55 protein-coding genes and 1 pseudogene (1 of these 56 cut by a window edge) are annotated in these 56,695 nt (G+C 60.6%); 23 read left to right on the plus strand and 33 right to left on the minus strand.

What is annotated here, in order from left to right:
• The 7 genes from ASD76_RS16885 to ASD76_RS16915 form a co-directional block, all read right to left on the minus strand.
• Positions 1–331 (minus strand): DDE-type integrase/transposase/recombinase (locus ASD76_RS16885; protein ID WP_156457785.1); only part of this gene is annotated, 331 nt, incomplete at its 3' end.
• A gap of 531 nt (positions 332–862) precedes the next feature.
• The gene (locus ASD76_RS16890; RefSeq protein ID WP_055926000.1) at positions 863–1,762 is read right to left on the minus strand and encodes an HNH endonuclease; all 900 of its coding nucleotides are present in this window, start codon (positions 1,760–1,762) and stop codon (positions 863–865) included.
• Positions 1,759–3,930: an AAA family ATPase gene (locus ASD76_RS16895; protein WP_055926008.1), complete on the minus strand. Its 2,172-nt coding sequence runs from the start codon at positions 3,928–3,930 to the stop codon at positions 1,759–1,761. Before ASD76_RS16895 ends, ASD76_RS16890 begins: the two co-directional genes overlap by 4 nt.
• Complete coding sequence (locus tag ASD76_RS16900; protein WP_156457786.1) at positions 3,927–5,279, minus strand: hypothetical protein; 1,353 nt, start codon at positions 5,277–5,279, stop codon at positions 3,927–3,929. Before ASD76_RS16900 ends, ASD76_RS16895 begins: the two co-directional genes overlap by 4 nt.
• Before the next feature lie 190 nt (positions 5,280–5,469).
• Positions 5,470–7,110, minus strand: coding sequence for a phospholipase D-like domain-containing protein (locus tag ASD76_RS16905; RefSeq protein WP_200943138.1), 1,641 nt, complete (start codon positions 7,108–7,110; stop codon positions 5,470–5,472).
• 76 nt (positions 7,111–7,186) lie between these two features.
• Entirely contained in the window at positions 7,187–7,366 is a 180-nt protein-coding gene (locus ASD76_RS16910; protein WP_156457787.1) for a hypothetical protein, read from the minus strand.
• 47 nt (positions 7,367–7,413) lie between these two features.
• A complete protein-coding gene (locus ASD76_RS16915) occupies positions 7,414–9,111 on the minus strand; it encodes a PKD domain-containing protein (protein ID WP_055926020.1) in 1,698 nt (565 codons plus the stop codon).
• A 783-nt stretch (positions 9,112–9,894) separates the two neighbouring features.
• On the opposite strand from ASD76_RS16915, the gene ASD76_RS18395 reads away from it, so the two are divergent.
• The 4 genes from ASD76_RS18395 to ASD76_RS16930 all read left to right on the plus strand — a co-directional run bounded on the left by ASD76_RS18395 (position 9,895) and on the right by ASD76_RS16930 (position 12,760).
• Positions 9,895–10,281 (plus strand): hypothetical protein, encoded by a 387-nt coding sequence (locus ASD76_RS18395; RefSeq protein ID WP_156457788.1) that lies wholly within the window; start codon positions 9,895–9,897, stop codon positions 10,279–10,281.
• A 66-nt stretch (positions 10,282–10,347) separates the two neighbouring features.
• Positions 10,348–11,058 (plus strand): trypsin-like serine peptidase, encoded by a 711-nt coding sequence (locus ASD76_RS16920; protein ID WP_162249694.1) that lies wholly within the window; start codon positions 10,348–10,350, stop codon positions 11,056–11,058.
• 1 nt (position 11,059) lies between these two features.
• On the plus strand, positions 11,060–12,016 hold the full coding sequence (locus tag ASD76_RS16925; protein ID WP_055926027.1) for a hypothetical protein: 957 nt from the start codon (positions 11,060–11,062) through the stop codon (positions 12,014–12,016).
• Positions 12,017–12,364: 348 nt separating this feature from the next.
• Positions 12,365–12,760, plus strand: a complete 396-nt coding sequence (locus tag ASD76_RS16930) for a hypothetical protein (protein ID WP_055926030.1) — start codon at positions 12,365–12,367, stop codon at positions 12,758–12,760.
• Between the two features lie 49 nt (positions 12,761–12,809).
• Here ASD76_RS16930 and ASD76_RS16935 read toward each other — a convergent pair whose 3' ends face one another.
• The 6 genes from ASD76_RS16935 to ASD76_RS16960 form a co-directional block, all read right to left on the minus strand.
• Positions 12,810–13,526, minus strand: a complete 717-nt coding sequence (locus tag ASD76_RS16935) for an IS6 family transposase (protein ID WP_055926260.1) — start codon at positions 13,524–13,526, stop codon at positions 12,810–12,812.
• Positions 13,527–13,898: 372 nt separating this feature from the next.
• The gene (gene nhaA, locus ASD76_RS16940) at positions 13,899–15,065 is read right to left on the minus strand and encodes a Na+/H+ antiporter NhaA (RefSeq protein WP_200943139.1); all 1,167 of its coding nucleotides are present in this window, start codon (positions 15,063–15,065) and stop codon (positions 13,899–13,901) included.
• Positions 15,066–15,257: 192 nt separating this feature from the next.
• Positions 15,258–16,568 carry an SLC13 family permease gene (locus ASD76_RS16945; RefSeq protein ID WP_055926038.1) on the minus strand — a complete coding sequence of 437 codons (1,311 nt, stop codon included), beginning with the start codon at positions 16,566–16,568 and terminating at the stop codon, positions 15,258–15,260.
• A gap of 39 nt (positions 16,569–16,607) precedes the next feature.
• Complete coding sequence (locus tag ASD76_RS16950; RefSeq protein WP_055926040.1) at positions 16,608–16,880, minus strand: DUF5985 family protein; 273 nt, start codon at positions 16,878–16,880, stop codon at positions 16,608–16,610.
• Positions 16,881–16,882: 2 nt separating this feature from the next.
• The gene (locus ASD76_RS16955) at positions 16,883–17,155 is read right to left on the minus strand and encodes a DUF5985 family protein (RefSeq protein WP_055926043.1); all 273 of its coding nucleotides are present in this window, start codon (positions 17,153–17,155) and stop codon (positions 16,883–16,885) included.
• Positions 17,152–17,526: a hypothetical protein gene (locus ASD76_RS16960; RefSeq protein ID WP_055926046.1), complete on the minus strand. Its 375-nt coding sequence runs from the start codon at positions 17,524–17,526 to the stop codon at positions 17,152–17,154. The genes ASD76_RS16955 and ASD76_RS16960 overlap by 4 nt, the downstream gene beginning before the upstream one ends.
• A gap of 384 nt (positions 17,527–17,910) precedes the next feature.
• Between ASD76_RS16960 and ASD76_RS16965 the strand changes: the two genes are divergently transcribed.
• The gene (locus ASD76_RS16965; protein ID WP_082553930.1) at positions 17,911–19,449 is read left to right on the plus strand and encodes a serine hydrolase domain-containing protein; all 1,539 of its coding nucleotides are present in this window, start codon (positions 17,911–17,913) and stop codon (positions 19,447–19,449) included.
• Between the two features lie 245 nt (positions 19,450–19,694).
• Here the strand turns inward: ASD76_RS16965 and ASD76_RS16970 are convergent, their stop codons facing one another.
• Entirely contained in the window at positions 19,695–20,612 is a 918-nt protein-coding gene (locus tag ASD76_RS16970; RefSeq protein WP_055926052.1) for an alpha/beta hydrolase, read from the minus strand.
• Between the two features lie 128 nt (positions 20,613–20,740).
• Positions 20,741–21,613, minus strand: a complete 873-nt coding sequence (locus tag ASD76_RS16975) for a hypothetical protein (protein WP_156457789.1) — start codon at positions 21,611–21,613, stop codon at positions 20,741–20,743.
• Positions 21,614–22,183: 570 nt separating this feature from the next.
• Between ASD76_RS16975 and ASD76_RS16985 the strand changes: the two genes are divergently transcribed.
• Entirely contained in the window at positions 22,184–22,633 is a 450-nt protein-coding gene (locus tag ASD76_RS16985) for a hypothetical protein (RefSeq protein WP_055926061.1), read from the plus strand.
• A 116-nt stretch (positions 22,634–22,749) separates the two neighbouring features.
• Here ASD76_RS16985 and ASD76_RS16990 read toward each other — a convergent pair whose 3' ends face one another.
• The gene (locus ASD76_RS16990) at positions 22,750–23,655 is read right to left on the minus strand and encodes a serine hydrolase domain-containing protein (RefSeq protein ID WP_162249695.1); all 906 of its coding nucleotides are present in this window, start codon (positions 23,653–23,655) and stop codon (positions 22,750–22,752) included.
• Between ASD76_RS16990 and ASD76_RS18495 the strand changes: the two genes are divergently transcribed.
• The 5 genes from ASD76_RS18495 (at position 23,545) to ASD76_RS17015 (ending at position 29,166) form a co-directional block, all read left to right on the plus strand.
• Positions 23,545–24,273: a hypothetical protein gene (locus ASD76_RS18495; protein WP_055926067.1), complete on the plus strand. Its 729-nt coding sequence runs from the start codon at positions 23,545–23,547 to the stop codon at positions 24,271–24,273. The two genes, ASD76_RS16990 and ASD76_RS18495, sit on opposite strands and share 111 nt — an antisense overlap.
• Before the next feature lie 64 nt (positions 24,274–24,337).
• On the plus strand, positions 24,338–24,553 hold the full coding sequence (locus ASD76_RS17000) for a hypothetical protein (RefSeq protein WP_055926069.1): 216 nt from the start codon (positions 24,338–24,340) through the stop codon (positions 24,551–24,553).
• Positions 24,554–24,822: 269 nt separating this feature from the next.
• Positions 24,823–26,529 carry a restriction endonuclease gene (locus ASD76_RS17005; protein WP_055926072.1) on the plus strand — a complete coding sequence of 569 codons (1,707 nt, stop codon included), beginning with the start codon at positions 24,823–24,825 and terminating at the stop codon, positions 26,527–26,529.
• A 260-nt stretch (positions 26,530–26,789) separates the two neighbouring features.
• The gene (locus tag ASD76_RS17010) at positions 26,790–27,755 is read left to right on the plus strand and encodes a hypothetical protein (RefSeq protein WP_055926263.1); all 966 of its coding nucleotides are present in this window, start codon (positions 26,790–26,792) and stop codon (positions 27,753–27,755) included.
• A gap of 91 nt (positions 27,756–27,846) precedes the next feature.
• Positions 27,847–29,166 carry a M1 family aminopeptidase gene (locus tag ASD76_RS17015; RefSeq protein ID WP_055926074.1) on the plus strand — a complete coding sequence of 440 codons (1,320 nt, stop codon included), beginning with the start codon at positions 27,847–27,849 and terminating at the stop codon, positions 29,164–29,166.
• 182 nt (positions 29,167–29,348) lie between these two features.
• On the opposite strand, the gene ASD76_RS17020 is transcribed toward ASD76_RS17015, so the two are convergent.
• The 3 genes from ASD76_RS17020 to ASD76_RS17030 form a co-directional block, all read right to left on the minus strand.
• Positions 29,349–30,323, minus strand: coding sequence for a glycosyltransferase family 2 protein (locus ASD76_RS17020; protein WP_055926077.1), 975 nt, complete (start codon positions 30,321–30,323; stop codon positions 29,349–29,351).
• A gap of 127 nt (positions 30,324–30,450) precedes the next feature.
• The gene (locus tag ASD76_RS17025; protein WP_082553933.1) at positions 30,451–31,746 is read right to left on the minus strand and encodes a class I SAM-dependent methyltransferase; all 1,296 of its coding nucleotides are present in this window, start codon (positions 31,744–31,746) and stop codon (positions 30,451–30,453) included.
• A 119-nt stretch (positions 31,747–31,865) separates the two neighbouring features.
• Positions 31,866–32,297 (minus strand): MarR family winged helix-turn-helix transcriptional regulator, encoded by a 432-nt coding sequence (locus ASD76_RS17030; protein ID WP_235506885.1) that lies wholly within the window; start codon positions 32,295–32,297, stop codon positions 31,866–31,868.
• A gap of 59 nt (positions 32,298–32,356) precedes the next feature.
• Between ASD76_RS17030 and ASD76_RS17035 the strand changes: the two genes are divergently transcribed.
• Positions 32,357–34,150 carry a chloride channel protein gene (locus ASD76_RS17035; RefSeq protein WP_055926080.1) on the plus strand — a complete coding sequence of 598 codons (1,794 nt, stop codon included), beginning with the start codon at positions 32,357–32,359 and terminating at the stop codon, positions 34,148–34,150.
• Positions 34,151–34,160: 10 nt separating this feature from the next.
• Complete coding sequence (locus ASD76_RS17040) at positions 34,161–34,481, plus strand: MarR family transcriptional regulator (protein WP_055926083.1); 321 nt, start codon at positions 34,161–34,163, stop codon at positions 34,479–34,481.
• Positions 34,482–34,604: 123 nt separating this feature from the next.
• On the opposite strand, the gene ASD76_RS17045 is transcribed toward ASD76_RS17040, so the two are convergent.
• The 5 genes from ASD76_RS17045 to ASD76_RS17060 all read right to left on the minus strand — a co-directional run bounded on the left by ASD76_RS17045 (position 34,605) and on the right by ASD76_RS17060 (position 38,338).
• A complete protein-coding gene (locus ASD76_RS17045) occupies positions 34,605–35,888 on the minus strand; it encodes a hypothetical protein (RefSeq protein ID WP_055926087.1) in 1,284 nt (427 codons plus the stop codon).
• 129 nt (positions 35,889–36,017) lie between these two features.
• Positions 36,018–36,704, minus strand: coding sequence for an IS6 family transposase (locus ASD76_RS17050; RefSeq protein WP_055926089.1), 687 nt, complete (start codon positions 36,702–36,704; stop codon positions 36,018–36,020).
• Complete coding sequence (locus ASD76_RS17055) at positions 36,644–37,801, minus strand: fused MFS/spermidine synthase (protein ID WP_235506893.1); 1,158 nt, start codon at positions 37,799–37,801, stop codon at positions 36,644–36,646. Before ASD76_RS17055 ends, ASD76_RS17050 begins: the two co-directional genes overlap by 61 nt.
• A gap of 158 nt (positions 37,802–37,959) precedes the next feature.
• Positions 37,960–38,154 (minus strand): hypothetical protein, encoded by a 195-nt coding sequence (locus ASD76_RS18400; RefSeq protein ID WP_156457790.1) that lies wholly within the window; start codon positions 38,152–38,154, stop codon positions 37,960–37,962.
• Position 38,155: 1 nt separating this feature from the next.
• The gene (locus ASD76_RS17060; protein ID WP_055926094.1) at positions 38,156–38,338 is read right to left on the minus strand and encodes a hypothetical protein; all 183 of its coding nucleotides are present in this window, start codon (positions 38,336–38,338) and stop codon (positions 38,156–38,158) included.
• A gap of 226 nt (positions 38,339–38,564) precedes the next feature.
• Between ASD76_RS17060 and ASD76_RS18680 the strand changes: the two genes are divergently transcribed.
• On the plus strand, positions 38,565–38,759 hold the full coding sequence (locus ASD76_RS18680) for a hypothetical protein (RefSeq protein ID WP_055926097.1): 195 nt from the start codon (positions 38,565–38,567) through the stop codon (positions 38,757–38,759).
• Between the two features lie 421 nt (positions 38,760–39,180).
• On the opposite strand, the gene ASD76_RS18405 is transcribed toward ASD76_RS18680, so the two are convergent.
• Positions 39,181–39,711: a hypothetical protein gene (locus ASD76_RS18405; protein ID WP_156457791.1), complete on the minus strand. Its 531-nt coding sequence runs from the start codon at positions 39,709–39,711 to the stop codon at positions 39,181–39,183.
• A 64-nt stretch (positions 39,712–39,775) separates the two neighbouring features.
• Between ASD76_RS18405 and ASD76_RS17075 the strand changes: the two genes are divergently transcribed.
• The gene (locus ASD76_RS17075) at positions 39,776–40,183 is read left to right on the plus strand and encodes a hypothetical protein (protein WP_055926272.1); all 408 of its coding nucleotides are present in this window, start codon (positions 39,776–39,778) and stop codon (positions 40,181–40,183) included.
• Between the two features lie 179 nt (positions 40,184–40,362).
• Here ASD76_RS17075 and ASD76_RS17080 read toward each other — a convergent pair whose 3' ends face one another.
• The 7 genes from ASD76_RS17080 to ASD76_RS17105 form a co-directional block, all read right to left on the minus strand.
• Positions 40,363–41,607 carry a tetratricopeptide repeat protein gene (locus ASD76_RS17080; protein WP_055926103.1) on the minus strand — a complete coding sequence of 415 codons (1,245 nt, stop codon included), beginning with the start codon at positions 41,605–41,607 and terminating at the stop codon, positions 40,363–40,365.
• Positions 41,608–41,849: 242 nt separating this feature from the next.
• Complete coding sequence (locus ASD76_RS17085; RefSeq protein ID WP_055926106.1) at positions 41,850–43,223, minus strand: lipopolysaccharide biosynthesis protein; 1,374 nt, start codon at positions 43,221–43,223, stop codon at positions 41,850–41,852.
• Positions 43,224–43,578: 355 nt separating this feature from the next.
• Positions 43,579–43,722, minus strand: coding sequence for a hypothetical protein (locus ASD76_RS18410; protein ID WP_156457792.1), 144 nt, complete (start codon positions 43,720–43,722; stop codon positions 43,579–43,581).
• Positions 43,723–44,304: 582 nt separating this feature from the next.
• Positions 44,305–44,610, minus strand: coding sequence for an alkylphosphonate utilization protein (locus ASD76_RS17090; RefSeq protein WP_055926109.1), 306 nt, complete (start codon positions 44,608–44,610; stop codon positions 44,305–44,307).
• Between the two features lie 28 nt (positions 44,611–44,638).
• Complete coding sequence (locus ASD76_RS17095; protein ID WP_055926112.1) at positions 44,639–45,331, minus strand: DUF1275 family protein; 693 nt, start codon at positions 45,329–45,331, stop codon at positions 44,639–44,641.
• Positions 45,332–45,542: 211 nt separating this feature from the next.
• Entirely contained in the window at positions 45,543–47,219 is a 1,677-nt protein-coding gene (locus ASD76_RS17100; protein WP_055926115.1) for a SulP family inorganic anion transporter, read from the minus strand.
• A complete protein-coding gene (locus ASD76_RS17105) occupies positions 47,216–47,536 on the minus strand; it encodes a helix-turn-helix domain-containing protein (protein WP_055926118.1) in 321 nt (106 codons plus the stop codon). The genes ASD76_RS17100 and ASD76_RS17105 overlap by 4 nt, the downstream gene beginning before the upstream one ends.
• 71 nt (positions 47,537–47,607) lie before the next feature.
• Here ASD76_RS17105 and ASD76_RS17110 point away from each other — a divergent pair, with 71 nt between their 5' ends.
• From ASD76_RS17110 to ASD76_RS18880, 4 genes and pseudogenes are all read left to right on the plus strand, one after another.
• Positions 47,608–47,883, plus strand: a complete 276-nt coding sequence (locus ASD76_RS17110; protein WP_156457793.1) for a hypothetical protein — start codon at positions 47,608–47,610, stop codon at positions 47,881–47,883.
• Between the two features lie 162 nt (positions 47,884–48,045).
• Positions 48,046–49,644, plus strand: coding sequence for a phosphoenolpyruvate carboxykinase (locus ASD76_RS17115; RefSeq protein WP_055926124.1), 1,599 nt, complete (start codon positions 48,046–48,048; stop codon positions 49,642–49,644).
• A 4-nt stretch (positions 49,645–49,648) separates the two neighbouring features.
• Positions 49,649–50,203, plus strand: coding sequence for a DUF983 domain-containing protein (locus ASD76_RS17120; protein WP_082553945.1), 555 nt, complete (start codon positions 49,649–49,651; stop codon positions 50,201–50,203).
• A 565-nt stretch (positions 50,204–50,768) separates the two neighbouring features.
• A pseudogene (locus ASD76_RS18880) lies at positions 50,769–51,047 on the plus strand (ATP-binding protein); the annotation flags it as partial.
• A gap of 97 nt (positions 51,048–51,144) precedes the next feature.
• Here the strand turns inward: ASD76_RS18880 and ASD76_RS17125 are convergent.
• Positions 51,145–52,395: a hypothetical protein gene (locus ASD76_RS17125; protein WP_156457794.1), complete on the minus strand. Its 1,251-nt coding sequence runs from the start codon at positions 52,393–52,395 to the stop codon at positions 51,145–51,147.
• A 271-nt stretch (positions 52,396–52,666) separates the two neighbouring features.
• Between ASD76_RS17125 and ASD76_RS17130 the strand changes: the two genes are divergently transcribed.
• The 4 genes from ASD76_RS17130 to ASD76_RS17145 form a co-directional block, all read left to right on the plus strand.
• Complete coding sequence (locus ASD76_RS17130) at positions 52,667–53,002, plus strand: DUF3489 domain-containing protein (protein WP_055926130.1); 336 nt, start codon at positions 52,667–52,669, stop codon at positions 53,000–53,002.
• Entirely contained in the window at positions 53,002–53,424 is a 423-nt protein-coding gene (locus tag ASD76_RS17135; RefSeq protein ID WP_055926133.1) for a DUF2924 domain-containing protein, read from the plus strand. Before ASD76_RS17130 ends, ASD76_RS17135 begins: the two co-directional genes overlap by 1 nt.
• Positions 53,421–55,091, plus strand: coding sequence for a recombinase family protein (locus tag ASD76_RS17140; RefSeq protein WP_055926136.1), 1,671 nt, complete (start codon positions 53,421–53,423; stop codon positions 55,089–55,091). Before ASD76_RS17135 ends, ASD76_RS17140 begins: the two co-directional genes overlap by 4 nt.
• Positions 55,092–55,599: 508 nt before the next feature.
• A protein-coding gene (locus tag ASD76_RS17145; protein WP_055926139.1) for an AIPR family protein crosses the window boundary here: on the plus strand, positions 55,600–56,695 show its 5' portion. Its footprint extends 599 nt past the window's final position; the window shows 1,096 of its 1,695 coding nt (coding positions 1–1,096); the start codon lies at positions 55,600–55,602; its stop codon lies off the right edge, out of view.

Consider the following 56,695-nt stretch of genomic DNA (forward strand, 5'->3'; position numbering starts at 1 on the left):
CCTCCCCTTCCTGGTCGACCGCCCGCCACAGGTAGTGCATCTCGCCGTTGATCTTCACGTAGACCTCGTCGAGATGCCACTTCCACTGCCGGAATCCGCGCATCCGGCTCACCCGCTGGCAGCGAACATCAGCGGCAAACAGCGGGCCGAACCGGTTCCACCAATGCCGCACCGTTTCGTGGCAGATGTCGATCCCGCGTTCGAACAGCAGATCCTCGACATTCCGCAGGCTGAGCGGAAAACGGACGTACATCATCACCACCAGGCGGATCACCTCAGGTGAGGAGTTGAAGTAGCGGAACGGGCTGGCCGGCTTGCGAGGACGAGGCATGCGGCAGCCCTATCCCTGGGACCTTACCAGCGGGTGCATTTTCTCTGACAAGGCCCAGTCAATTGATGCGCGGCTTGTTCGTGAAAAGCTCTTTGACGCTGAGTGAGGCCGGCCAGGAGCTCTGGCCACACCTTCCAGCAAGGCATGTCAGTTGGTTGGGATCTTATGTTAAGCGGGGTTCGAATCCCGGGGGGCGGGAGAGGAAGACGCAGACGTTCAGGTCCCTCGTCCTCGAGACTTCTTCAGCAGTCTACAACGCCTTTTACACCCAGCGACACCTGACCAGCCGTGCAGTACTCCGCAAGTATCGCGGAGAGGCCTTTTGCGTCTGGAAGGAAGCCCCGCGAGCCGGAGTAAAGCGTCAGCGGCTGCAGCTGTCGCTCAACAATTTAACCTGACAGTTCTGATTTCCAATATCGAGGGATACCGGCGTCATTTTACTCCAGATCTTGGCATTAATGCCGAATGTGCTTTTGGAAAATTCGGCTATTCTAGGGCTAGCGATAGGCTTCACGAGAAGGAGCAGCGTATTTACCAGTTTAGGTCCACCTTCAGCTGCGCAAGAAATATAGACACCATGCTCGAATAGGCCTGGTCCGGTTGAGCCCAGCTTTCGATTTCCAGCCAGCGGCGTCTCGCCCGATCAAGCGCTTTCGCTTTGGCCTGGGATGTCGTCGCCTCTGCATAGTCGTCGAGGTCCTCCTTGATGAACTCACTTTGGACGCGCAGCTTCTTCCAGAGCATCGAGCGGGCATCGACGAGCGCCGACCGGTTGAGGCCAAACACGTTGATTGAGGTCTGGCCAAGAATATCGGGAGCCGCGGCGGTGCCCGTCGCGACAGCAAGGCAACGGCCATACGCGTCGGGGGCAAAGGTCACGTGATTCACTGGGTCGACCTCGGTGGGGTTGATCAGAGTTGCGTCCTCTGTTGCAAAAGTGATCTGCTCCGGCTGGAGCCGCGCGCCCCGGACTGGAAAGGCGTCCTTCTTGCCGGCGTTGGTGCGCCTTACCTTCTGCCGCTCCTTCTCGGCTTCCTCGTGGGTCATGCCTGGTGTCACGATCACTTGGCCGCGCATCCGATTGCAGTCGATACAGCTGTAGAGAAGATTGTTCCAATCCATCGCAAGCCACCAATAGCCTTGGTGAGCTTTATCATCGAGCACCGCCGCCTTCGGACGAAAATGCTCGATATCGACTGGGCCACTGGCGCCATGATGCGTCTCGCAATAGGCGCACTTGTTCTTGAAGAGCGTCTCGATCGCGATTTTTACGTCGTGGCCCTTATACGCGGTGAACTTGTAGGGCTTCTTCGGCTTGTCCGGGGGGGGTGGATAGTGGGCCCGCGCGAGGGCCAGCTCGCCGTTGGCACTTGTCATCGCAGCGATCAGCGACGGTGGGACCGCCACGGTTGCGCGATCGACAAAGATCATGCGGGATCGCTCGCCGGGCGAGCCTCCAGGATTGCTTTCAGCGCCGAGACCGCCTCGCGCCGCGCCTCCTTGCGCTGGTCGTTGTTGCCGCCTTCTCGCGACTTGAGGTAACTGTCCATTGCTTCAGCCGCGAGCTGTTCTTGCGGTGTGTCGCCAAGCGACGCTGCGCCCGTCAGCTTGTCGAGCGGGGAGACCGCCGACGGCGGCGGGCCTTCAGCGCTGGTGCGGTCAGCTTGCTGAGCAAGCGCCAATTCGACTTCGGGATCAGCCGTGCTGGCCAGGCCGAAGAAATCCGATGTCAGCAGTTGTTCGGCTCGCAGCCCGCGCACGTCGGGGAGTTCCTCAAGACGTTCGATTTGCTGTTCGTCGTCGCGGATCATGACTTGTACTTCGCCATTTTCCATGCCGCGCAGGCACAGCGGATCGTGCGTGGTCACCAGAAACTGGACCTGAGGAAGCGCCTTTCGCAGCGCGCTCATCACCCGCATTTTCCAGCGCGGATGGAGGTGGGTTTCGATCTCGTCGATCATCACCACCCCGCGCGCTTCTGAGAGATCGGCCGCCGCTCCCATCATTCCGTGCATGATGTCGACGGCAGTGGCGAAGAGTGAGCGATAACCGTCGCTATGCTGCTCGATCGACACCTCCAAATCGCCGGTCTTGATGGTAACTCCAGTCTCCTCGTCGAGAAGCAGCTCTGCCTCATCGGGCAAGGCGAGAACCTCGCGCAGTGCGCGCGCCACTTCGCCAAATTGATACACCGGCTCGAGAGTGCGCAACCACAGGTCCGGATGCGGCAGAACCCACATTGGGTCGAAGAGCCCGCGGATACCACCGCTGTGGGCCCGCCGCCTTCGGCCCTTGAGGAAGAAACGGCGCGAGCCGTAGGCGAGGACGTTGGCGCTGGGGGCTGGCGTTCCCTCGAAGGCCTCGCCGTTGATCGGCACTATCAGTTCGGCGTCTGGTCCCTCGTAGAATTCGATGTGCACCCTCGCCGGTTTAAGATCGCGCCCGGAATGGCGGGGATCGAGGCGGCGAATATAATCTTTCGGCTTCAGGCCCAGGGTGTTTGCGATCTCGGCGCCGACGAGCGCCAGGGTGACGGCTTCGAGGATCGTGCTCTTGCCGGTGGCGTTCTCGCCAAGAAGCATGAGGCATGCTGCCGCGCTGCTGTCGGGCCGTCGCGGCGGCATCTCGAACGTCAGCTCCTCTATGGCCCTGAAGTTGTTGATCGTGACGCTGCGGATCGGGGGGCTGAATCCTTGCCAGCCCGGGCTCTGCGCCACTGCTTTGCTGGGCGGGGTGACGCCGAACTCCCGTGGCGAGGCGAGTTCGTCAAACGCGGCCTGCAAGGTCTTGAGGTCAGCCTTTTGATGAAGGCGCGCCAGCACGCCGCGCGTGTCGTCAAACGGGAAGGTGAAATGGTCGATCCGTTCGGCAACCGCCGTGGCATAGTGGTTGCGAAGGATCAGCATGGCTCCTGCGAAAGGGTCGTGGGACCCGCCCGCATCCAGCATCAACGAGAGGATAGTGTCCGGCGAGTTCGCGGCGCGGACCCGTACGGCGAAGTGGCCAAATACCGCTCCACGCGATGAGAGGAGGTCAGGTCGGTTGAGCTCCAGTATCGCAATCGTAGCGGCCCCCCGCTTGGTACGGGGATGGCATCTTCCATCCAGCGTGAAATCGAGATGGCGCTCGGGTCGATCGTAACCGGGATCGAGTAGTTCGGGGGATTCCTGCGCGCGCACCTGATCAAGTGCCGCGAGGAGCGGCGCGCGACCACCGCGCAAGGGGAAGAGCGAGCGCTTGCGCTCTTGGCATTTGCGGCAGACGAGCAGGAGATTCTCCCATTCGTAGGCTAGCCAGCTGTAGTGATGCGGGAAACTCTTGCGCGCGCTTGCCGCATTGGCTGGCGGTCGATGCTGCTCGACATCGACCTCTTGCGGCTTCATGTCTTCGCAATAGGCGCATTTGCCGTAAAAGAGCACTTGCAGCGCCTGGCTCACCTCGTCGTTCCGAAACAGTTTCTCATTGATGGGCGCGCGGCGGGAGGCGAGCTCTTCGGTCGGGCGGCTCAGGAACTCGGCGATCTCGGTCCTAGCCTGGACCGCGGAATCGCTCTGGAGAATTTCAGGGGTCCGCACGGTGCCATGGACAACTCGTCTCATGCGGTATCTCCTGCTTTGGGCGCCGGCACGGGCACAATCCTCTCGGACAGCGCCTCGGCGCGGACGGGCTGCACGTCGGCCTGTGCGCCCCACAAGGTAGCTTCCGTGTGGCCGCGCAGATTGAGGGCCCGGCGCAGCGCGCGGATATTGGGACCGCGTTTGGCTGGGTTGGACCAGTAAGACAGGTGGCGGAAGGACGGGAAGCCGATGGGGACTCTAACGTCACGAACCCCCCTGCCGAGCTGGCTTGCGACGGGGCCAGAGATGAAGTCACCGATCGCTCCCAGAACGGTGGGGTAAAATATATTGGTCCACACGGTTGGACCGAAGACCGCAGCATGGTGTGGGGTTCGTGCAGCGCCATCCGCCGGATAGGAAAAGCGCGGCGGTTTCTGTTGCTCGAACCGAGGTGGGTCGGTTGGCGCTTCGCGCAACGCCTTGCGCGCGTTGAGATCGGTCTCGTCCTTGCCAAGCAGTACGTCGGCCTTGGAAAGCGGGCACCCTAACGTCACAAAATCGCTCACCAACCAGAGCGGCTCGCCCTTTGCGGAGTTGAGCTTAGACAGCGCTGCAAAATAGGCTCGCTGCGCCTCGCGATAGGCGGTGAGCGCATTGGGGGACGATGCCGTGCCGACCAATTTGTCCGCGGCCGCCTCCAGCGCCGTAAGCGTCGTCATGACAACTGATTGGGCGACATGACCGGCGACAAGGTCAGTGTGTGCGATCCGACCCCAAGCGTAGTTGAGCACGTCGTAACCGATGACCGCCCCGAGCGAATGGCCCGCGACGATGATCCGGTCATAGTCGCCAGTTGCCTTTATCTTGGTGAGTAATTCGATTCCGGCCTCGCGGATTGCTTGACGACTGGCGACATTGCCGGGCGCAGGACTGAGATATCTCGCGGCATCGCCGGCGGCCGGGCGCAACCATAACGTCGAGAACAGGCCGCCCCCAGCAGCAATCAGTGCCCAGGTCAGCGGTGGCCAATCGAAGGGCCTCATTTCGGGTTTCATCTGGGCGAACACGACGAGCGTGGCGCCGCCTATCAGGACGACGAGGCCAAAAAGCCAGCCAAGCAGGAGCCGGCGTGGTACGCGAGCCGGCGAACGTATCAACAGCCGGATCAGCCAGCCGACTACCGCGCTCAGGCTGTTGCCCTGCATGAGATGGGCCCAGTAGAACTCGAAAAAGTCTGCCCGCCGCCCGTTTGCTCCGCTCCACAGTCGCGTGGTGATGCGGCGCAACTCGAAGCTGCCGGTGATCTGATCGGGCTTGGAATAGATCTGAATCGGACCCGGCGGAATTATTTCGGGATCGCTGGACCAGGCGGCTTCGACGAAACCGCGCAAGGTATCCATCGGCCATTGCTCGCCTATGCCGTGAATGACGACCACCGCTGTCTTCATGGCGCGCGGTCCCTTGGTTTCAGCTGGCAACACAGCGTCGATCTCTTCCGTTGGCTTTGCCACCTTGCCGTCTCCTCACCCGTCCCACCGCCGAGAGCGTTGGCGGCGACAGCGCGTCTCTCCCGAACTACGATCACGCGAACAGTTCCCGGTCGCGGATCTTCCGCGGCACCGAGTAATAGTCAGCGAACCAGCTTACCTCGCCGGCAGCGCGGGGTGGGCGACGCAGGGCCAGTGGCCGTCCGGCATCCTTGGCTTCCTCGCGCGCAACGCGGAACTGATAGTGATCGAAGATGCGGAGCGCCTCGACCATGTATGACGTGGCGATGCGCCGGTCGCGGAAGAGAAAGAGATTCTCTCCGTTTTTGGTGTCGGCAGGAATCGAGAAATTATACGAACCGAGATAGACGCGCGCGGTTGGCTTGTCGAAATCGAGCACCAGGAACTTGTGGTGCATCCGGGTTCCGCCGCCGCCGGTCGGCTCTTCCTTGAATGGCGGCGGCGCCTTGTTGGTGAGGGCCGAGGGGCGCATTGGCGCGATATTCCCGCTGGGCTGCAAGAGTTCGAGCCCTCCCACCTTCCGGTCGGATATGCCGTAAATGAAGATATCATCGCGCGGCATGACCGTACGGATCGCATTCTGAATGATCCCCGGCGTCTGGAAGAGAAAAGCGAGCGAATAGAGGATCGATGACTTGGCGCCTTGCTCAATGTCCTTGGCGATCGTCGCAAGCAGAGCATTGTCCCCAGCATGCGGGGAGAACGTGACCTTGCCGTCGATGCCCGGCAAGCCGAGATCGTGCCAGACCGCCGAACCGCTCGAGCCGAAATCCTTGGCGCTGTCGCTCGCCCAATAGTTGTCGAATGCCGTCAGGAATGGGGCGATGGCCGCTGCGCCCTCGACGATAACGGCGTTGTTCGCCTGCACATAGAAGCCGCGCCAGCTGTAGTTGGTCGAACCACCGATTGCCTTCTTCACCGTGGGCCCATCGACGATGATCATCTTGTTGTGCTGGAGCTTGCCCATGTGTTGCCGTCGCACGTTCGCCGCTCCGGCCGTCACCGCGAGCCGACCGGCCGCGATGGATTCGCCGGACGTAGGTTCTTCGTGCGCGCCGTCGTCATCGATGAGTATCTTGAGGCGTTGGTCGAGTTGCTCGAGCCTCGAAACAATCTCGGGCTCGCTAAGGTCATAGGCGATAACACGGACCTCAGCCCCGTCGGCGATGGCTTCATCGAGCGCCTTCAGAATCTCGCGCCGAGCCTCGAAACCCATCCATGCGAGCGCTTCGGCCGCCTTGGGATGGGTCGGCGTAAAGTTCAGGCCCTGATCGGACTTGGGTGGCAGTAGCGTCGCCATTGCCCCGGGGGTCGACGCATAGCGATCGACGAATGCCTGCGATGAGACGAAGCCGCGCGTGAAGGTCACGTTGAGTTGGCCGGGATAAGTGTCGCGCATGAGCGTGATCTGCGCTTCCTGCGCGAGCCCATAGCTTAGCTCGTTCGCCACGTTCATGAAGACCGGTGTCACCCGGTAGGTGAACAGGCCGTCAAGTTCGGCATTGCGCGGGAAGTGCACCCACCGGAACTTCTGGATTGGAGAGAGCATCGATGACAGCCTGGTCGGATCGATCTTGCCGGCGCCATCGAGGAAGCCCAATCGGTTCTTCAGATCGAAAAAGCGATCACCGCCCGGCTCTCGATACTGGATGGCGAAGCCCGCAAAATCATTGGGCGGCGTGCCGTTTTTCCAGTTCATCGCGAGGAGCGCCATGCCCTCTCCCCGGTGGAGCTTTAAAGAAAAGAGCGCATCCGCATTGTGGCCCACCGCCTGGAAGTCCAGTGCCATACTACCCACCCCTCAGTGATAATTTGGAAACGGCAGCGATCCGGTAAATCCTGCCAAGTCCGGCTTTGAACCCGTCCTTGTCTATCGTGCCCCGTGGAAGCTTCAGGTCGAGCGCTTCGACATTGATGGTCTCGTCGGCCGAGCCATTGGTAGTGATCAGTCCGGGCGCCACATCGTCCATGGACGTCTCCCTCATGTCTGGACTCAATTGCCCCAGGAGTTCCGTGCCTAGGACTTGAGCAAGATCTGAAGGGCCTTCTGGATACTGTCCGCGACCTCCTGCGGCTTGGGTGCAAGCTCATAAATGTCCTTCCGTGCCGCTGCCCTCACGGGATTGATCAGGAGGTCACGGGGAATGCGCCGTGTCGGAATCTCGCTGACGACGTGGGAGAGCTCGCAGAGCTTCTGGAAGCGGTCGGCAGTGCCGCGCGAAACACCGCTAACAGTAGTTTGGGACCGACAGGCCGTTCCGTCGGCGAGCGTCACTTCCACCGCCACGGTTAATGTCTGCGGATGCAAGGGGATCGAGGAAATCGTGACGATGTCGCCAGTTGCCGTCTTGCCGTCTGATAGCGTCCAGACAATTCCGGTAATTCCTCGTGCGATGACAGGCGCGAGGTTGACCTGGAGCCGAACCGATTCCCCAGCCACCTTCATGCGTGCACAACCGAATCCCGCGCTTGCGTCAGGGTCAAGGAGTTCAAGGCGCGGGTTTACGCGATAGGGCAGTCTCGTTGAGGGCACCCCGGAGGGTTCGGGGACGGAGCGAGCGACACGGTGACCGGCAATCGTTGAATTCAGCATGGCCACTGCCTCAAGCATGTGCCAGCCTTCCGGCATGCTTGCTGTCGAAACGCCAAATGCGGAACTGGTCGCCCCGGCAAGCGGCACCGGAACGGCCGGGCTAGCAAAGGCCATACTGGGCGCGATCACTCCTGCGGCCGAATGCACTCCCGGACCGATGTCTGCCAGGGCCCAGGGCGTTTCATTGCGGAAAGCCAAGCCTATCGACGCCTGCTCACCTCGCACGCCGTAGTTGGGCGGAACCGCAACCATGGGCTGGCTTAGCACGACTGCGGGAAGAGGATGCTGGAAGCGCCACTTGCCGAGCAGGATGCCGTCGCATTTCGAGATCTGAGTACCACGAGGAACGATCGAGATCGGCGTGTCCGACAGGTCTATGTCGTAGATGACTTCCCGGTCTGGTTGCTCGTTGTCATAAGTATAGATCGTGCAGGTGTCGGGCCCGTGACGTTCGACAGCATAGCAGACCACAATGTGGCCGATGGAATCGGACTTCCACACCAGACTGAGCGGTACTGCCGTTCCGTTGCCGAGGGCGGCGTCCACCTTGTCAATCTCTTCACGCGTCCGGTCACGCAACCAATCGCGCCCCCAGTCCCCAAACACCGACGCGACAGCTTTCCAGAGGACGATGCTCGGAGTGTTGTCGAGATGGCTTTCAATCTGGCCATCCCAGATACGTTTGCGCAACCGGCTTTCCAGGGAACTGGGGCTGTTGGGATCGAACACAGGATTGACCGAGGTTCCTCTGGGGAGCACCCACTTGAGGCAGTGATAATCGAGGGCCGCGGCAGTCATTCCGCCGCAAAGATTGTCCTGGCCGTTTCCCTTGACCATTGCATCTGCGACCGCGGTGACGATGTCCTCGGCGATCTTGGGAGCCGCCGCGACGAGAAAGGGACCCGCCAAAGCAATGAGCGGCAGCACAGGGCCCAGTGCCAACCCTGCGATCGGTGCGATGGCCGGCGAAGCCGCCATAACGATTGGAGTCAGTGCCGCCGCGGCCACCGGCAATGCGCGGTTAATGATGCCCTCAATTTCGTTCCGCTCGCGCTGGTCGAATGACCAGTTGTTCCTGAACGCGAAGCCATCAACGTCGGGCTTAAAATCCACTCGGGCCATCGGCGTTCTCCACTTGTCGAATACAACGTGCACTGTCCGGCAGCGTCGACCTGTTTAAGTGATGAGCCAGCGTAAATTTGGAGAAATACGCTCACACGAATGACATTGCTTGATAACTAATTAGGGACCTGTCGCTTAGTTGATTTAAAAGCTGATCAGAACTTAATTCTTTATTGAGTAACTATCTTTTCTCAATAAAGATGAAGTCAATAAGCGATCACAGAACGCCTCTCGTTGCGATGATCTACGGACAAGCTGACTGACGCTCATCTCGTCAACTGAAGCACTTCGAGACGCAGTCCGGTCGTGCTTCTGGTTCGCAGCGGCGACGTTCGATAGAAGTGTGACCTCTTCCTCGGGAAATACACAATCCCCGGGAGGCAAGCTCATGTCAAAGTTCTTTGAAACGCTATACAAGAACCGGCGATCGAACGCCGCCTTCCACACCCGCATCGAGTCCTCCTGTGTATTCGCCACCTAGAGACGCGACTCGAAGGATCGCCTGAAGCAAACGCCTAAATCAGTTTTAAGTCAATCTTGGTATTGCGTCCAAGGTAGTGGGCTCAATCGATTATATGGAGAGGCCCGCAGGCAACCTGCTCCGCTATGTTAATAGGAACAGGCGGATTCGCGCAACGATCCGGCGCCCTAACGGCGCCAGCTTTGCCTGAACTTGTCGCAAAACCTCATCTCGACATCATGGGAGATGGGCGTGGTGGTTCAAAAATTGAGACATGACGAATAGTTCTGACGGATCCGTGAGAAAAGACTCGCAAAGGTCAATTGATCGACCAACAGTTCGGTCAGACCGCTCACATTGCGCCATTTATGGCACAAGTGCCGGATCCCCGGTTCGCATTTGCCTTTTCTTCATCGATCATCTCCTCGATGAAATCTGCCGTTGGCGGACGCCGTGCGATACTGCGCAAGTATTGCGGTGAGACTTTTTGCGTCTGGAAGGTAGCAGAGAGCCTGAGAAATTCGGCAGGTTCTGCAGGTGTGGCTCAACAAGTTAACCTGACAGTCCCGGGCACAGGACACAAACCCGCAGAGAAGAGTAGTCCTCGGCATCTTATGCAAGAATATTTTGCGCTTATAAATGGATCTGCTATGCTAATAACAGGTGAGCACAAGAAAATCGGATGGAGAATTATTTCAATTCTAAATTAATCATATGGATAATGGGCGGTCGCTGAATTGAACTGACGATTCTTTTCGCAGTAGGGAGGCCGCATGATGCCCCGTGACGACGATCTGCGCTTTGATCCAGACGCGCCGCTTGGCCCCAAGTTCTGGAGCACCGGACCGGTTGATGACCGGCGGCGTGTCCGGGACGCCTCGATCAGGCCGCTCAATTCCATTTGCCGGCTGATCGCCCCTGGCCCCCTGCTTGGAAGCGGTACTGTCATCGCGAGGCGAGCCATTCTTACCGCGGGGCACAATCTTCAGGGTGTGGCGCACACACGATGGCATATCGATCAGGGGTTCAATCAGACACCGCAGTATTACCCGCTCAAGGGCGCGCGGGAATTCCCCCACCCGCGATGGTCGGGCGCCCGCGATCCGAACTTCGACATCGGCCTTGTGGCGCTGGCGGAAGATGCCCCGACGAGCTTTCCGTCTTCAGTGGTGTCGGAAGATGATGCAGACGCCAGCATCTATGTCTGCGGCTACAGTCTTGACGATCCGAACTTTCAGCGGTTCGATGTCGGTTCCTTGACAAACGCCGAGGGCAACGTTGCCGGCCACACCTGTGATACTGCGCCGGGACAAAGTGGATCGCCGGTACTCGCTTACGACAACAACAGTACTCGCCTGATCGGTGTCCATGTTTACGGCTACGCCGAGCTGGACGATCTCTTTCCAGGGCCAGTCAACAAGGCTGTCCTTCTGGTGCCTGAAATAGTCGAATGGATAGATGGCATCCTTCAGGGGTCGGAGAACTGATATGTCACAAGCCGGATATCTCGCCCTCGGAACTGCCGTTCTTGCCGGCGTGCTTTCGGGCTGCCAGCCTGTTGTCAGGCCGAACATCGAGGCGGGAAGTACCACACCCAGTGGTCTTGCCACGCTGCAGCAGGTGGAATGCGATGCTGTTGACAGGGGCGCGCCGCTCCCCGTTGCCTACCAGGGCATGCACTATGTACCCCAGGCGGAAGAGGCCAAGGAAATCGCCGGCCTGGCCGCCGTCCTGCTGACCAGTCTTATCGGCAAGGGGGTCGATCTGCTTGGAAGTCGCCTGACGTCGCGCGGTGAAGAGCGTACGCTCACGCTCGCGGCCCAGATGAATATCAGCGATTATCAGATGCAGGTTTCGTGTTTCGAATTGTGGAGGCAGGACGGGCTTCTGGTCAGATTCGCGTTGCTTCCCAACGTCCGCCAGATCCAGGTCGGAGATAAAGGGAAGAATACCGACTACACCATACTCGAGGCCAAGGTCGTTTCTCTGAATTACCCGCGTTCGATCGACCAGAGCAGCACGGGCGTGCGCGGCCTGGAGCTGAAGATCGAGGGTCTGCACGCGAATGAATCCGACCCGGTATCGCAAAGCATTTCGTTCGGAAACGTGGAGGTCGGAGCAAACCTGGTGAGTATCCCCTTCGACAACAATCCTTTTACGTCCGCCTACTTCCAGAGTCCTTTTGTCAGGGAGGGCGAGGATCCGGGCGAGGCGAAGGCCCAGCCTCGCGTGGATCCAAATTTGCCCTTCACGCTGAGGGTGGAACTGACAGAGGTTCGCAACGCGAATGAGCTGTATAAACTCGGCGGTGAGGTGCTCGGTGACAACAGTGACGCGATAGCCGAAGCCCTCGTCAAGGCGTTGTCGAGCAAGGAGGAAGCAGCCGCCTCCGGCGGCCCCGATCCGGTTCCGACAGAGCAGCCACCGGGTGGCGGGAACAACTAGCGAGGGAGTTCTGACGATGCCTTGGTCGAACGGAGGCTTCCTTGACATAATTCCCGATTATCATTCCGGATCAGCGGTTCTGGTTGGATTCGTGCGATATCAATCGCCAATAAGGTGATTTGTCTGATCAGGATGCAGCGAGCCTGTCATCCGGCATATTCCGGCCTGGCCAATTCCAGTACCAGTTTACCGCACAAACCCAATTATCGGGGATTCACCCGATTGTTGAGTGAAACGTCTGGAACCTATTCGATGAAGTCGAGGTAATCAGGGCCGACCATTCTTCCGCTGGCCGTCGGCAGTAAATGATTCCACGCTGAAGGAATTGCACTAACCCGGGAGAAGCCCATGAGCGGACCATTCGATGCGATCGTGGGCCCCATCAGGGACTTTGTCCTCGAACATCCCTTTCTGTCGAAGCAGGTCTACATCGATGGGATCGAAGTCACTCAGTCGATCCAGTACTACGAAGCCGACAAGCACCTGACCGATCCGGCAGATCGCGGCCCTAACAATTCCATACGGCTGATGATGCACAAGCCCGCGCTGGTGCGAGTGTACATCCGCAACATGCAGGCGCCCGCGGGTACCCGGATTACCGGTCAGCTTGAGGTCGCAGGCACGTTCTGGACCTATGAAACACAGGTAACGACGATCCCCTTCAACCCGATTGCGCCTGGTTTCGCACCCGCGGCAAGGCCGACAAGCTATGCTGGAGAACGCGGCTCGGTGCTGTCAGTCTAACCGCAACTCGTCTCCACCTGACGCACTTCGAGCCTGGCTGGCACAGTTGTCATGCCACGAGGATTTGCCACTCGGCCAGGGCAGCCGAGCGGCGGGCTTTGTAAGTCTGTCGGTCTACGAGATGACGTTCCTGGCTGAAGTGGTTGTACACGTTGGCGTGAACTGAAGCGAATTTTTGGAGCGACTTCATCCTTCGAAATCGCAGCATCGCCCTCTCTCGTCGTCGGAATGATAAATGGGCGTTCTCGGCCCGGTTGTTCGCCCAGCGACCGACTTCCTGCTTCTGCTCGCACCCCAACTCGGTCATCGCCGCGTTGTACGATCGAAGTCCGTCGGTGGTGATCGCGTCGACGGGGCCATGCCGCTTCAGCGCCTTCTTCATGAAACGCAGAGCCGCGTCCTTGTCGCGGGTTCTAGTGACGTAACTTTCGAGAATCTCGCCTTCGTGGTCGACGGCTCGCCACAAGTAGACCATCTCACCATTGAGCTTCACGTACATCTCATCGAGGTGCCATCGCCAGTGGCGGAAGCCTCGCATCCGGCTCGCTCTCTGACGGCGAATGTGTCCAGCGAACATCGGACCGAAGCGGTTCCACCAGTGCCGCACCGTTTCATGGCAAATGTCGATCCCGCGTTCGAACAGAAGGTCCTCTACATTCCTCAGTGACAACGGGAACCGTACGTACATCATCACCACGAGGCGGATCACCTCGGGCGACGAGTTGAAATAGCGGAACGGGCTGGCGGGTTTCCTGGGGCGTGGCATGCGATGCCGTACCTCAAATCTGCCTGGCCGCCAGGTGCATTTGGTCTGACAGGGCCGGCTCACACGCTGGCGGCGTACATCAGCGGCAAACAGCGGGCCGAACCGGTTCCACCAATGCCGCATTGTCTCGTGGCAGACATCGATTCCGCGCTCGAACAGCAGGTCCTCGACGTTCCTCAGGCTGAGCGGGAAGCGGACATACATCATTACCACAAGGCGGATGACCTCAGGCGAAGAGTTGAAGTAGCGGAACGGGCTGGCTGGCTTGCGAGGTCGAGGCATTCGTTCGCCCTAAGCCCGTGTCCTTACCAGCCGGTGCATTTGCTCTGACAGGACCCGGTGAGGTGCTGCACCGCGGCATTCGGTACGACACTACACCCTCCGATGTGCCCACAGCAGCACAGCGACACCGCAGACTGCGGAGACCAATGATCCGGTAAGCACTCCGAGCTTTACCGAGGCATGATCCAAGGGATTGTCGAAGGCGAGGAGGCCGATGAATAGGCTCATCGTGAAACCGATGCCGCAAAGGAGGGCCACTCCGTAAACCTGCACCATGGTCGCATCTTCGGGGACGTCTGCAAGACGAAACCGGATTGCCAGCCAAGTCGCAGTGAACACCCCGAGCTGCTTGCCGAAAAACAAGCCGGCGGCGGTGCCGAGCGCCACGGGCGCGGACAGCTCCGACCAGCCAACCCCCGCCAGCGAGACGCCGGCATTCGCCAGACCGAATGTCGGAACGATCAGGTAGGCGACCCAGAACTGGAGACGATGCTCAAGCCGGTGCAGCGGCGAGTTCGGATCGTCGGGTGTCCCCTTCGACGTCCGAAGAGGTATCAACAAGGCCAGAAGAACCCCGGCGATGGTCGCGTGTATGCCCGAAAGCAACGTGAACGCCCACAGTGGCACCCCGAGAAGGAGATAGGGGGCCAGCCTGGTGACCCCAAGCCAATTGAGAGCGTAAATCATCGCAACCACTGCGAGAGCAGCTGCTACCCAACCCAGGGCCAGCTCCCCGGAATAGAAAAGCGCGATGATCACGACTGCCCCGAGGTCATCGATGATCGCAAGCGCAGTCAGGAAGATCCGCAGACTGACCGGAACCCGCGGCCCGAGCAACGCCAGCACGCCGAGCGCGAAAGCGATGTCGGTCGCCGTTGGCACCGCCCAGCCGTGCGGCGCTCCGCGCTCGCCCGTGTTGAGCAGCAAGTAGATGATGGCCGGCGCCGCCATCCCGCCCGCCGCGGCAAGACCAGGCAGGATGCGTCGGCGCGGATTGCTGAGCTGGCCGTCGAGGAACTCGCGCTTGATTTCAAGGCCTACCAGCAGGAAGAACACGGCCATCAGCCCGTCGTTGATCCAGTGGAGCAGACTCAGCGGTCCGAGGTAACTGCTCAAGGTCTCGCTATAGGCCCGCCCAAAGGGCCCGTTTGCGAGGACAAGGGCCAGCAGCGCGGCTCCAATGAGCAGCAAGCCGGCCGACGCTTGCCCGCTGAGAAACTCACGCAAAGCACTAGCGTATATGCGGGTTTTAGGCACAGAGCTCTCCAGGCAAAAGGCTGGCGCGCTGGCGGCCCGACCAGCGCTGGAACCCTGCCCGCCAAGCTCGTAAGGCGAACACCCATTCCACTATTGCATCGCATTGCCGTCACCTCAACGCTGACGACGGCCACATTGAACGATCACGAGCGCTGGAGGGCCGAACGGTCACCCGACCGCGTCGCCACCCGATCAGAACGGAAAGAAAACGTGGATCGCGATTATCGCGGCAGCCCATGTCAGCAGGTTCAGAGGGATACCGATCCTCACGAAATCGAGATAGTTGTAACTCCCCATCTGGTAGACAAGCACGTTCGTCTGATAACCGAATGGGGTGGCGAACGCAGCGCTGCCCGCGATCATCACGGCGACCAGAAAAGGCCGCGGACTCACCGCGAGCGCCTCGGCCAGCGAGACCGCGATCGGCGTGAACAGCACCGCCACGGTCGCATTTGACAAAAGCTCCGTAGCGAACAGCGTCGCACCGTAGATGATTACCAACGCCATGAGCGGGCTGAGTCCGTCCAGCGAGGTGATCAGGCCACCGGTGAACGCGCCGGCAAGACCGGTCACGTCGAGGGCGATGCCGAGCACGACCATGCCCGCGATCAGCATCAGCACGTCTGGGCGGAGGCCCGAATAGGCCTCGTCCGCCGTGATCACGCGCAAGAGAATGAGCAACACCGCGCCGCCGAACGCGCAGGCCGCGATGGGCGCGACCTCGAGTGCTGCCAGCGCCACCACTGCGATGAAAACCGTGACCGAAACCAACGCGGCGACGGGCCTCAGCGGCGCATGTTCGGCGAACGACAGCGCCGAACCGATCTGCCCGCCGGCCAGCCCCGGCTCCCCGATCTTGCGGTCTACTGTGACCGTCTCAAGTTCGTCCTCGCCGGAGGGGACCAGCTTGTGCGTGAATAGCAGCAGATACAGCCCACCCGTCACAGCGACCGTCAATCCCACCGGGGTGATCTCGAAGATGCCGAACCTTGGTTGACCCGCCATCATGGCCATATCGTTGACAAGCAGGTTGGTCGAAGTCCCGATCAGCGTGCAACAGCCACCGAGCACCGCGGCATACGAGAGCGGGATCAGGAACCGCTTGGGCGATAGCCCGAGCGAGCGCGACACGTCGCGGACCACGGGCGCCCCAAGGACGACTATCGGGGTGTTGTTGAGAAATGCGGAGGCGGCGCCGCTGAAGGCGATCATCAGCCACAAGCCACTCTTGCCGATCCTTCGGCAAAGTTCCGTGACCTGCCTGATCGCGGCGTCGAGCAGGCCAGAGAGCTCCATCGCATAAGTGATCACGAACAGTGAAGCGAGCGCCATGATCGCCGGGCTGGCGAAAGCGCCCTGGACCTCGATCGGACGCACGACGCGCGTGACAAGCAGAACTGCTGCCCCGGCGAGCGCCACGATGTCGGAGCGCAGCTTATCCCAGATCAGCGCCACTATGACAGCGAACAGCACGGCGAGTGTGATCAACTGGTCGGAGGTCATCACGTCGGCATGAACGGTTGCGCGAAATCTGCCAAGCGGTCAGTCCCGTGGCGTTCCGCGCACGTTCTTGCGTAAGATCGCAAGGATGATGAGCAGAAAGGCCGCGAGCCGGAACAGGTAGATCCAGCTGCGCTCCTCGACCGGAATGCCCGTCAGGGCCAACAGCGCCTGGCCGATGCTGAGGAGGGCGAAGGCGACGGCAAAGGAGACGAACAACACTTCCTTCGTTCTGCTCCAGAAACGCAGGAAGAACAGCCCGCAAACGAGAAAGCCCATGCTCACGGCCCCGGACAGGAAATCGAGTTCCGCCATCGTCAGTCCTCTCCGTCCCAGATAAAACCGATCAGCAACAGAAGCACGGCGCCGAGCGACAGGGTGTGACGCAACAGTCGCAGATCGACCTCGGGCAGGATTGCGAGATCGATAACGACGACTAGATTGTTGGCGGCCAGCAGCAAAAAGCACAGCGAACTCCACAGCAGCAGCCGCATACGCGTGCGCAGGTAGCTTCGCCCGAGCAGGATCGCGCAAGCCGCGCTGGTGAACACGCAAAGGAGATAGACCGAAATCGCGAACGACGACGTCATGGTTTCCTCTTCAGCCGGAACGCGTCGGCGAACGCCGTGAGACCGGAATTTGCTGCCTTGACGATGATCCTGCGAACGCCATCGGGCGCCGTCGCATATCGTGCTACCGCGGCAGAGACCAGGCGGTCCAGCTCAGCGGTCGCGGGCTGATACTTCGCGAAGCCATCTTCCGCGATCAGTATCAAACCTGCCGCGTTCAGTTCCGCCAGACTCTGGCGAACGACCAATTCGCTGGCCCGCATCGCGGTCACCAGCTCTTCTGGGGAAAGTGCGCACTCGGGCGATTGCCGAAGAAGGCATAACACTTCGAGCGCCCACACCGAACGAAAAGACGACGCGATGAAAGCTGCCAGATCCTCTTGCGAGGTCATGCGGGCTGCACCTCTCGTTTCCAGCCGGGCGAGCAACGCCTCCTAGCGGGCGAATGGGAGAACACAACCGGTAGTCGGGTGTTGTCAGACTAAATGCACCTGGTACGAAATGACGCGCTGTCAGTCTCGCACTCGTAACCGGTTAATTTGCTGGTACGGGCGTGTTTGGCCGAAATTCCGCTCAGAAGTGGAGAGGACTAGCATCCGAAATCGGCCGAGTGCAGTTGCGCTGACAACGCCCGACCGGGCATTGATGTCCGCAATGGGTCGCAAGCAGACGGTCCGCAAACGACCCAAAGCGGACATTAGACTCGCTGTGCTGCAGAGAGCGGCGCCGCTGCTCAGTGTGGCTCACCTCCTTTGACAAGTCCGCTTCTCTGCCGCATGCCGTATTATATCGGCAATACAGAGAGGCGGCAGTTGAAACGGTCCATGGGGGTCCGGGCACTCGCAGCCATCCGCGCCTGGTTGTTCCGGCTGCTGTTGATCCTCTCGCTAGCGTTTCATCAGCAAGCAATCGCGCGCACTGCGCCGCTGAGCGATGAGCAGGTTGCCGCCATCGACCGCTTCATTGAGCGGCAGCGCGAAGCCACGTCGATCCCGGGAATAGCGCTGGTAGTGCGCCGCGGTGGTGAGATCGCTTATCGTCGCGGGATCGGTATGGACGGGTCCGGGCGGCCGTTCTCGCCAGCGACGCAGGTGTGGCTCGGTTCGCTGAGCAAGTCGTTTACCGCGCTCGCCGTCGCGCAGCTTGCCGTCGCCAAGAAAATCGACCTCGACCAGCCAGTCGCGCGCTACCTACCCGACTTCAGGATGGCAGACCCGCGAGGGGCCATGATCACGGTGCGCAATCTGATGGAGCATCGCAGCGGGCTGACCGACGCCAACTTGCCGGACTGGGGGCACCCGTGGCCGGACACTTACGCCGAAGCCACGCGGCGGGTGCAGCGCATCAAGGCACTGTCGAGCGCCCCTGGCACCCAGATCGCATACCACAACGCCAATTACATGGTGCTCGCCGATCTCGTCGAGCACGTGAGCAGTGAGAAATTCGAGCGCTATCTCAATACTCACGTGTTTACCCCCTTGGACATGCGCAGCGCGCTGGCAGTAGCGCACCTGGACGGCGGCCCGTCGAGCGTTCCGCCCGGCCATGTCTTCATCTTCGGGCGTCCGCTGGCGCTGCGCCCGCCCGGCATGTTCATCGGCGGTGCCGGCGGAGTCATCGCTAACGCCGACGATCTCAGTCGCTGGCTCGAGGCGTTCGCCCGCAGCGGACGGCACCCGGAAGAAGACAGGCTCCTCCCACCGGGAATGCTCGCCTCACTGCTGCGTCCGAAGAGCAATGCCGGCTACGTCTACGGTTATGGCTGGGTCCTGCGCCAGCCCGGCACGGATCTGGTCCGTCACAACGGCGGCTTGCCCACCTTCGTCGCCCACGGCGCGTTCGCGCCGGACGCCAGCCTGAGTATCGCGGTGACGACCAATGGCTCGTTAGCCAATCCGGCGTGGTCAGAAGTCGGCGAGGACATTGCGGACGGCGTCGTGGCAATCTTGGCTGGCCAGCCCGTCACCACCATCCCCACCGCGCGCGTCGGCCCGCGAGTGGATGTGGCAGCGCTCGCCTTCGTCTGCCTCTTCGCCGCCCTGACACCGCTCTTGGTGCGAAGTCGGCGCTGGCGCGAACGCCTCCGCGCGGCGCAGGGCAATGCGCGGTTGTGGATCTGGTTCAGGGCCTCGATCGTCCCAGCGCTTGTCATCGGAATCCTGCTGGTCGGGATTCCAGCGGCCATCGGCAGTATCGAGTCCTGGTCGTGGTTCTGGTTATGGTTCCTCGCGCCGGTCGTAACGACGAGCCTGTGGCTGCTCTCGCTCATTGCCGCCGTCCTTCTCCTCTGGCGATGGGGGGCAATGCGTTCTTGAAACCGCTAGCGCGCCAGAGTCGGTGTGTCGCACGCGTCTCGTCGCTAAATCGAAATGTCCGCTTTCCACCCAACTCGGTCATTCAGCGCCGAGAAACTCAGGAAGCTGACCGAACCATTTGCGGACAGTCCGCTAGCGACTCATTGCGGACATAGGGGCGACGTGAAAATGTGCTCGCCTCGGCCGGGTGCAATGCCCCATTGCGGTCATCGACCGAGGTCCATTTTCGATTCAATCAAATGAATCTAAGCAAGCAGCCACGCGAGCACCTCGTCCATTTGGACTGCGGTTTGCGCAAAGGCATGACCAGCGCCCTGATAAACCCGCGTCTGCAGATTGCAGCCCCGTTCCCATCCGAGCTCTACAAGACGATCAGCGATCTTGATCTGGTGCGGCGTTATGCCCGCATCCAGCTCCATTTCTGTCCCGTGATCGAGCCATAGACGCCTGCCTTCGGGCGCTCCCAGCCTGCCAAAGTAGCTGGGCCAGATCGACAACAATTGCTCGTAGTTGACGAAGCGGCTGTCGTAGATGGGCCAGTTGGGTGACATACAGGCGCCCCGCCCGAAGACCTGTTGCGCTTCAACAAAAATCGCGCCGGCCATGACGCCAGCCATACTTGCGCCGAAGATCGCTGTGTCCAGGCGTCCCGGCCGCGTCCGATAGTTTTTGTCCACGAAGGGTTTGAGCCGGTTTGTCAGAAACCGAAGCAGGGCGTTTGACTGAAGAGGCCTGCCATCGTGGCGGGCAAGCTCTAGATCGATGCCTTCGCGCAACGGACCTTGAGCCAGCTCATAGATCGTCTCGGGCATGTATTGGAGGAAGCGATCCTGCCGAAGGTTGTCGATAGCGACAATCAGATGCGGCTCGATCGTCCTTGTAGCCGCGAGCTGCGCCACCCGGCGATCGGTCGCGAAATTGACCCCGTCACTATCGCTCTCGAAAGCCCACTGGCCATCGAGCAGGTAGAGCACCGGAAAAGACCGAGCGCCGTCATCGTAATCTGCCGGAAGCCAGATGCGGACTCGCGCATCGGAATAGTTGTCGAATCCGATCCCATCGATGACTTCGATCCGGCCTCTCGGTTCGACGTCTTGCGCGAAAGCTTGTGAAGCGACGGCCGCCGAAACTAGACGCAGAAAGTGGCGACGGTTGAGCGACATCTCTCTTTGCTAACAGTCAGCCACCGAGCGTCAACATCCAGGATGTGAGGCAATATTGGAATGTCCGCTTCCCACCCATTGCGGTTGGTGCAGGGGTGCGCGTCGCACCCACCCGGCTCAATCAGAATCTAGGGTGTTCCCTCACTTCCGACAATCACCACAAGCTCACTGGGGCGCATATCCTCGGATTGATCTGTGACGATTTCTAATTTGGGTTCGTAGACCCATACGTCGCCGGAACCGGCAAGATTGAAGCCGTAGCTGACATGATCCGCATCCTTATGGATCGGGCCAGTCTCAAGAAGGACCGGTGTCCATCCATGATTTCCTGCAAAAGGCAGGTTGTTCGTGTTGCCACCGTTCAGCAGCTCGTAGAAATCTGTCCTGCGCACTTCAAATTGACGACGCTTTTCGGGCCACCGGGTCCCAGCAGCCAGCCAGAAGTTCACCTGCTGAGCTCTTCCCGTGGCAACCCAGGCAGTAAAGCGCAGACGATGCCCGCGATACGGTGCCGCATCGACGATGCGCCGAAAACCGCCGAACCTGTCGCGATCGCCGCGTCCGCCGATGCACATCGGTTTGCCGATCGATGGTGCGCGAAAGACGAACTGATCCATTCCAACGCCGACGCGCTGCCAGAACTCCGGTCCGGTTATCTGCTCAGCGTTGGGGACCAGGACATAACCCTGCCGACCATCAGGGATTATCGCCATGTGTTTGGGCAAGGGCATCCCCGAGTGGGGATCAATCTCGAAGCCGGCACTAAGGTCAACGTCATCAAGGGCATCGCCGACCACTGGCCGGCAACGGACTGCCCGTCCGTTTACAACGATGTCACGAAATCCTGTGACCACGATCTCGTTTTCCGAGCCATTGCCGTCGTGAGACGCGGCTGATTGCGAAGCGGACGATTCCGTTTGAGCCGACCCACCACCAGCAAAAAGGACAATTACCGCGATTGCGGGCAAGGTGCGGCCGCTGGCTGTCAAAGTCTGGAGCAACTGCGTTCTCCTTGCAGTGGCCCGCCCGAGACATGGCGAAATCTAGGATTGGCAGAATGAGTGGCCGCTTTCCACCCATCTCGGTGGATTGCGGACGGAGCGCTCGCGACCCATTGCGGACATTCAGTCCTGCTGTATCGTCTCGCCATGGTGAGTATTGGCGTATTACTTGTGCTTGGTCTCTTAACCGGTGGGGCTATCGGCCTCTTGGCTGGTTCAACGAGGTTCGGATTCGGGATTTTGACTCTCGTTCCGATAGGCGCGGTTACGTATGTAAATTGGTGGCAAAACCAACATCCCGAGAGTATTCGGTCTACAAGCGGACTAGAATTTATCTTCGTCCCGATCCCACCTTCGATTGCTGCTTTGATTGGCTACGGGATGATCTGGTTGATCAGGGATTGGCTTGCAACCAAGGACTTGAACTAAGTCCGCGCGAAGAGGCGACGTCCGCTTTCCACCCATTGCAGACATCTCGATTAGCAGAAGCGCAATTCGACACTCGCTCCAAAGCGGACCGGCTGCACACGACCCATTGCGGACTTTCGGATGCGTGGCATACTGCGGCTTATGATGCGCTCGATCTGGCTGGGGTCATTGATCTGCCTGACTGCAGCTTGCTCACCTGACAGTGAGGATGGCAACGCACAGGTTCTGGCGAGGGACGAAGTGAGCGCTGAGGCCGTGCCGAGCGCGGGCAACTGCTCCAAAGTGCCAGCTGATTTTAGTTCATCGCGAGAGTTTGCAAGCAGCCGTCCGGCTCCTTCCGGTAGGGAGTTGAAGAACCTCATCAAAATTCGTGCAGATCGGTCAATCACCTGGAACGGTGACGACGTGTCCAAATCACTCCTGAAGGCCAACCTCCGCGTGGTTCCCCAGTTTTACCCTGTTCCTCTCACGACCCTGGACTTCGATGCTGGCACGCCATGCCCCATGATCAACGAGGTTCGCGAGTTGATGAGACGTCACCTGGAATGCGGCACCAAGGCAGTGTGTTTGCAAGGCGGCGGTTGGACTTAGCGTCCGCTAACCACCCACCTCCGCCATTCCGAACAATTTGACGCCTACCGCTTAGCAGCCCGTCCGCTTTGCGGCTCTTTGCGGGCTAGATAGCGGACGTTATCCTGACAACGATCTCACGGCCGGTTGCCAGCGTTGTTCGCTGAAGGCACCGGCCGAAAAAAGGTGGTGGCGATCTTTCCATCCGGGAACAGGAAGATCGAGAACATCGCAGCCCCGCCGTTGGCAAAGTCCACTCGATAGGTATCCAGGCCGTCGAGGTCCGTGCGCACGAATGTGATCGCCTTGATTGCGCCCGTGCTCTTGAACAGCGGCTGCACCTGCGGAAGCTGCGCGCGGACCGCTTCAGCCAGCTGCGGCGACATCGTTTCGTAGTCCGGCGTGCCGTTCGCCTGGTCTTCGATGAGCTTGCGCAGCGCCGCTTCGGCGCCTGGTTGCGGGGAGGTGCGCAGCGCGGGGAGCGGATCGTTGGAGGTCAGCGCCGTGACAATCCGGCCCTCCACCCATGCGCTCGGCAGGTCTTGGCTGTTCGAGATCACCGCGACGCTCAAGGCCGAATCCGGCAGCCAGGTGAGCGAGCTGTTGAACCCGTTGATACCGCCTCCGTGCGTGATGCGCGTTTGACCTTCGAGTTCGTCGACGCCCAGCCCGAAACCGTAAGCCGAATTTCCGTTTCCGGTCTGGACGGTCGAGGTGGTCATCTGCCGGAAGGAGTCGGGGCTGACCGCTCGTCCGTTGGTGAGCGCGATCTGCCAGCGGACCAGGTCGCCGGCTGTCGAGACCAACGCCCCCGCTGCACCCGGGTTGAGCATGCTCAACGGTTGATCGTTCGATCGCACCCGACGGTCGGGATCGAGCGTATATCCTTGCGCGCGCTTGGGAATGAGGCGCCCTTCGAACCCATATAGCGTATGCGCCAGGCCGAGGGCTCGCGGCGCTATCGTTACTATATCGGCGAGACGCCGATCGACGGGCGAACGATACGCATTCCGGCCGCTGAACTTGAAGGCTCGGTCGCCCACTGTCTGGCGAGCGCGGTCGACGATCCACTCGGGCTTTGCGCGAAGGCCTGGCTTGAAGTGGCGCCGGACAATCTCGCTTTGCTCTCGCAGAAAGCCGAAGTGTTGGCGGCAAGCTTGCGACAGCGCGATCGCTCGGCCTTAGCCGAGCTGGTGAGGCTGGTTCGAGTGCTCGATGATCGTGTCGAGTTAGAGTGTGCGACGACCGTTTTGGCTGAGGCGCTTGGCGCAAGGGTGGCCCACGGTGCGCCCGATACGCTGACGCTGGTCTCGCCGGTCAGTCTTCGGCGAACGGGCCGCGCGGTGCGGCTCGTGCAGGCGAGCGGAGCCACTCTTGAAACGCAGCCAGCGGTCTCGCTGGTCAAGCTGCTGGTGAAGGCGCGACGCTGGTGGACGGTTCTGCGTGCGGGCGAAGTTGACATCACCCGGCTAGCAGAGGCGGAGGGTGTGACCGCGTCCTACATGACCAGGGTGGTGCGGCTCGCGTTTCTCTCGCCCGCGATGGTGGAAGCCATTCTGGCGGGGCGGACGCGGGCCGAGGTCGATGGTGGCCTGATAACCGCGAGCCAGGCCATCGCGGCCAGCTGGGCTGAGCAGGCCAAGACATTGTTACCCGCGTGAACGGGCAATTCGGACTCAAAAAGCTGGATATGGACTTGCCGGCGCTTGCCGCCACAGTCCGAGCATGACCTGTAGCCTTGAAGAGGATACGCTCAATCTCTGCCGCGAGCTCTCCAGCCGGGCGGGCATGTTGTTTGAAGATGCGGGGGACCTGACTGTGGGGGTACGGCACCATTCGATCGACCAGCTGCGGGTCGTCGTGCGAGATGCGCTGGTAATGAACGAGAAGGCCGGTGCGATCCTCGCCGCTGCCGCAGTCTTGCTTGGCGATGAAGGCTGAACCGCCGCTTTCCGCCCATGTTGGTCATAACGGCGCTTGCGGGCCAGGCACAGCTCTACAGGTAAGCGGCAATCTCAGTCGTTCATGGGCCAGTCAACTATCCCACGAGGTTGCCGTTCACTCGACTGCTTAGCGCGCATTGTCGCTTACCGGGAGCGACGATCGTTCGGCGTCAAGCGCTAGCCGATGCTCAATAGACCGCATCGACATGCTGAGAGGCTTGCGGAGTCGGTTCGCGGCTGATTTATTGTCGCAAGCGGGGGAGCGGTATGGCAACGATCACGATCCGATCGAACAACATCGAAAACATAACGCTTGGGGAACTCAGGGCACGGTACAACGTCCGAGGCGATCGGATTCTACGCTACCACCTCGATCTCTCGCACACGGCGATGAAGCTGCACCGGGAATTGAGTGCGCCTGAAATCTTCATCCTGCAATCAAAAGTGGACGCGCTTATCGCGTCGTGGGACGAGAAATTCGCGGCATTTCGATTGCGGCAGATTTTCAAATCCGGGAAGGATCAGGTAGACGATGAGACGGCAGCCGCTGGAGCGCAACTAGAAAACCTGAAACACATACTGGCCCGAACACTCGCCGTAAACGACGAGGTCGACTGGGCCGCACTCAAGGACCAGTCCGCCTACGACATGCCGCGTAGCTTCCCCGAGCCGCAGCCACGCCGATCTGAGACTTCAGCGCCGGAGTATCGGACTCCGACCATTGGTCTCCTGGACGTCGTCTTGGGTCGGAAGGCGCGCAAACTTGCGGAGGCAGAGGGGATTCATGCCGATCAGGTCCGCATCTGGCATCAAGACGACGAACAGTGCCGCCACGAGCATGAAAGCGCGACGCGCGAATGGCAGGAGCGGGAGCGAGCCTTCTGGAATGGCCACGAGGAGGCACAACGCACCTTCCTTACCGAGCAGGCCGAGCGAAACGCCATTGTCGACCGGTGGCAGGAAGCGGTAGGCCGGGGCGACCCCGAAGCCGTCATTGAGCATGCGACGCTCGTTCTGGATGCATCGGACTACGATGGGTTGTTCGAAAAATCGTTTGCCGTGCAGTATCGCCCCGACGAGCAGCTGCTGATGATGGCATACGACCTGCCGTCCCCCGACGAGCTGCCAAGGGTTCACTCCGTACGCTTCGTAAAGACGACGGGGGAGATGAAGATCAAAGAGATTACCGAGCGCGAGCAGAAGGCCAACTTCGAGTCCGTTGCATATCAGGTATGCCTGCGCACGCTCCACGAACTCTTCGAGGCTGACGTTCACGGCAACATTGGGAGCATTCTGTTTAACGGCCACGTCGACTTCGTGGACAAGCGAACGGGCCAGGATGCACGTTCATGCCTGCTTTCGGTATTAGTCAGGCGCGACGAGTTCACTGCGTTGGATCTGTCCAGGGTCGAGCCGAAGGCGTGCTTCAAGAGTCTGAAGGGTGTGTCCGCGGCCAGCTTGGCAAGCTTCACGGCTATCCCTCCCGTGCTGGAGATGGATCAGGAAGATCGCCGCTTCGTCAATGCACGACGCGTATCGCTGGAAGAGGGCACAAATCTTGCCAGTATGCCGTGGGAGGACTTCGAGCACCTCATCCGTGAGCTGTTCGAGAAGGAGTTCAGCGCCCGAGGTGGTGAGGTGAAGGTTACCCAAGCAAGCCGCGATGGCGGGGTGGACGCGATTGCTTTCGATCCAGATCCGATTAGCGGCGGCAAGATCGTCATACAGGCAAAGCGATATACTCGCACCGTTGGTCTGTCCGCAGTGCGCGACCTGTTCGGGACGGTGATGAACGAGGGTGCCACAAAAGGAATCCTGGTCACCACGTCCGACTACGGCCCAGACGCATATCAGTTTGCGAGCGGCAAACCACTGACCTTGTTAAGCGGAGGCAATCTGCTGCACCTGTTGGAGCGGCATGGCTATCGCGCCAGAATCAATCTCGCTGAGGCGCGAGAAACTGCTACGGTTTAAGAAAGGGCGAGTTAGTGGCAGCCTTAGGCGGCCCGTTCCACGATCCGTCCAGCCCGCTAACGCCCACAACCGGTGTGTGACGGAGGGACGTTATTCATAGCCGACTCTGGCCGATTGCAGACCGTCCGCTTCAGAGTTCGTAAAGTCCAAAAATGGACGTTGGTTGGCGGACGATTTGCAGATTGGCCAAGGCCGGCTAGTTCTTGCGTGTGCACTTTCTGCTCTCAATCGCGCGCCGTATAATCTCATGGTTCGTCGGCATGTTGGCGGCCTGCCTTGTTCTGGCGTCGCCCCCAGTGCTCGCTCAGCCGCCCCAACCGCTGCAGCATTTCGTCTATCTCGGACAGGACGAACTCGACTTGAACCTGCCCATTCTCGACCGGCAGGATATCGGCGGTGCGGAAATTATCTACGTGTGGCGCAACCTTGAGCCGAGCGAGGGCGCATATGACTTTTCGATGATCGAACACGACCTCGCGCTGACCCAAGCGCGTGGCAAAGCGTTGTTCGTGGAGGTGGGGGATCGCTTCTTTGCACCTGATGCGCGCTGGCTTCCGCAGTATATGCTCGATGAGCCGCAGTATGGCGGAGGGTTGGCGCGTCAGTTCGACAACTCGCAACCGGGGCGCGCGCCAGTCCCCAAGGGTTGGATCAGCCGCCAATGGGATTCGGAGGTACGGACCCGCTTCCAGGCCCTGCTGGCTGCGCTCGCCGATCGGTTCGATGGCCGCATAGCGGGCGTCATCCTGACTGAAACCGCGGTGACGGTCGATCGCGATACACCGCCCGAAGGTTGGGACTGCGACCGCTATTTCGAGGCCGAGATCGAAAACGTGCTCTTCGCGCGACAGGCGTTCACCCGTTCGCACGTCGTCCAGTATGTCAATTTCTGGCCTTGCGGGTGGGCGAACGCACGCCCTTACATGAGCCAGTTCTTCGAGCTGGCCGCAGTCAGCGGGATTGGCGTGGGAGGCCCGGACATCGTCCCCTACCGGCCAGGACAGATGGCGAACAGCTACCCCTTCATCCGCGCCTACCGGGACAAGGTCCCTTTGGTGGCGATGGCGATCCAGGAGCCGACACTGGAATATCTGAATCCGCAGACAGGCAAGCCGTTCACGCGAGAGGAATTCGAACGATTCGCGACCGGCTATCTCGGCGCAGACATCATCTTCTGGAGTAAGGACACGCCTTGGTTGCGCAGCCGGCCCCTCGGCGCGCCCTAGCTGGCTCCGCCGATAGGATATCCGAAACCTCCCCGTAGACGACCGTTCAGGGCGCTTGGAGTGCCGCGCCGCATGCATTAGCGTCGCCGACATGAACCGCCGCGTCCTGCTACCCGTTCTTCTCGCAGCCGCGACGAATGCCGAAGCACAATCCACGACAATCGCGCCGGGCGATGGGTTCGAAGTCGAGCGATACGCCGTCGCGCTTCGTCCCGACCTCGAGACAGCGGCAGTTTCGGGCACGGAAACGATTGACGTGCGCGGTACGTCCGATCGGGTGACGCACCTGGCGTTCTCGGCCAATGCGCTGCGCATCGCGGACGCGATGGTCGACGCAACGCCGGTCCAGGTCTCGTCCACCACCGATGCTATCGTCTTCACCCTGCCGCAGGCCCTTCGCAAAGGCCGCAAGGTGACGCTGCGATTCCGGTTCGAGGGCACGCCGGCTCGCGGCCTGACGGCCGTGGCGGGGAGTATCTACGCCAGCTATTTCGCGTGCGACTGGATGGTCTGCCTGCAGGACGCCCCGGGCGACAAGGCGCACCTGGCGCTCGATCTGTTCCTGCCTGCCGATGCGCAATCGGTCGGCGTCGGACGGGCGAGTCCGGCGGCGACTTCGGCCGATCCGCTGGTCATCCATCGTTGGCGGTCCACCCGGCCCTACTCGCCCTATCTCTACGCCTTCGCCGCCGGCCGGCTGCCTCGGCAGGCGATCGCAACCGCGCACGGCGAGCTTGTCTATTTCGATGGCACCGGCAGCAACGCCGACCTGGCCGCACTGTTCGCCGAGGCGCCCGCAATCACGGCGTTTCTCGCTAACAAGGCGGGGATGCCCTTGCCCGATCGCCGATACGCGCAAGTGCTGGTTCCCGGTCGTGAAGCGCAGGAGTCGGCCGGCTTCTCGCTAATCGGCCAGAGCGAGCTCGACCGTGAGCGCGACGATCCGTCGTCGGCCTGGATCATCGCGCATGAAATGGCGCACCAATGGTGGGGCAACCTCGTGACGTGCGCCACCTGGCAGGATTTCTGGCTCAACGAGGGCATGGCCACGTTCATGGTGGCCGCCTGGAAGGAGCACAGCGCCGGCGACGCTGCCTATCGCCAGGAGCTCGATGTCGCGCGGCGCCGCGTCGAGCAGGTCCGCGAGCTTGGTTTCGACAAGCCGCTCGCGTGGGATGGCGAATACCCGTCGCTCCGGGCCCGGCGGGCTGTCCAGTACAGCAAGGGCGCGCTGTTCCTGGCACATCTGCGGGAGACAATTGGCGAGGTGGCCTTCTGGAACGGGCTACGCCGTTTCACCCGGCAGCATGCGAGGAAAACGGTGACGAGCAAGGACTTCCAGAACGCGATGGAACGGTCGAGCGGGCGCGACCTGTCCGCCACCTTTGCCGAGTGGGTCTACGGCAAGTAGCTGAAGCGACGGGCCTCACGCTGGTGGGCAGCTCCGGATCGTCACGACCTGGGCTGGCCGGTAGCAAACCGTCCGGTTTCGAGCCTCATCGAGCATAAAGCAGACGGTCATGCGTCAGCGACCATCTCACGAAAGGTGGGACGGGGCCACAGATGAAGAAGGGCCCAATGACCCCTTGCGACCTATTTGGTCCGTGCGCCTCTTGGCGGCGCGTCAGGGGCATCGATGTTGATCCGTTCCTGTTCCGTCACGACACGGCCATGGCGCACCTGGGCATGGATCGCCGTCACGTACTCCCCCAGCATGCCAATGAATGCGATCTGCACGCCAGAAAGGAAGAACAGCGAGACCAACAGGGTTGTTATCCCGCGAGGTGCTGCATCTGGCAGTAGGAAGTACGCGACAAGCATCGCAATTGCGTAGGCGACACACAGAGCCGAAAGGGCAAACCCCGCGAGAGTGGCGAGGCGCATCGGCGCACTGGTGAACGCGAAAATGCCGTTCAAGGCCTGGTCCACTAGCGTCCAGACGCGAAGCTTGGACTTGCCCCTCTCACGCGACACCCACGTATAGGGCAGGATCACCCGACGAAAACCGACAGACGCGACAAGGCCGCGGATATAGGGATATTGATCCTCGTGCCCAATCATCGCGTCGAGGACCTTGCGATCGACCAGTTGGAATTCGCCGACATTTTCTGGAATTTCGAAATCCGCCAGCTTGTTGACGATCGCATAAAACAGACGGCGACAGGCGCGCATGATCGCACCTTCCTGCCGCTCCATCCGGGCCCCCGCGACGACCTGATATCCCTGCTCCCATAGTTTGACGAAATCGGGGAGCATTTGGGGCGGATCCTGAAGGTCAACCGGAAGCATCAATAGAACGGCATCACCGGTCGCGTATCGAAATGCGTTGAAAGTTGAACGAAACAGACCAAAATTGCGGGCGTTAACAATCACTTTGACTGCCGGATCGGCACAGGCGATCGCGCGCAGCTTCTCGACCGTTCTATCCGTCGACGCATTGTCCGCGAAAATGTGTTCTCGAGTGTAACCAGGCAGTTGCTCGTCAAAGATCCTCTTCACCGTCGCATGGCAGATTTCGACGTTGTCTTCCTCTTGGTAGCACGGCGAAACGACGGTGATTACAGGCATCGCGTTGCTCCGAAAAAGGCGGCGATGCCGGTTGTCCGAACAGACCGGTTAGTTGGCCCAGGTCTATTGCGGCGGACCTCGCACTGCCGAAGAGGAGGGTCGTTGATGACGCTCTGCATCCGAGCAGTCAGGAAATCTGCAAATAAGGGATCGCTGTGACGAATTTCCCGCCCCACTCTGAAATGAATGACATTTGCGACATCACTTCTTGTCGCAGATTCCAGGGTAGGACCAGTAAATAGTCGGGCTGAACGTCCTCGATTGCCCTCACGTCGAAGATCTTCACTCCGCTGCCTGGCATGAACCGACCCACTTTGGCTGGACTGCGATCGACAATGAACGGCAGGCTGGCGGCCGCCAGTCCGCAGTAGTTCAAGAACGTGTTTGCCTTGGCCGCTGCGCCGTAGCCAACGACCATTTTCCCGGCCTGATGAGCTTGCTCAAGAAACGCGAGAAACTCGCCACGTACTTGCTGCATTCTGTTTTCAAAGCCGTGATATCCCGCAGCGCGGTTGAGTTGGGCGGCCAACTCCGCATCAATGACGGCCAGCACGGCATTTGTCGTTTGGTGACGTGCATCTCTATGACACGCGTAGACACGCAGCGATCCGCCATGGGTGTCGAGTTCCTCAACGTCAAATATGCGAAGACCGTGGTCACCAAGGATTCGATGAACCGCAAGCAGCGAGAGGTAGCAGAAGTGTTCGTGATAAATCTGGTCGAACTGCAGCCCCGCGATGGTACGCAAGAGATGTGGAAATTCGACGGTGAACACGGCCTCGGGTTTCAAGATCACGGTGACCCCTCGCACGAAGTCACCGATGTCGGGTACATGAGCCAGGACATTCTTCGCGCTGAGATGGTCAGCCGCGAGTCCACGAGCGACCAGCAACTTCGCGGTCTCCTCCCCGAAGAACAGCACCTCAGTCGGAATCAGTGCCGCTATCGCGGCCTGGGCGACATTGACGGCAGGCTCGATACCCAGAACTGGGATGCCGGAGCGCATGAAGTACTGCAGGAGATACCCATCGTTGCTCGCGATCTCGACCACCAGATCCTTTGGCCCGAGGGAAAATCGCTCAATCATCTTGGCTGCGTAACGCTCACAATGATCTAGCCAGCTTGCCGAATTGGACGAGAAATAGGGATAATCGCCGAAGATTGCCTCCGGTGAGATGACCCGGTCAACTTGGACGAGAAAGCAATTGTCGCAAAAGCGAGCGTGGAGCGGATAGGTGGGCTCGGCCCGGGCGGCCGCCCGAGTTCCCATGTAGTCGTTCGCCAAAGGCTGCAGGCCAAGGTTGGCCCAATTAGTACGCAGCGGCGAACGGCAATATTGGCAGGAGTGCGTGGAGGCTTGGCATTCTTCGGAGTCGTTCCGAACCCGTTCAAAATCAAGTGGATCGAGTTCGGAAGAAGCCATTTGCCGCTCTCAGCACCCGACTTCCGTTGCGACTAACATGGTCAATTGTTCGCACCGCGCGTGATAGACCATTACAAACAGGTGGTCGTTCGCCAGATCCAAGGTCTGCCAGCGTGTCATCAGTGTTCCAGGCTCGCGAGCAATTGAACGAGCAAGGGACGGATCCGCAGGATTTCCTCGCGATGGGTGACGCTAAGTTTGGCGAGTATCGAGACTGCATGATCACTTAGCCGCAGCAGCGCTTGCCGGCGGTCATGTTCTGATGCTTGTCTGCTGACCAGGCCAAGCGCCACTAGCCTGTCCACAAGCCCCGTGGCGCTATGCGGCTTGAGTATTAGCCGTTCCGCGACGTAGCCCACGGTAGCCGCTCCCCTCGGGGCGGCGCGAATTGCCAGCAAGGCCTGGTGCTGCTGCGGCGTCAGGCCGCATTCGGCGGCCTTCTTTTCGCTGAACGCCAGAAACTCGCGGAGAGAAAAGCGGAAGTCCGCAAGCGCCGCATAGTCTGCGTCGCCCAGTTCGGCGGCCATCGCCTCTAGGATCAGTTGGGTCATTGATAAATATCGTAGCACGACATAATGACCTCGTCCAACTGCCCCCAAAGTCGAGTTCAATGACTATTCCGGACTCCCTGTCAGCCCACCGTCCTCTCGGCGATCACACCACCGATCACCGTATGTTGATGCTCTCCGGTGCGGCCACTCTGGTGGGTACCGGTGGAGCGGTTGGGGCCTGGATTCTTCTCAAGGCGATTGCCGTCGCCACCAATGTTTTCTGGTTCGGCCGGATCTCCGATGTGCCATCCACGATCACTGACAAGGCTTGGGGTATTGGGATTGTCGCCGTTCCCGTCGTTGGAAGTCTGATAGTCGGGCTGATGGCACGCTTTGGATCGGAAAAGATCCGGGGCCATGGCATCCCAGAAGCGATCGAGGCGATCCTCTATGGGGAGAGCCGACTTTCACCGAAAGTAGCGGTGCTTAAGCCACTATCCTCCGCGATTTCGATCGGAAGTGGAGGACCGTTCGGGGCCGAAGGACCGATCATAATGACAGGTGGTGCGATAGGATCTCTCTTCGCTCAACTGTTCCACCTCAGCGCCGCCGAACGAAAAACCCTGCTCGTTGCAGGGGCCGCCGCAGGCATGACGGCGATCTTTGGCACGCCCATGGCTGCCATCCTCCTCGCGATCGAGGTCCTGCTATTCGAGTGGAAGCCGCGTAGCTTTGTCCCGGTCGTAATCGCGGTGCTCGTTTCGTTGTTGTGGCGCCCGATACTGATCGACAGCGGTCCACTCTTTCCCGCTCAACATGCAGTGCATCTGGAGGCGCGCCTCATGGGCATTGCCATAGCCATGGGTGTGCTGGCGGGATGCCTGGCCTCACTGTTGTCTACGTTGCTCTACCGTATCGAGGACCTGTTCGGACGCCTTCCTGTCCATTGGATGTGGTGGCCAGCAATCGGCGCATTGGCAGTCGGCATTGGCGGGCTCATTGATGCGCATGTACTCGGTGCGGGATACGAGAGCATCCGGGCCTTGCTCGAGGGCTCCCCCACTATGCGCGTCGCCGTCTCACTTCTGCTGGTAAAGGCAGCAGTTTGGCTCATCGCGCTCGGGTCAGGCACGTCGGGCGGTGTACTCGCACCTCTACTGTTGCTGGGAGGCGCCCTCGGTTTCCTGGTGGGCCATTTCCTGCCCGGCGGCAGTGCACTTTGGGCGCTCGCGGGCATGGCAGGCATCATGAGTGGGGCCATGCGTGCGCCGCTCACGGCTGCTCTTTTTGCCGTGGAGCTGACCGGCGACTTTGCCATGCTGCCGCTAACCGTCGCCGCGTCGGCAGGTGCTTATGCGGTCAGCGTCCTCCTGATGCGTCGCTCGATCCTGACAGAAAAGATCGCCCGGCGCGGACGCCATATTCTCCAGGAGTACACGGTCGATCCGTTCGACTTCTTGCAGGCACGGCAGGTGATGACGCCTTCGCCAGAGACCTTGCCAAGCTGCATGCCCGTTTCAGACGCCGCCAGCTTTTTCGCCAATGACGCGCTTCACCGAAGCTATCCCGTCATCGACGACGAGCGGAGGTTGGTAGGCCTCGCTTCACGATCGGATGCCCTTCGCTGGCAGGTGGAGGGTGCGCCCGAGCAAGCCACGTTGGCAGACATTCTGTCTGATGCATCCCAGCCGTTCGGACTGCCGGAGGACTCTCTCGGCAAGATCGCCGATCTGATGGTCGATACTGGAGTGGGACGCATACCTATTGTCGACCCTGCAACCCGCCGCGTTGTAGGTCTGCTGACACGGCAGGACTTGCTCAAGGTCCGTGACGTTCGTCGTGGAGCCGAACTTACGCGCGTACGAGGAAACGAGCCTTTGGCCGTAAAACGGTTCGCCTCCGTCAAGACGTAGCTCCGGCAAAATGACCAATCAGGAGCAACTGGAAGCCTTTATCGGAAGAACGTTCCGATCGGTCTGGGCGCTCGAGATTCTCAGATTCCTCTCTGACAATGATGGGCGGAGCTTTCGCGGAGAGGACCTTATTTCAACGCTGCACCTAAGCCAGGCGGTCGTTAAGAGGAGCATTATCGATCTGATGGCGGCAGGTCTTGTGACGGTCGACGAGAGAGGACTGATTGCTTTTGGCACCGACCATCAATCAGAGTTCGTGAACGCTGCGATCGATCTTTACGTGAGGAGCCCCAACAAGGTGCGGCGCGTGATAGTTGCACAACAAATGTAGGCGCTCGCCTAAGCCGCCGGAGCAGACGAGCCGGTCGACGGGGCAACGCGAGCAAGAGCGGATCGTCAGCCATCGAGCTCAAGATCAACGGCAGCGACAACCAGAAGATGCTGCGGAACGCTGTCAATCGACGCTGACGGCCCCCAGCGGCAAGTTCTCGCCTGCCTCGGTTTGCCTGACCAACCGATAGCTGCCGGGCGGGAGCATCAGCGTCACGGCCTCGACGCCGCTCCCGACAAGCATCTGATCCATCGCGATCGCGCCCTCGGGCTCCCCGGCGACGAATGCGCGCACCAGGCTGCGTGCGCCAAGCGGCTCGAGCGCAACCACATGCGGCTTGCGGTAACTGTCCATTGCTAGCCAATCGGGGCGACCGTTCACCTCGTGCTGCACCGGATGGATCACACTGAGGTCGACCCGGTAAACGTCGAGCGGGTGCTCCGGATCGTTGGCGATCACCACCGGCGCCGCGGGCGAGCCGAATTGCGCGACGAAGGCTTTGTAGAGCAACGTGTCGTGCTCGCTGTCGTGCTGCGGCGTGCCTTCGATCTGGTCGATCGTCAGCGGGTCTTCGCCGGTCAGCTCCTTGAGCCGGCCGCCGAACAGGTGCAGCGGCGCCCCCGTTACAGTCTCAGCCAGGTGGCCGAAGCCGACATGGACCAGCACGCGCGCATTCGGATCGGCATCGAGCAGAGCCTTGATGTTCTCCGCCTGCGCCTGCTCGCGGAGGTCGATGTATTTTTCCCGCGCAGTTCCCGGCGGCGGCTGCTGTTCGGGCCGGATCTCGTAACCGACCAGCGTGTAGCCTGCCGCGCCGGCCTGCCGCGCGAGATCGCCGAACACGGGCTCCATCGTATAGAACCCGGTCCGCCCCGCGCCCATGGGCGCACCGTCCTCCAACAAGGGCCCGCAGTGCGAGCCCGAGCAAAAGGTCTCGGCTGCAAAGTGCGTGAAGCCGGCTTCGCGCAGCGCGAGCATCAGCCGGTAGGTGAACGCGCGGTGGCGCGGCGCGTGATGGGCTTCGTTGATCATCACCACCCGCCTTCCTTCGGCGGCGCGCACTATCGCCTCGATGGCCGGCTCGGGCCGAACTTGGGAAAGGTCGGGCGGCGGTTGCGAGGGAGTATCGACCTCCCGGCGAGCGTAGAGTTCGTCGGCCGTGGCGATATCGCCGCTGAACGACCAGTATTGCGCACCCATGCCGCTTGCCGCCGGATTGGCCGCCATCACCTGCTCGAACAGCACCAGCGCGGGCATCAGCTTGTCGTCGAGCGCCAACTTCATGACATCGTTCATGCTCGGCGCAGCCGTAGTCTGCGCCGGCGCGCTCGGCGTGGGCGTGGTTTGCGCCTGCGCACTCCCGGCGCAGGCCGCCACAGCGACGATCGGAACGAGCCACCCCCTCATTCGAGGCATGATGCACGTCGCGAGATCGAACGCAAGCATCTGGTCCCGGTGCAACGGTCTGTGGGGTGCTGTCAGTCTAACCGCAACTCGTCTCCACCAGGCGCACCTCTCGCTTGATAGGCACAGCCCTCACGCCATCAGGTTTTGCCACTCGGCCAGGGCGGCCGAGCGACGGGTCTTGTAGGTTTGTCTGTCGGTGAGGTGACGTTCGAGGTTGAAGTGGTTGTGCAGGCTCTTCATCTGCCGGAACCTGAGCATCGCCCGTTCTCGTCGTCGGAACGGCAAGTGACTGTTCTCCACCCGGTTATTGGCCCAGCGTCCCACCTCCTGCTTCGCGGCATTGCCGAGCTCGCTCATCGCGGCCTTGTACGAGCGCAGGCCATCGGTGGTGATCGCTTCAGGTGAGCCGTGGCGCTTGAGCGCCTTCTTCATGAACCGCAGAGCAGCCGCCTTGTCCCTTGTCTTGGTAACGTAGCTCTCGAGCACCTCGCCCTCCTGGTCGACTGCTCGCCACAGGTAGTGCATCTCGCCGTTGATCTTCACGTAAACCTCGTCGAGGTGCCACTTCCACTGCCGGAAGCCGCGCATCCGGCTCACCCGCTGGCGGCGGACATCAGCGGCAAACAGCGGGCCGAAGCGGTTCCACCAATGCCGCACCGTCTCGTGGCAGACATCGATCCCGCGCTCGAACAGCAGGTCTTCGACATTCCTCAGGCTGAGCGGGAAGCGCACATACATCATCACCACCAGGCGGATTACCTCAGGCGATGAATTGAAGTAGCGGAACGGGCTGGCGGGCTTGCGAGGACGAGGCATTCTCCCGTCGTATCCCCGGGGTCCTTACCAGTCGGTGCATTTGCTCTGACAGGGCCCGTGGGGCTGTAGTCCCGTAAATCGTGATCATCGTCGATTCTGCCGAACGACGCATCGTCCGAGGTTTCCAGGCAGCCTATGATTTCCTCGGCGAGAGATGCAAAAGACATTGTGTGTGTCTGATCGAGCGTCCGCGCGGCCTGCCGAATGGCTCCATGGTCGACATGGCCGGGATAGTCTTTGAAGGCGAAGACGATCCGGTTCATGCCTTGTTCGCTCGGCACGACGACGACCTTCTCGAAGCATTCGCGCAGACGGGTCAGATTTGCGCCATGCTTCCAGGGGAGATCACACAGGTTGGCAACGAAGATGCCTCCAGCCTTCAGCCTCGATCGGCAATCGCGGTAGAATTCGGAGGAACAAAGTTGGGCGGACTGCCCGCCTGTGTCAAACCCGTCGACCAGCATGATGTCGCAGCTGCGCGCGTCACGTCTCACGAACTCCGCGCCGTCCCCACAGATGATCTCGAAGCGCTCGCATTCGGGCGGCATGCAGAACTGCTCTCCCACAGCAATGACCTCGGGATCTATCTCGACCGCCCTGATCGAAGCGGCGGGAAGATATTCATAGCAGTATTTCGCCAGGGATCCGCCACCCAGCCCGATGATCTCGATGGTAGCTGGTGAGCGATGAAAGAGAAGAAAGCCCATCATGACGCGCGTGTAATCGAGCATCAGGTAGACCGGGTCGTTGATGTCCATGGCGCTCTGCACGAAAGCCCAATTCGCGAGAAGGCTTCGTATATTGCCCAGCTCAAAAACCAGAGGCGCCGCAAATTCAATCTGTTCCATTTGATAGCGACCATCAAACGCTGATGGGTACCTCTCGGCTCGGCGCTGCTCGCGGTCGATATCATCAAGATGGTCGAGGAAGCGATCCAGCTCGGCGGTCGGTTGTTCGCCAGCAAGCAAATCTGCCGTTGTATCAGGCGAGCAGAACAGGTCCCCGGCCGGGCTCGGGCGACCTGAAGAACTATCGGTCATCTTTGCGTCGCGCGTTCTGACGATCGTGCGCGCGGCCGCCTGCAATGGTGACGCCAAAGAATAGGGCAAGGAGCATCATCGAAATAAGGACGATAAAGAATATGATCATGGGCTATTCACTTCAAAGAACGAACAAATGATGAGGACTGGGCTGCCGGCTCGCTTTGCAGTAAAGTGTTTCGCTCGCGTCGCGCGGGACTGCGGTAGCAACGAGATCAACGGCTTTGCCGCTTCTCAAGTAGTTGAGCCTTATCATACATTTCTTTCCAGGCTGCCGCGGCGCGAAGCGCTTGCTCTCGAATATTTGGCAGCGCGGATTCGTTTGCCTCAATCAACGAAGCCTGCAATCGGGCGAGAAAGAATTCGCTGCTACTACGCCCCGTTGGTTTCTGATTGGCGCGTGGATCCACGTCACAAACTCCTTTCGCTTTTCGTCGTTGCCTGCGGCAGATCGGGAATTTGCCTGCTTACGTCGGGCATGCGGTCCCCGCCGCGCAACAAGGCAGTCTCGACCAGTTTAGGTGTGTCGAGATTCTCATGGACCCGCGCTCCGGTTTTGAGCGTGATCTCGGGAAAGGTAAGAAGGAGCGTCATTTCGTCAGGGGTCTCTCAGCTCGCAAGTAGTAGTCGACGGGTCAGGTCTCAGTTGAGGGCGTCGCCGGTGGGAGCTTGAGCCTCAGCTTGGGGCGATGGGGTTTGTCCGGCCTGGGAGCAGTGGCGCCAGTTGCCCGTGCATCGATCGGGCGGCGATGACCTGACCGGCGGCTGGGCATTTTCTGCTCAATCATCTCGGGCTCCCGGCGATCTCGGATCGCGAGACATGGTGGTCACCTTCCCCGAGAGCATGGGCTATCTCGGTCAGGAGCATAGATGCCTTCAGAGGTGTAAGGGCGGCCTCGCCGAGCTGACCATCCTCGTGATGGAAGGTCAGGACCACCCGGTACTCGCTTGGCTTCTGCGGTATCAGTCGCAAATGGGCGTTGACGCCGCAGACGCGAGCGCGGGTCGCACTTGATCTGGCAGCGGTTGGACGACCGAGGCAAAGTGAATCACTGCTGGGCATCTTCCATATATACAACCATCTTCTAACTTTTTAAGAGTGATTTTTGATGTATAAAACATCAGGTGCGGTGGTGATCACCTCACAGCAAATGTGGGCCGCTCGGGCCTTCTCGGCCTGACCAGCGCCAACCTGCGAAACTGGCCAGTCTTTCGCTTCCACGATCCCGGGGATTGAGGCCTCCGACGTCCAAGTGCGCGGATTCGTGGACAGGCTAGTGAGGGTGATCGTCTGGAGCTCACCGGCGTCGAACTTCTCGACAAGCATGCACCGAGCAGCAGCGTGGGCCGGGGTGTCGGCCTGCGAGGATTCAGGTCGGTTTCCTCACAAACTCCGCGCGCAATACCAGCCCCTTGATACCCTCGTAGCGGTGCTGTCAGAGCAACTGCACTCGGCCGACTGAGGGCGCTATTCCAGTTCGTTTCGGGTCGGTATTTGGGTCAAACGCACTCGTACCCGGATCGTAGCCGGTGACGAGTTGAAGACTGACAGCGCCCCAAATTCTAGCAGGTGCATCTGTTCTGACAATTCCCGCCGGATTACTGCCAGGCCGCACGATGCTGGTGTCTACTTCAATCACGCTAGAACCGCTCTTGAGCCCCTCAGGCATGTCGACCTCAACGGTCATTCGATAACGGTATGTTGGAGTCTCGTCGGCACAAGCGACAAGCGTGACGGTGGGGAAAAGCAGTCCCGCCAATAGCACCAACCGGCGTCGAAACATGGCTTCTTCCTTCCGGGTGACGTTCACCGACTGTCGGCGCAACTCCCGGTCGAAAGGTCGGTTATCATCGCCAGGTAAAGCCTGAGTTATGTCAAAGGATCTCAAAACTCGGATGATCGCTTTCCACCCATTCCGAACTCTTTGACGGCTACCGTTAAGCAGACGGTCCGCTTTGCGGCTCATTGCTGGCTTTCGTGAATGTCTGCAATGGGTGGAAAGCGGACATTCGGTCGGCTATCCCTACGGGATGGCAACACCGACTGAGCATCATCCAAGCGTCCACAAGCTCCTCACGTTTCTCGCGAGAATACCTGCGGTAAAGACCAACGAGACGCCGTGGGGTGGCTTCGGCTCCGGTATCGATGAAAATGGATGGTGGGTGAAGTTCTGGCTAGATATCGACCATCACCTCGCTTGGAGTTCTGTGCAGGAAATAGGGCATGTTCTCAACGAACTATCCGTCGTAGAGCGCTTGCCCACCATCTTCAAACCGGTGTCTCCGCCACCGTATCTGAACGGCGGTCCGCGCGAGTACCTCGCCTGGGTCATCGAATGCCGGGACGGCAAGTTCAAACCCGGAACCGTCGCTGACTGGCTGGAGGGCCGCCTGCCTACGCCGGTCGATGACATCGCCGCTTGGCCTGACGAGGACTAGTTGCTGAATGTCCGCAATGGGTCGTTTGCAGACGGTCAGCTTTGGAGCGAGTGCCGATTTGCGCTTTTGCCGGTCGGAATGACCGACATGGGTGGAAAGCGGACGTTCCCCCCTACTGAGCCACGGCCAAGAGTTGAGCTCGAACATACGAGCGATACGTAGCTATGGGGCTGAAGCCTTCAGTTGCCGCCCGTAGGCACCGCGGGCGCAACTTGCTTGGCCCTGTCGGTTTGCGCCTTTTCCGCATCCTCGCTCAACCGCCCCAATCGGTCGTCATCTTCGCGTGACTTCTCTTTCTCGCCCAAGCGCCAGTAGAGATCGGCGCGCATGCGAAGCGACCATGCATCCGCTGGGTCAAGCCGCAACGCTTCGGTGAGGAAGTCCACCGCTTTTCGCATGTCCCCTGACCGTGCACTAAGAAGTGCCCTGCCTCGCAGCACAACGGTATTTGACGGATCAATGGCGGTGGCTGCAGCGAAATCCCGTTCAGCCGCGGCGCGATTGTCCTTCCAGGCGTATGCGATGCCCCGGTTGACAAGAGCCCATTGATTGTCCGGCTCCAACTCGAGCAGCCGAGTGAAATCGGCGATTGCTTCATCAAGTCGCCCGATGTCGAGAAATGTCAGCCCTCTGTTGAGGTAACCCCCGGCGTTTTCTGGCCGCAATTTCAGCGATGCGCTGTAGTCGGCGAGGGCTCTCCTCCGGTCCCCCAGCCGCTGATAAATCAAACCGCGGTTATAGAAGGCATAAGAGTTCGCGGGATCGAGGTCGATGGCCTGATCATAGTCCGCGAGAGCCTTCTGGTACTCGCCCAGCCGATGATATGCGTACCCGCGAGCTGACAGGATGTCAGCCCGATCCTGGCTTGAGTTGTGGCGCCGGCCTAGCAATTCATTGCACGCGGAAAGTTCTTCCTGCGGTGTGTGGCCCGTCTGTCGATCGTAGCAACGCTCCTCATCTGCTTGCCCGATCGTAACAAAAGCCAGCCAGACGAATGCACCGCCGAGGACCGTGTTCCACGAGAGGGATGCCCAAAAACGCTTTGGCTGTGTATCACGTTCATACGGGCCCAATGACCCCCTGCTGAGAGGCTCAATTCGTCCTTTCAGAAGGCCATCCACGACTGAAAAGAACGCGAAGGCGCCGAAACCTAGCATCAGGATCGGAAAGAACTCTGGCGATCGAGCGAACTTCTCTGCCGCGGGCGTGAATATAAAAATTGCGATGGCCGCCAAGCCGGCAAGAACAACCGAACTGCGGATCAACTGCTCCGACGTACGCCAGCCTAGGTCCTCCGGTGGCATGGTAATGTCGCGCGCCCGTGGGGAGTGCTCGATATGCGAATAAAGGTATCGTGCCGGCGCAAAGGCGGCTGCTGCGATCGCCATCAGAAGCCATGCTTTTGTCGGGATCGCGTCGAACATTCTGCGGCAACCTTGGCCCGCCCCGCGAATGTCCGCAATGGGTCGAAAGCGGACCGTCCCCAAATGGCTGAGGTGTTGTCAGCGCAACCCACCTGACCGATTGAGGAGGCTAACCTCCTCCACTTCTGCTTGGCATTTCGGCCAATCGCATCCGAGCCCGGAGAATAGTCGGTGACGATCGAGAGACGGACAGCGTCTCAATTCATACGAGGTGCGTGCGGCCTGACAGGGCCCTTCAAGACCTAATCCGGAAGTCGGTGCAATTGGTCTGACAGCGCCGATTTACCGGAGAACGCCTCGCGCAGCCCCTTGCGCAGCATCACCGAGAGTATGCCGATCCAGACAAGACCCATCGCAACGTGCGCTATGCTTGCTCCCATTGGGCCAATCCTTGGGATCAGGACGATCGCCGTCGCGTGGAACACGGGCACGACGACCAGTACCGCCAGGAAGAGGCTGCGCGCCTTTCCCATCGAAAGCAGCGCTGCGCGCTTTACCGAGGCGCTAAGCATCAGCACGACTGCAAAGACCTGAACTGTCAGAAGCGGAGCAGCAGCAACGAAGTCGGGCCCGGCGAGAATCACCATCAACGGCTCCGCGACGAAGAGCATCGCCGCGAAGAGCGCCAGCCCAAAGCCTGCGAGCATGATCTCGGTCTGCAGGACGACATTGCGGAACTCGTGCAGTGCCTTTGCATTCCAGTGTCGCGCAATTTCAGGATAAACCACCGCCTGCACCTGTGCGCCGGCCTGATACATCGCTCGGCCAACGCGCTTGGCGATGTGAAAGAGGCCCGCGCCGGCGGGGTCCGCCAATGCGCCAACCAGTAGCGTGTCGAGCTGTTGCGCGCTTGACCAGGCGGTCAACGAGAGGTTGGTCGACCAGATGAATTTCCAGATCTCGGGAAAGCGCATCCCGATGCCCTTCAGCGACGCGCGGTGTATCCGGTTCAAGCCGCGTCTCGCGAGCTCATACAGGGCTGCGGCCAGTAGCAAGATCGATCCCAGAATCTGGGTGCCTGTCCAGATCAGCACGAACTCGAAGAGCCCGGCGCCCGCGAGGTAGGCGACAACGCAGAACACCAGCTTGATCGCGGTACTGACGACCTGAAGATAGGCGATGCTACGAAACCGTCCCGCCAGTCGCAGGATTCCAGTCGGCGTGTCGTGCAACCGGAATAGCAGGCTGCTGATGTAGATCAGCACCAGTCCGTAGGTTGGGTTCGACCAGTCGTAGAAATGTCCGGCGAGAAAGAGGATGACCACTGCCAGGAGCCAGCTCGCGAATGCCGCCGACATGTCGAGCACAAAACCGAATTTGAACAACGCGCCGAGGGCATCGGCGTCGTGCTCGTCATTTAGCCCTGCGCCATAGCGGATCATCGGTTGCCAGGTCTGAAAGCTGATGAGCAATTCCATTGCCTGGGCAAAGGTGACCATCAGGGCCAGCTGACCAAAGTCGGCAGGCCCCAGCGCGCGTGCCGTCAATGCCACTGCGACGAGCCCGAGAACGAGCGTCACTGCATTGCCCGAAAGCAGATGTCCGACATTGCGGGTGCGAACGCGAAAGGCCTCGCTTCCGATCACGGTCAGAAGGCGGTTGGCCAGGGAGCTCACGGGAGCTGGTTCGTCGTCGCAATGGAAACAAGGACAATGAAAGATATGATCATGGGTTGTTCACTTCAAAGAACGAAGCAACGATGAGGCCTGAGTTACCGGCGCACTGTGCGGTGAAATGCTCCGCTCGCATCGCACCGGACGCCAGTGGCAGCGAGATCAACGGCCTTGTCGCTTCTCAAGAAGTTGGGCTTTATCATGCATTTCTTTCCAGGCTGCCGCGGCCCGAAGCGCTTGCTCTCGGATATTTGGCAGCGCGGATTCGTTTGCCTCGATCAAAGAGGCCTGCAAGCGGGCGAGAAAGAACTCACTGCTACTACGCCCTGTTGGTTTCAGGTTAGCGCCTGGGCCCACGTCACAAACTCCTTTCGCTTTTCGTCGTTGCCTTCGGCAGATCGGGAATCTGCCCACTTCCCCCAGACATGCAGACCTCGTCGCGCTGCAAGGCGATCTCGAGTTGAGGGCGTCGCCGGCGGCCGGGTATCTCTTCCTCGATCATCTCGGGCTCCGGACAATCTCGGACCGCGAGACATGGTGGTCACCGCCCCAAGGACGCGGGTGGTTTCTGACAAGTGGATCAATGACTCCAGAGACGTAAGGTCGGCCTCACCGAGCAACCCATCCTCGTGGTGGAAGGTCAGGACCACCCGGCAACCGCCTGGCATCTGAATTATCAAGCGCGAATGGACGTTGACACCGCCGATGCGAGCGCAGCACGCACTTGATCGGGCGGCGGCTGGACGACCGAGGAAAAGTGAATCACCACGGGGCATCTTTCAAATATACAGCCATCTTCTAGCTTTTTAAGAGTAATTTTTGATGTTTAAAACATCAGGCGCTCCGATGATCACCTCACAGAAAAGTGGGCCGCTCTGGCCCCTCTCGGTCTGGACCAGCGCCAACCAGCGGAACAGGCCAGTCTTGCGCTTCCACGATCCCGCAGCTTGAGGCGGCCCACGTCCAAGTGCGCGCATTCATCGACAGGCTAGTGAGAGTGATCGTTTGGGGCGGGTGGGCATCGAACACCTCGACAAGCATGCACCGAGCAGCAGCGTGGGCCGGGGTGTCCGCCCACGATTATTCAGGTCCGTTTCCTCACAAACTCCGCGCGCAGCACCAACCCCTTGATACCCTCATAGCGGCAGTCAATCTCCTGTGGATCGCCGGTCAGTCGGATCGACTTGATAAGCGTCCCGCGCTTCAATGTCTGGCCCGCGCCCTTCACGTCGAGGTCCTTGATCAAGGTCACCTGATCGCCGTCGGCAAGCAGATTGCCGACCGCGTCGCGCACCTCGATCCGGCCCGCAGTGGCGTGACGTTCGGCCAGTTCCGAAGCAGGGAGCCACTCTCCGGATTCTTCGTCGTAAACGTATTCGTCATCGCTCATGGAATTCTCCAATTTTCGAATTGGCCCGTTATCGGGTCAAAAGATCGCGTTCGATCAACCAGGTACGGAGTGTCAGCAGACCCGCTAGCCCGGCGGCCAATGCGAAGGCGCGCGCATCAAGCGCGATCCACGCACCGGTCCCCGCGAGACCCCCAAACACGAAGGCCAGCCAGAACGAGGCGTGCAAACCCGTCTGGCGATGGTTGGCGCCATTGCGACCTCCGACCAGTCCCTCTCCGAAGCGCACAATCTGCGCCGAGGGTGACATAGCCTGCTGCAGATCAGGATTATCCCGCTCGAAGATGCAATGGGCGCCGCCCATCGCCACAGCGAGCAGTACGGCCGGCGCAAAGGCGACGCCCGCAGTGAACGCGGCATAGGCGGCTGCGAGGGCAATTGCCGTACCGAAGAGCGCCGTGGTGCGCCGGAACCGCGCGGACTGGTGCGAGACAAGCGTGATCAGCACGACGCCGGCGACGAAACTCAAAATCATGGCCCCGGCAAAGAGCGCGACCGCATAACTGCCGGGCAAGCTGGCTCCCAGCACGGTGGGGTTGGCGTCAGGCGAAGCGAGGAAGACATGACCGAAGGCGAGGAACCCGGCCGCGTTGACCATGCCAGCTAACGCCGCCAGCATCGCCGCCAATTGCACGAGCGCGCGTTCAGCCCTGCCGATGTCCAGCGATGTGGGGCGCCGTCGCATTTGATCGGGTTCGCTCATTCCTCGCCTCTTGTCCGTGCCCCGCTGGCTGGCACTCGATGATCGGGGCGATGCTCTGAGCGCCGCCAATGCACATTGTCACTGGACCATGATGCCCGCCAACGCGGGGTACCGGACATTATCACGACGGTCCTTTCAGCAGCAGGTGCGCACAGTCAGGCGCCAGACAGGGTGAATATTCGGAATCCGCCCGGCGGACCGGTGGCATCTGTCAGTGCAATTGCGACTTGGGGCTTTCGAGCAGTCCGAGCGCGAGCGCCTGGGCATGGGCGAAGTCGCTCGCATAGAAGACCCTGTCCGAATGACCGCCGAGGCGAACCCGCTCGAGCATCGACTTCGGCTGGGCCTGGACACCGGACAACACCACTTTGGCGCCGGCAACATGCACCTGTTCAACGAACTCCTCGAGCGCCTGCACCCCGCTTGCGTCAAGCAGGGGCACGAGCCGCATGCGCAGGATGATGACCTTGGGCGACTGGCCGACACGGCGCAGCGTATCGAGCAATTCGCCGGCGACGCCGAAGAAGAACGGGCCGTTGATGCGGAAGACCTCGACGCCTGGGGGAAGTGCGTCGCGCTGATGGACATCTTCCGAATCCAGGTCCGTGTCCTGCCTGCCGCCGGTATCGACCTCCACCGCCTCGGCCATGCGAGCCATGAAGAGCAGCGAGGCAAGCGTCACACCGACGCCGATCGCGACAGTGAGATCGACCAGTACGGTGAGGCCAAACGTCAACAGCAGAACGGCCCGGTCGCTGTTGGGCATGCGCAGCAGAGCGATGAAGCGCTCGTATTCGCTCATGCCCCACGCGACCATGAATAGTATCGCGGCGAGTGCAGCCATGGGCACGAAGGCCATGAGGCGCGACGCGAACAGAATGAACAGCAGCAGGAAAACCGCATGCAGGATCCCGGCAACCGGAGTCTTCGCCCCGGAGCGGATATTGGTTGCGGTGCGGGCTATCGCGCCCGTTGCGGGAAGACCGCCGAACAGGGCCGAACCCAGATTGGCCACGCCTTGCCCGATCAGTTCCTGATTGGAGCGATGCCGGGTCCCGGCCATACCGTCGGCAACGACAGCGGAAAGCAGTGCTTCGATTCCGGCCAGAAAGGCGATGGTGAACGCCGAAGGCAGTACCGCATTGATCTTGGCGAGCGAAATCTCGGGCAACGCCGGCATCGGTAATCCGGCGGGGATGTCAGGGAAGCGTGAGCCGATGGTGTCGACCGGCAGCTTGAGCAAAGCCACGACAACCGAACTCACCACTACCGCGATCAGGAACCCCGGCAGCTTCGGAGCAAACTTGCGCGAGAGGATGATGACCGCGAGCGCACCCGCGCCAACGCTCAGCGTCGCCCAGCTGAAAGTCGACATGGCGGCCATATAGGCCTGCCACTTGGGAACGAACTCGGCCGGAACCTTGTCGACCGCAAGCCCGAGGAAATCCTTCACCTGGCTGGAGGCGATGATGACCGCGATCCCGGCGGTGAAGCCCGTGACCACGGGGTGAGGAATGAATTTGATCATCTGCCCAAGGCGCAACACGCCCGCGGCAATCAGGATCAGCCCCGCCAGCAGCGTTGCGATCAGGAGACCGTCATAGCCATGCCGGGCGATGACATTGAAGATCACGACGACGAAGGCGCCGGTAGGACCGCCAATCTGGACTCGCGAGCCGCCAAGCGCTGAAATCAGAAAACCCGCAACTACCGCTGTGATCAGACCCTTGTCGGGCGAAGCGCCACTGGCGATGCCAAGTGCCATGGCGAGCGGCAGCGCAACGATCGCAACCGTAAGTCCCGCGACGGCGTCGGCCCGGAACGTGCTTTTGGAGTAACCTTCATTCAGCGCCGTCACCAGCTTGGGCGTGTAGGCCTTCGTCGTCACTGCTGGGCCTGTTCGGCGGCCGCCTTGTCATAGAGTATCGACTGGCCGCGTCCGCCGGCCTTGCCGGTCATCGTCTCGCGCAGACGAACCCCGCGCCCGACACCTGTGCTCGGCGCGTTCTCGCCAAGGAGTTCGATTCCGGCGCCTTCAAGCGCAGTTATGACCTTCACCAGCGTATCAACCACGCCCCGGACCTGGCCATCCGACGATTCCATCCGCTGGATGGTGGGCAGGGAAAGCCCGGCAAGTTCGGCCAGTTGGCGCTGGTCAAGCCCGAGAAGGGCGCGTGCGGCGCGCATTTGCTGCGAAGTGATCATGTAGGCTCCATGATGTTTCAAACATCAAATATCAGTCTTAACAATTCAAGATAGGGTTGTATATATGCCTTATGCAATTCATTGGATCGGGTCCTGGGGAGGGAAGCCCCGCTGACGGTGTGGGCGCGGCGCGCTCGCCCGTCAGCGGCGTCAACGCCCATCTGCGGCTGATTCCACGCGATTCCGGCGATTTCCGGGTCGTCATAACGTTTCACCAGGCCGATGGAGCCATTTGCGAGGCTGAGCTCAAGCCGCACGAGGCGGCCATACTGTTGTCGGAGATTGCCCACGTCATCGACCAGGGCAAGAGCCGTCGGGCGCGCGTCCTGTCGGACGAGAAGCGGTAGGCCCGGGATGACCGACGACAATGCGCATCCGGTCAAGCGCCGGGCGCCTCTCCCATCCGGGGGCCCAGGCTTACGCGGCGCTATCGGCCGCTCGACCTTGCAACCGAACTTTGAAGCGTCGCCACTCTCGCTTCATCAGATCCTGCAGAGACCATTGATCAAATGACCCAGACCCTCACACTTCCCGAACTCGCCCTCAAACCGGGCGGACGCCTGCATGAAAATCTCGATACGCCGCACCTCGTGGAATTCGCCCTGAGGCGGGCAGAGGGCCGGATGTCGGAACATGGTGCGTTGGTGGTCGAGACCGGTAAGCACACCGGGCGCTCGGCCCAGGACAAGTTCATCGTTCGCGACGACGAAACAAGGGATGACGTCTGGTGGGGACCCTCGAACAAGGCGATGAGTAAAGAGGCCTTCGCTAACTTGCGCGAGGACTACCTCACGTACCTTGCCACGCTCGACGACGTTTTCGTGCAAGACCTGTTCGGCGGTTCGCAGCCGGAATACCGCATCGGTGTGCGGGTCGTGACCGAACTGGCCTGGCACTCGAGTTTCGTGCGCACAATGCTGGTGCGCCCCGCGCCCGATGAACTTCGGAGTTTCGCCGTCGACTATACGCTCATCGACCTGCCCGGCTTCCAGGCCGATCCCGAGAAGCACGGCTGCCGCTCCCAGACGGTGATCGCGATCGATTTCACGGAGCGACTGATCCTGATCGGCGGTACCGGCTATGCCGGCGAAATGAAGAAGGCAGTCTTCACTGTCCTCAACTATGTCCTGCCCCGCAAAGGCGTGATGCCGATGCATTGCTCGGCCAACATCGGCCCCGATGGCGATACCGCGATCTTCTTCGGGCTCTCGGGAACCGGCAAGACGACCTTGTCCGCCGATGCCTCGCGTACCCTGATCGGCGACGATGAGCATGGCTGGTCGGATACCGCCGTCTTCAACTTCGAAGGCGGGTGCTATGCCAAGATGATCCACCTGTCGGCCGAGGCTGAACCTGAGATCCATGCCGCCACCCGGCGCTTCGGGACGATCCTCGAAAATGTGGTCATGCATCCCGAGACCCGGGCGCTTGATCTCGATGACGCTTCGCTCGCGGAGAACAGCCGCGGCGCTTATCCGATCCACTTCATCCCGAACGCCTCATGCGAGAACATGGGGTCGCTGCCAAAGAACATCATCATGCTGACGGCCGATGCCTTCGGGGTGCTGCCGCCAATCGCGAGGCTCACTCCCGAGCAGGCAATGTACCACTTCCTGTCGGGCTATACGGCCAAGGTTGCGGGCACCGAGCTCGGCGTGACCGAACCTGAGGCGACCTTCTCGACCTGCTTCGGCGCGCCCTTCATGCCCCGCCATCCCAGCGTCTACGGCAACCTTCTGCGCAAGCGCATCGCCAACGGCGGGGTCGACTGCTGGTTGGTCAACACGGGCTGGACTGGCGGCCCGTACGGCACTGGCACGCGCATGCCGATCAAAGTGACCCGCGCGCTACTCAACGCCGCGCTGTCGGGCAAGCTCAAGGAAGCAGATTTCCGTATCGATCCCAATTTCGGGTTCGAGGTTCCTGTCGCTGTTGAGGGCGTGGATACAAACATTCTCGATCCGCGCGCGACCTGGACCGATGGTCATGACTATGATCGGTCCGCACGAGGCCTCGTCGACCGTTTCCGCCGCAACTTCACGCAGTTTGTCGCTCATGTCGACGCGAGCATTCGGGCTGCCGCTCCTTCCGAGATAACTGATGCCTAATTTCATGCGGACGCCCTTCGACAAGATCCAGGAACCGCCAAAGTCCGTGCCTGTCCCCAAGCCAGAATTGTTTACCGACAGTGTCGTCCTCCCTGCCTCGGGCGTTGCTGCGGTGCTGCGCGGCTTGCGCGGGCGGTGCCCGCGCTGCGGCGGGTCGAGCCTTTTCCTGCGATTTCTCAAGCCGATCCCGCACTGCCCACAATGTGGGCAGGACTGGGGGCATCAGCAGGCCGACGATTTTCCCGCCTATGTCTCGATCTTCGTGACCGGGCATCTGCTCGCCCCGCTCATCATTCCCCTGGCGCGAGACACAGACTTGTCCCTCATGGCTCTGATGGCGATTGTCCTGCCGCTTGCCCTGATCCTTATGATTGGGCTGCTCCAGCCCGCCAAGGGCGCGATCATCGCCTTGCAGTGGTGGTTCGGTATGCACGGATTTCGCAAGGAACGTCGAGCGGGACCCCGGACCACGCTGAGCTGCGAACCGAACCTCGTCGCGTCGAGTCCATTAACCCGGTCAGACATCCGCGACGGGTCGGACACTCCAACCTCGAAATAGGACGCCTCTCGATGGTATTGTCAGAGCAACTGCACCGGGCCGCTCGCGGACGCTAGTCGTCTCCGCTTCTGAGCGGAATTTCGGTCAAACCCCTCCATACCAGGACCTTGGCCCGTGACGAATGCGAGACTGACAGCGTCTGAATTTCTAGCAGGTGCATTTGGTCTGACAGCACCCTTCAGACCATTGCGGTGGGTGCGGCCAGAACGTCGCAGCCTGCGCCGAGGAGAACCTTTCGGGCGACACTTCCCAGAAGGTTTTTTGAGAGAGTGCTTGAGCCGGTGCTGTCAGAGCAAAATGCACCGGGTCGAATGCGGACCCTCGTCCTCTCCGCTTCTGAGCGGAATTTCGGCCAAACACATTCGTACGAGGCACTTAGCCGGTCACGATTGCGAGACTGACAGCATCCAAATTTGTGGAAGGTGCATTTGGTTTGACAACACCGCTGGCGGGCTTCCCGGCGCGAGGCATTCGCATTCGTACCTCAAGTCAGGCACGCTGCCACCAGGTGCATTTGGTCTGACAGCGCCCCGACGACAGCTCGGCCACGGCCAACGTATCGACAAGCCTGGGACTGATTGTCACTGAGCTAGTCATCAACGCGCTGAAGCATGCCTTTCCTGCCCGCAACAAGGAAGGCGAGATCCTGGTTGACTATCGGGCCCAAGGAACCGGCTTTGCCCTCAGGGTGTCCGACAATGGAGTGGGTATCGCAGCGGGCGCACAGCCGACGGCTCCAGGATTGGGAACCGGTATTGCGGACGCGCTGGCACGGCATCTCGGCGCAATAGTTCAAACAACCGACGCGGGGCCTGGCACCAAAGTGTCAATCGTGAACCCGTAACCTGCTAAGCAGCACCACGAGCGGCGAGGGCTATGTCCCCGATGGTTCGTTTGCAGACCAACAGCTTTGGGTGGAAAGCGGACGTCGCGGTAGCGGGTTAGTTGATGCTGATGGTCCCCAACGGCAGGTTCTCGCCCGCTTCGGTCTGCCGGACCAACCGATAGTCGCCGGGCGGTAGCATCAGCGTCACTGTCACAGCGTCGCTGCCGACGAGCATCTGGTCCATGGCGATCGCACCATCGGGCTCTCTAGCGACAAACGCCTGCACCAGGCTGCGCGCGCCGAGCGGTTGGAGTGCGACCAGATGCGGCTTGCGGTATCCGTCCATCGCCAACCAGTCGGGCCGACCATCGACCCAACTCTGTGTGGGGTGAATCACGCTCAGGTCGACCCGGTAAACCCCGAGCGGCTGCGCTGAATCGTTGGCTATCGCGACCGGCGTTGCAGGCGAACCGAACCGCTCAACGAAGGCCTTGTAGAGTAGCGAGTCGTGTTCGCTGTCGGGCTGTGGCGTGCCTTCGACCTGGTCGATCGTCAGCGGGTCTTCGCCGGTCAGTTCTTTGAGTCGGCCGGCAAACGTGTGCCACGAAGCTCCACGCGCAGTCTCGTTCAGGTGGCCAAAGCCGACGTGGACCAGCAGGCGCATGCCCGGATTGGCGTCGAGCAGGGCCTTGATGTTTTCCGCCTGCGACTGCTCGCGGATCGCGATGTACTCTTCCCGCGCGGTCCCCGGCGGTGGCGACTGGTCGGGCCGTATCTCGTAACCGGCCAGCATGTAGCCGGCCGCACCGGCCTGCCGTGCGAGATCAGCAAACACGGGCTCTACCGTATAGAACCCGGTCTCGACGGTGGGCGCACCGTTTGCCAGCAGTTCCCCACAGTGCGAGCCCGAGCAGAAGGTCTCCGCCGCGAAATGCGTGAACCCAGCCTCGCGCAGGGCGAGCATCAGTCGGTAAGTGAACGCGCGGTGGCGCGGCGAGTGATGCGCCTCGTTTATCATCACGACCCGCTTGCCTTCGGCGGCGCGCACGATCGCGTCGATCGCGGGCTCTGGCCGCGCCCGCGACAAGTCGGGCAGCGATCCGGAGGGTGTCCCCGGCTGGCGCACATACAGTTCGTCGGCCGTGGCGAGGTCACCACTGAACGACCAGAACTGCGCCCCTGTCGGGATCGTCGCCGGGTTGGCAGCCATCACCTGCTCGAGCAGCACCAGCGCGGGCATCAGCTTGTCTCCGCGCGCCAGCGCCTGGACATCCTGCAAACTCGGCGCAGAGGCGGGCCCGGTCTGCGCCTGCGCGACTGGCGCGAAGGCTGCCACAGCCAAGATCGGAACCAGCCATCCCCTCATGAAGGCGATCATGCACGTGGCCGGATCGAATGCAATACGATCGTCTGCAATGGGTCGTTAGCCGACAGTCGCTAAGCGACGAGACTAGTCCGACCTCGGCATAATCCGACAGCAAAGTTTCGCTCATTCCACTCGACTTCACCGTCGGACTGAGCATTGCTGTTCGCGCTGAAACGCAGCCGACAAACACGGCTGCCGCCCCGACGATTCGCGCGTTCGGGGCTTCGGGTGGTGGGAGCGGCACAGAGCTGCTCCGAATGGAGAACCACCCATGACCAATATGACAAAGCCCAAGCCCACTCGCCGTTTCGCGCGCATGCCAAAGACTGAGACCCAAACTGCCTCTGGAGGCCAATCTCCAAACGCGGATGACACGAACGCGCCGAAAGGCACGGCCCGAGAAACTCAACCAACCAGCAAGACCCACCGCGTCATTGCGCTGCTGCAACGACCCGAAGGCGCCACGCTCGAGGATCTCATCACCGAGACCGGCTGGCTTCCCCACACCATGCGCGCGGCGCTGACAGGCCTCAGGAAGAGGGGTCACGCTATCGTCCGCGGCACGCGCGATCAGATTACCTGTTATCGCATCATGGTGGCTGTCTGATGGAGACCGCCACGCTCGATGAAGACCTGGCGGCGCTGGCAGCGCTTTCGTCGGTGCAGCTACGCCGCAGATGGAGTGAGCTGACCGGAAAGCCGGTGCCGCGGGTCAGTCCCTCGCTGCTGCGCTTGGCTTTGGCCTGGGAGCTGCAGGCCAAAGTCCACGGCGGCCTTGCGCGGCGCGTCAGCCAAAGGCTCGATCAATTGGCCGCTGCCAAGACCCAAACGCGTGCGGTGCGGCCGGGCATGCGGCTTACCCGCGAGTGGAACGGCTCGCTGTACGTCGTCACCGTCGAGGAGCACGGCTCGGTCAACTGGAACGGGCGGCAGTGGGCCTCGCTCAGCAAGGTCGCGCGCGAGATCACCGGCACGCGCTGGTCGGGTCCCGCCTTCTTCGGACTCAAGCACAAGCGAAAAGCCGCATGAAACAGGTGCGCTGCGCGATCTACACCCGCAAATCGAGCGACGAGGGGTTGGAGCAGGATTTCAACTCGCTCGACGCGCAGCGCGAGGCGTGTGTGGCGTATATCCTGAGCCAAGCGAGCGAGGGCTGGAAACTCGTGCCCGAGCGCTACGATGATGGCGGTCTTTCGGGCGGGACACTCCAGCGTCCCGCCCTCCAGCGGCTGCTCGCCGATGTCAAAGCCGGCGCAGTCGACATCATCGTCGTCTACAAGGTCGATCGTCTGACCCGTTCGCTGCTCGACTTTTCCAAGCTGGTTGAAGCGTTGGATGCGGCGAGCACGAGCTTTGTCTCGGTCACCCAGTCGTTCAACACCACCACCAGCATGGGCCGTCTGACGCTCAACATGTTGCTTTCGTTTGCCCAGTTTGAGCGCGAGGTCACCGCCGAGCGTATCCGCGACAAGATCGCCGCGTCCAAAGCCAAGGGCATGTGGATGGGCGGAACACCGCCGCTCGGTTACCGGCCTGAGGGACGCAGCCTGGCGATCGTGGAGGAGCATGCCGCGCTGATCCGTGACATCTTCGCCCGCTATCGAAGGCTCGGCAACGTCAGGCACGTGGCCGAAGAATTGGCCTCGGAAGGGATCATCACACCGCGCCGAGTGAATGGCAAAGGCCGTGCCTACGGAGGCTGCTTATTCACGCGCGGCCAGCTCTACACGATCCTGCGCAATCCGATCTACGCCGGCGATATCCCGCACAAAGGCAAAGTCTATCCGGGCAATCATCCGCCGATCATCGAGCGGGATGAATGGGAGGGCGTGCAGTTTAAGCTGAGCGACAACGTCAAAGGTCGAAGGACCGCGCGCGAAGCCAATGCCAGTCTGCTGTCGGGCTTGCTGTTTGATGCCGAGGGTCAGCCGCTGATTCCGGTGCACACCGCCAAGGGCAGTCAGCGCTATCGCTATTACGTCAGCAAGGCGCAGCATCATCGAATGGAACCATCGCTTGCTCCCGCCCTGCGTCTTCCCGCCCCGGAGATCGAGAAGGTCGTGTGCGAGGAACTCAATCGATTGCTGGAGGATCCTCTCGCTCTGGCTCGGCGGGTGGGTGTTGAAATTGAACCCCGCGCGGTTGAGATCATCTTGCAGCGAGCGGCATCGCTGCGGGCAGACCTCGCGAAAGCGAAACACCCCACGATCAAGCAGCTGCTGAACCGTATCGTGATCCGCCCCGATCGGATTACGCTCACGCTGAGCCACGACTGGCTCGCGGGCGTTCCGGGATACAGGGACGCCTCCGGACCAAGGCAAGCTACACACGAGATCATGGCCCGGCTCACCAGAACCGGCCGGGTTGTCCGGCTCGTTGATGAGAGTGGGGCTTCGAAGGGCGACGTCCCTCCCGATGAAAGCCTGATCCGGTTGGTTGTTACCGCTCGGCGATGGTGGGCAGAGCTGAGCAAAGGTGAACTGGATATCAACGCTCTCTCGGCGCGCGAGAAGGTCAGCGCCTCTTACATGACCCGGGTTGTCCGGCTGGCTTTCCTAGCGCCGGGAGTCACGGAAGCTGTTCTTGACGGGCGCACCAAAGCGGGGCTCTCGGGCAAGGAGCTGCTGCAGAGAACGGGCATTTCCTGGTCGTGGGAGGAACAGACTGCGAGATTCCTGCCCGGCGTTCGGGAATGAGACTTGGCAGAACGGTTACCCTGCGTAGTCGGCTGCTAGCGCCCAAGTCCGTCACTGAGATGGGGTGGTGTCGGTCCGCAAAGCGGATAGTCTGGTGCCTGAGGTCGATACCAGAGCGCAAGATGGCAAGATTCTCGCCCTCAGAGGGAGTCGACGGATCGTGCGAGGCAATCGAGCCTTGGCTTGGCTATGCGAACCGTTTCCATGACGACAGCCGTGCACGCTCTCGTTGGCTATTTGAATAATAAGATAGGCACTAAGAGCACAATCGCCCGGTCCAGTCGCGTCTGCTGCGGACTAAACGATTTGTGCGCATCTATCGGCCGCTTCGCAGCTACTGACAGCGAGATTACCGTTCAGTTTCGAATTCGCCACCATAAAGTCGCCGTTTGCTGCCCACGACGCTGTTTCTGAAACCTGCATTCGTTCATTCGATCTGGTGGCGATCGCCATTAGCGATCTAATAGACGCTGTTGCCAACGGAGCCCTTCACGCTAGCCTTGCGCCCATGACAATCGCACCGATCGCAACTCCCACCCTGCTCGACTGGAGCCAAGTGCGGTCCGGTATTCAGGCATTTCAGCGCTCTCTGGGCCTCGCAGAGGAGTCGAGGGCTTTCTTGTATTTCGCGCTGTCCAAAATTCTCAAGATCGACGACGATGAGATCCGCACTGCGATTACCGACGGTGGCGATGATCGTGGAATCGATGCCGTATATGTCGACAGCCGTCCTGAGCGGCGCGTTATCCACCTGTTCCAATTTAAGCATGTGTCCAGCTTCGAAAAAGTTGGAAGCTCCTTCCCATCCAACGAGATCGACAAGATTCAGAGCTTCCTCGAGTGCTTCCTCAGAAAGGATGCGTCCCTTGAGAAGACGTGCAACCCGCTTCTCTGGAACAAGGTTCAAGATCTTTGGGAGGCGCTGGAGGAGGCCGTTTATTCGATCCAAATCCACCTCTGCAACAACGCTACCGCGCTCATTCCCTCGCACTTGAGCAGGTTCGAGGAGGCGCTTCGCCCATATCAGCACGCCCTCGTTACGCAGCACGATCTCATCTGGTTCTCTCGTCACCTGTCAAAAGGGGCACCGGTCGATCGCGAATTCCAGCTCGGCCTCGTGGAGGATCAGTATTTCGGTCGCACTGATGGCTTCGCGAAGGGGCTAATCGGCACCGTGCGCGGCGACGAGATCGTGCGACTTATCACGGATCAAAACTTCCCGCAGGAAGTTGACGACACCCTTTTTGAAGACAACATCCGTTTGTATCTAGGTGAAGAGAATGAAATAAACCGCAAGATACTAACCACGGCGCTGAGCGACGTGAACACGCAATTTTGGTATCTCAACAACGGCATCACCATCGTCTGCGACAGGATGGAATATCAGCCGAGAGCAGCGAATCCTAAAGTGAGGATGATCAATCCGCAAATCGTCAACGGCGGCCAGACGTCACATGCCCTCTTCGAAGCAGCGCGGTCCGATATCGCGAGCATCTATGACGTGAAACTGCTTCTTCGCATTATTGAGACCGGTGACCGAACCTTCACCAACAGCGTTGCCGAGGCGACAAACAGTCAGACGCCCATCCGAAGCCGCGACATTC

This window comes from Altererythrobacter sp. Root672 (assembly GCF_001427865.1).
In the GTDB taxonomy this organism is placed as follows: domain Bacteria; phylum Pseudomonadota; class Alphaproteobacteria; order Sphingomonadales; family Sphingomonadaceae; genus Croceibacterium_A.

Excerpts from the sequence above, each read along its gene's own strand:
- ASD76_RS18405 (WP_156457791.1), bottom strand. The coding sequence starts at position 39,711 with ATGAGCCGCAAAGCGGACCGTCTGCTTAACGGTAGCCGTCAAAGAGTT.
- ASD76_RS16970 (WP_055926052.1), bottom strand. The coding sequence starts at position 20,612 with ATGTCGCTCAACCGTCGCCACTTTCTGCGTCTAGTTTCGGCGGCCGTC.
- ASD76_RS17000 (WP_055926069.1), top strand. The coding sequence starts at position 24,338 with ATGACCTGTAGCCTTGAAGAGGATACGCTCAATCTCTGCCGCGAGCTC.
- ASD76_RS17090 (WP_055926109.1), bottom strand. The coding sequence starts at position 44,610 with ATGAGCGATGACGAATACGTTTACGACGAAGAATCCGGAGAGTGGCTC.
- ASD76_RS18495 (WP_055926067.1), top strand. The coding sequence starts at position 23,545 with ATGCGCCAGGCCGAGGGCTCGCGGCGCTATCGTTACTATATCGGCGAG.
- ASD76_RS16925 (WP_055926027.1), top strand. The coding sequence starts at position 11,060 with ATGTCACAAGCCGGATATCTCGCCCTCGGAACTGCCGTTCTTGCCGGC.
- ASD76_RS17115 (WP_055926124.1), top strand. The coding sequence starts at position 48,046 with ATGACCCAGACCCTCACACTTCCCGAACTCGCCCTCAAACCGGGCGGA.
- ASD76_RS16985 (WP_055926061.1), top strand. The coding sequence starts at position 22,184 with ATGATGCGCTCGATCTGGCTGGGGTCATTGATCTGCCTGACTGCAGCT.
- ASD76_RS16945 (WP_055926038.1), bottom strand. The coding sequence starts at position 16,568 with ATGACCTCCGACCAGTTGATCACACTCGCCGTGCTGTTCGCTGTCATA.
- ASD76_RS17030 (WP_235506885.1), bottom strand. The coding sequence starts at position 32,297 with ATGACCCAACTGATCCTAGAGGCGATGGCCGCCGAACTGGGCGACGCA.
- ASD76_RS16960 (WP_055926046.1), bottom strand. The coding sequence starts at position 17,526 with ATGACCTCGCAAGAGGATCTGGCAGCTTTCATCGCGTCGTCTTTTCGT.
- ASD76_RS16920 (WP_162249694.1), top strand. The coding sequence starts at position 10,348 with ATGCCCCGTGACGACGATCTGCGCTTTGATCCAGACGCGCCGCTTGGC.
- ASD76_RS18410 (WP_156457792.1), bottom strand. The coding sequence starts at position 43,722 with ATGATCGAGGAAGAGATACCCGGCCGCCGGCGACGCCCTCAACTCGAG.
- ASD76_RS16895 (WP_055926008.1), bottom strand. The coding sequence starts at position 3,930 with ATGAGACGAGTTGTCCATGGCACCGTGCGGACCCCTGAAATTCTCCAG.
- ASD76_RS16935 (WP_055926260.1), bottom strand. The coding sequence starts at position 13,526 with ATGCCACGCCCCAGGAAACCCGCCAGCCCGTTCCGCTATTTCAACTCG.
- ASD76_RS17050 (WP_055926089.1), bottom strand. The coding sequence starts at position 36,704 with ATGCCTCGTCCTCGCAAGCCCGCCAGCCCGTTCCGCTACTTCAATTCA.
- ASD76_RS18680 (WP_055926097.1), top strand. The coding sequence starts at position 38,565 with ATGGTGGTCACCTTCCCCGAGAGCATGGGCTATCTCGGTCAGGAGCAT.
- ASD76_RS17005 (WP_055926072.1), top strand. The coding sequence starts at position 24,823 with ATGGCAACGATCACGATCCGATCGAACAACATCGAAAACATAACGCTT.
- ASD76_RS17010 (WP_055926263.1), top strand. The coding sequence starts at position 26,790 with ATGTTGGCGGCCTGCCTTGTTCTGGCGTCGCCCCCAGTGCTCGCTCAG.
- ASD76_RS17135 (WP_055926133.1), top strand. The coding sequence starts at position 53,002 with ATGGAGACCGCCACGCTCGATGAAGACCTGGCGGCGCTGGCAGCGCTT.
- ASD76_RS17130 (WP_055926130.1), top strand. The coding sequence starts at position 52,667 with ATGACCAATATGACAAAGCCCAAGCCCACTCGCCGTTTCGCGCGCATG.
- ASD76_RS16915 (WP_055926020.1), bottom strand. The coding sequence starts at position 9,111 with ATGGCCCGAGTGGATTTTAAGCCCGACGTTGATGGCTTCGCGTTCAGG.
- ASD76_RS16955 (WP_055926043.1), bottom strand. The coding sequence starts at position 17,155 with ATGACGTCGTCGTTCGCGATTTCGGTCTATCTCCTTTGCGTGTTCACC.
- ASD76_RS17110 (WP_156457793.1), top strand. The coding sequence starts at position 47,608 with ATGCAATTCATTGGATCGGGTCCTGGGGAGGGAAGCCCCGCTGACGGT.
- ASD76_RS17020 (WP_055926077.1), bottom strand. The coding sequence starts at position 30,323 with ATGCCTGTAATCACCGTCGTTTCGCCGTGCTACCAAGAGGAAGACAAC.
- ASD76_RS17105 (WP_055926118.1), bottom strand. The coding sequence starts at position 47,536 with ATGATCACTTCGCAGCAAATGCGCGCCGCACGCGCCCTTCTCGGGCTT.
- ASD76_RS17095 (WP_055926112.1), bottom strand. The coding sequence starts at position 45,331 with ATGAGCGAACCCGATCAAATGCGACGGCGCCCCACATCGCTGGACATC.
- ASD76_RS17015 (WP_055926074.1), top strand. The coding sequence starts at position 27,847 with ATGAACCGCCGCGTCCTGCTACCCGTTCTTCTCGCAGCCGCGACGAAT.
- ASD76_RS17025 (WP_082553933.1), bottom strand. The coding sequence starts at position 31,746 with ATGGCTTCTTCCGAACTCGATCCACTTGATTTTGAACGGGTTCGGAAC.
- ASD76_RS16930 (WP_055926030.1), top strand. The coding sequence starts at position 12,365 with ATGAGCGGACCATTCGATGCGATCGTGGGCCCCATCAGGGACTTTGTC.
- ASD76_RS17125 (WP_156457794.1), bottom strand. The coding sequence starts at position 52,395 with ATGAGGGGATGGCTGGTTCCGATCTTGGCTGTGGCAGCCTTCGCGCCA.
- ASD76_RS17040 (WP_055926083.1), top strand. The coding sequence starts at position 34,161 with ATGACCAATCAGGAGCAACTGGAAGCCTTTATCGGAAGAACGTTCCGA.
- ASD76_RS16890 (WP_055926000.1), bottom strand. The coding sequence starts at position 1,762 with ATGATCTTTGTCGATCGCGCAACCGTGGCGGTCCCACCGTCGCTGATC.
- ASD76_RS17035 (WP_055926080.1), top strand. The coding sequence starts at position 32,357 with ATGACTATTCCGGACTCCCTGTCAGCCCACCGTCCTCTCGGCGATCAC.
- ASD76_RS17120 (WP_082553945.1), top strand. The coding sequence starts at position 49,649 with ATGCGGACGCCCTTCGACAAGATCCAGGAACCGCCAAAGTCCGTGCCT.
- ASD76_RS17045 (WP_055926087.1), bottom strand. The coding sequence starts at position 35,888 with ATGAGGGGGTGGCTCGTTCCGATCGTCGCTGTGGCGGCCTGCGCCGGG.
- ASD76_RS16965 (WP_082553930.1), top strand. The coding sequence starts at position 17,911 with ATGCCGTATTATATCGGCAATACAGAGAGGCGGCAGTTGAAACGGTCC.
- ASD76_RS17080 (WP_055926103.1), bottom strand. The coding sequence starts at position 41,607 with ATGTTCGACGCGATCCCGACAAAAGCATGGCTTCTGATGGCGATCGCA.
- ASD76_RS17060 (WP_055926094.1), bottom strand. The coding sequence starts at position 38,338 with ATGACGCTCCTTCTTACCTTTCCCGAGATCACGCTCAAAACCGGAGCG.
- ASD76_RS16905 (WP_200943138.1), bottom strand. The coding sequence starts at position 7,110 with ATGGCGCTCCTCGCGATGAACTGGAAAAACGGCACGCCGCCCAATGAT.
- ASD76_RS17140 (WP_055926136.1), top strand. The coding sequence starts at position 53,421 with ATGAAACAGGTGCGCTGCGCGATCTACACCCGCAAATCGAGCGACGAG.
- ASD76_RS16910 (WP_156457787.1), bottom strand. The coding sequence starts at position 7,366 with ATGGACGATGTGGCGCCCGGACTGATCACTACCAATGGCTCGGCCGAC.
- ASD76_RS17075 (WP_055926272.1), top strand. The coding sequence starts at position 39,776 with ATGGCAACACCGACTGAGCATCATCCAAGCGTCCACAAGCTCCTCACG.
- ASD76_RS16950 (WP_055926040.1), bottom strand. The coding sequence starts at position 16,880 with ATGGCGGAACTCGATTTCCTGTCCGGGGCCGTGAGCATGGGCTTTCTC.